General features: G+C 59.6%; 65 protein-coding genes and 4 tRNA genes (2 of these 69 cut by a window edge). 49 read left to right on the top strand and 20 right to left on the bottom strand.

Features of this window, described 5'->3' with window-relative positions:
- Positions 1–603: the 5' portion of an NAD kinase gene (locus QDY28_RS02755; RefSeq protein WP_331380158.1), read on the bottom strand. It extends 171 nt beyond the left edge of the window; only the first 603 of its 774 coding nucleotides appear in the window; the start codon lies at positions 601–603; the stop codon falls past the left edge of the window.
- A 167-nt stretch (positions 604–770) separates the two neighbouring features.
- Between QDY28_RS02755 and QDY28_RS02750 the strand changes: the two genes are divergently transcribed.
- The 3 genes from QDY28_RS02750 to QDY28_RS02740 all read left to right on the top strand — a co-directional run bounded on the left by QDY28_RS02750 (position 771) and on the right by QDY28_RS02740 (position 1743).
- Positions 771–846, top strand: a tRNA-Thr gene (locus QDY28_RS02750).
- A gap of 152 nt (positions 847–998) precedes the next feature.
- Positions 999–1268 (top strand): hypothetical protein, encoded by a 270-nt coding sequence (locus tag QDY28_RS02745; protein ID WP_331380433.1) that lies wholly within the window; start codon positions 999–1001, stop codon positions 1266–1268.
- A gap of 181 nt (positions 1269–1449) precedes the next feature.
- Entirely contained in the window at positions 1450–1743 is a 294-nt protein-coding gene (locus QDY28_RS02740; protein WP_331380157.1) for a hypothetical protein, read from the top strand.
- A 56-nt stretch (positions 1744–1799) separates the two neighbouring features.
- On the opposite strand, the gene QDY28_RS02735 is transcribed toward QDY28_RS02740, so the two are convergent.
- Together QDY28_RS02735 and rlmB are read right to left on the bottom strand one after the other, a co-directional pair.
- Complete coding sequence (locus tag QDY28_RS02735; RefSeq protein WP_331380156.1) at positions 1800–2498, bottom strand: AprI/Inh family metalloprotease inhibitor; 699 nt, start codon at positions 2496–2498, stop codon at positions 1800–1802.
- 40 nt (positions 2499–2538) lie between these two features.
- Entirely contained in the window at positions 2539–3447 is a 909-nt protein-coding gene (gene rlmB / locus QDY28_RS02730) for a 23S rRNA (guanosine(2251)-2'-O)-methyltransferase RlmB (RefSeq protein ID WP_331380155.1), read from the bottom strand.
- 198 nt (positions 3448–3645) lie between these two features.
- Between rlmB and QDY28_RS02725 the strand changes: the two genes are divergently transcribed.
- The 31 genes from QDY28_RS02725 (at position 3646) to QDY28_RS02575 (ending at position 20932) form a co-directional block, all read left to right on the top strand.
- Positions 3646–3730 (top strand) — tRNA-Tyr (locus QDY28_RS02725).
- 24 nt (positions 3731–3754) lie between these two features.
- Positions 3755–3828, top strand: a tRNA-Gly gene (locus QDY28_RS02720).
- 465 nt (positions 3829–4293) lie between these two features.
- On the top strand, positions 4294–5469 hold the full coding sequence (gene tuf / locus QDY28_RS02715; protein WP_331380154.1) for an elongation factor Tu: 1176 nt from the start codon (positions 4294–4296) through the stop codon (positions 5467–5469).
- 314 nt (positions 5470–5783) lie between these two features.
- A complete protein-coding gene (gene rpsJ, locus QDY28_RS02710) occupies positions 5784–6092 on the top strand; it encodes a 30S ribosomal protein S10 (RefSeq protein WP_003547547.1) in 309 nt (102 codons plus the stop codon).
- 39 nt (positions 6093–6131) lie between these two features.
- Positions 6132–6773, top strand: coding sequence for a 50S ribosomal protein L3 (gene rplC, locus QDY28_RS02705; protein WP_285867205.1), 642 nt, complete (start codon positions 6132–6134; stop codon positions 6771–6773).
- 13 nt (positions 6774–6786) lie between these two features.
- Entirely contained in the window at positions 6787–7407 is a 621-nt protein-coding gene (gene rplD / locus QDY28_RS02700; RefSeq protein WP_285879638.1) for a 50S ribosomal protein L4, read from the top strand.
- Entirely contained in the window at positions 7404–7697 is a 294-nt protein-coding gene (locus QDY28_RS02695) for a 50S ribosomal protein L23 (RefSeq protein ID WP_028753972.1), read from the top strand. Before rplD ends, QDY28_RS02695 begins: the two co-directional genes overlap by 4 nt.
- Positions 7698–7708: 11 nt before the next feature.
- Positions 7709–8545, top strand: coding sequence for a 50S ribosomal protein L2 (rplB, locus tag QDY28_RS02690; protein WP_331380152.1), 837 nt, complete (start codon positions 7709–7711; stop codon positions 8543–8545).
- Between the two features lie 15 nt (positions 8546–8560).
- Positions 8561–8839, top strand: coding sequence for a 30S ribosomal protein S19 (gene rpsS / locus QDY28_RS02685; protein WP_004118389.1), 279 nt, complete (start codon positions 8561–8563; stop codon positions 8837–8839).
- Between the two features lie 2 nt (positions 8840–8841).
- On the top strand, positions 8842–9231 hold the full coding sequence (rplV, locus tag QDY28_RS02680; protein WP_120663683.1) for a 50S ribosomal protein L22: 390 nt from the start codon (positions 8842–8844) through the stop codon (positions 9229–9231).
- The gene (gene rpsC / locus QDY28_RS02675) at positions 9231–9956 is read left to right on the top strand and encodes a 30S ribosomal protein S3 (RefSeq protein ID WP_104822786.1); all 726 of its coding nucleotides are present in this window, start codon (positions 9231–9233) and stop codon (positions 9954–9956) included. The genes rplV and rpsC overlap by 1 nt, the downstream gene beginning before the upstream one ends.
- Before the next feature lie 36 nt (positions 9957–9992).
- Positions 9993–10406 (top strand): 50S ribosomal protein L16, encoded by a 414-nt coding sequence (gene rplP / locus QDY28_RS02670; RefSeq protein ID WP_004118395.1) that lies wholly within the window; start codon positions 9993–9995, stop codon positions 10404–10406.
- Between the two features lie 11 nt (positions 10407–10417).
- The gene (gene rpmC, locus QDY28_RS02665; RefSeq protein WP_007690763.1) at positions 10418–10618 is read left to right on the top strand and encodes a 50S ribosomal protein L29; all 201 of its coding nucleotides are present in this window, start codon (positions 10418–10420) and stop codon (positions 10616–10618) included.
- Between the two features lie 12 nt (positions 10619–10630).
- Entirely contained in the window at positions 10631–10870 is a 240-nt protein-coding gene (gene rpsQ, locus QDY28_RS02660) for a 30S ribosomal protein S17 (protein ID WP_028753969.1), read from the top strand.
- 225 nt (positions 10871–11095) lie between these two features.
- Positions 11096–11464 carry a 50S ribosomal protein L14 gene (gene rplN / locus QDY28_RS02655; protein WP_003573790.1) on the top strand — a complete coding sequence of 123 codons (369 nt, stop codon included), beginning with the start codon at positions 11096–11098 and terminating at the stop codon, positions 11462–11464.
- A gap of 11 nt (positions 11465–11475) precedes the next feature.
- On the top strand, positions 11476–11784 hold the full coding sequence (gene rplX / locus QDY28_RS02650; RefSeq protein ID WP_331380151.1) for a 50S ribosomal protein L24: 309 nt from the start codon (positions 11476–11478) through the stop codon (positions 11782–11784).
- Positions 11777–12334, top strand: a complete 558-nt coding sequence (gene rplE, locus QDY28_RS02645; RefSeq protein WP_004118404.1) for a 50S ribosomal protein L5 — start codon at positions 11777–11779, stop codon at positions 12332–12334. Before rplX ends, rplE begins: the two co-directional genes overlap by 8 nt.
- Positions 12335–12367: 33 nt before the next feature.
- Positions 12368–12673 carry a 30S ribosomal protein S14 gene (gene rpsN, locus QDY28_RS02640; protein WP_283057980.1) on the top strand — a complete coding sequence of 102 codons (306 nt, stop codon included), beginning with the start codon at positions 12368–12370 and terminating at the stop codon, positions 12671–12673.
- Positions 12674–12685: 12 nt separating this feature from the next.
- A complete protein-coding gene (gene rpsH, locus QDY28_RS02635) occupies positions 12686–13084 on the top strand; it encodes a 30S ribosomal protein S8 (RefSeq protein ID WP_112572299.1) in 399 nt (132 codons plus the stop codon).
- 41 nt (positions 13085–13125) lie between these two features.
- Positions 13126–13659, top strand: a complete 534-nt coding sequence (gene rplF / locus QDY28_RS02630) for a 50S ribosomal protein L6 (protein ID WP_283057982.1) — start codon at positions 13126–13128, stop codon at positions 13657–13659.
- Between the two features lie 12 nt (positions 13660–13671).
- The gene (rplR, locus tag QDY28_RS02625; RefSeq protein WP_028753963.1) at positions 13672–14034 is read left to right on the top strand and encodes a 50S ribosomal protein L18; all 363 of its coding nucleotides are present in this window, start codon (positions 13672–13674) and stop codon (positions 14032–14034) included.
- 128 nt (positions 14035–14162) lie between these two features.
- Positions 14163–14732 (top strand): 30S ribosomal protein S5, encoded by a 570-nt coding sequence (gene rpsE / locus QDY28_RS02620; RefSeq protein ID WP_028753962.1) that lies wholly within the window; start codon positions 14163–14165, stop codon positions 14730–14732.
- A gap of 13 nt (positions 14733–14745) precedes the next feature.
- Complete coding sequence (gene rpmD, locus QDY28_RS02615) at positions 14746–14958, top strand: 50S ribosomal protein L30 (protein WP_285879644.1); 213 nt, start codon at positions 14746–14748, stop codon at positions 14956–14958.
- A gap of 16 nt (positions 14959–14974) precedes the next feature.
- Entirely contained in the window at positions 14975–15445 is a 471-nt protein-coding gene (gene rplO / locus QDY28_RS02610; RefSeq protein WP_107107812.1) for a 50S ribosomal protein L15, read from the top strand.
- Positions 15446–15669: 224 nt separating this feature from the next.
- Positions 15670–17010, top strand: coding sequence for a preprotein translocase subunit SecY (secY, locus tag QDY28_RS02605; RefSeq protein WP_104822793.1), 1341 nt, complete (start codon positions 15670–15672; stop codon positions 17008–17010).
- Positions 17007–17657, top strand: a complete 651-nt coding sequence (locus QDY28_RS02600; protein ID WP_331380150.1) for an adenylate kinase — start codon at positions 17007–17009, stop codon at positions 17655–17657. The genes secY and QDY28_RS02600 overlap by 4 nt, the downstream gene beginning before the upstream one ends.
- A gap of 218 nt (positions 17658–17875) precedes the next feature.
- Positions 17876–18244: a 30S ribosomal protein S13 gene (gene rpsM / locus QDY28_RS02595; RefSeq protein WP_004118424.1), complete on the top strand. Its 369-nt coding sequence runs from the start codon at positions 17876–17878 to the stop codon at positions 18242–18244.
- Between the two features lie 133 nt (positions 18245–18377).
- Positions 18378–18767 (top strand): 30S ribosomal protein S11, encoded by a 390-nt coding sequence (gene rpsK / locus QDY28_RS02590; RefSeq protein WP_004118426.1) that lies wholly within the window; start codon positions 18378–18380, stop codon positions 18765–18767.
- Between the two features lie 103 nt (positions 18768–18870).
- Positions 18871–19881, top strand: a complete 1011-nt coding sequence (locus QDY28_RS02585; protein ID WP_028753958.1) for a DNA-directed RNA polymerase subunit alpha — start codon at positions 18871–18873, stop codon at positions 19879–19881.
- A gap of 45 nt (positions 19882–19926) precedes the next feature.
- Entirely contained in the window at positions 19927–20349 is a 423-nt protein-coding gene (gene rplQ, locus QDY28_RS02580) for a 50S ribosomal protein L17 (RefSeq protein WP_107107815.1), read from the top strand.
- A 205-nt stretch (positions 20350–20554) separates the two neighbouring features.
- Complete coding sequence (locus QDY28_RS02575) at positions 20555–20932, top strand: ribosomal maturation YjgA family protein (RefSeq protein ID WP_331380149.1); 378 nt, start codon at positions 20555–20557, stop codon at positions 20930–20932.
- 13 nt (positions 20933–20945) lie between these two features.
- On the opposite strand, the gene QDY28_RS02570 is transcribed toward QDY28_RS02575, so the two are convergent.
- Complete coding sequence (locus QDY28_RS02570; protein ID WP_331380148.1) at positions 20946–21464, bottom strand: DinB family protein; 519 nt, start codon at positions 21462–21464, stop codon at positions 20946–20948.
- Positions 21465–21535: 71 nt separating this feature from the next.
- On the opposite strand from QDY28_RS02570, the gene QDY28_RS02565 reads away from it, so the two are divergent.
- The 5 genes from QDY28_RS02565 to QDY28_RS02545 all read left to right on the top strand — a co-directional run bounded on the left by QDY28_RS02565 (position 21536) and on the right by QDY28_RS02545 (position 25888).
- Positions 21536–22162 carry a TetR/AcrR family transcriptional regulator gene (locus QDY28_RS02565; RefSeq protein ID WP_331380147.1) on the top strand — a complete coding sequence of 209 codons (627 nt, stop codon included), beginning with the start codon at positions 21536–21538 and terminating at the stop codon, positions 22160–22162.
- A gap of 79 nt (positions 22163–22241) precedes the next feature.
- The gene (locus tag QDY28_RS02560) at positions 22242–22718 is read left to right on the top strand and encodes a MarR family winged helix-turn-helix transcriptional regulator (RefSeq protein WP_331380146.1); all 477 of its coding nucleotides are present in this window, start codon (positions 22242–22244) and stop codon (positions 22716–22718) included.
- A complete protein-coding gene (locus QDY28_RS02555) occupies positions 22715–24787 on the top strand; it encodes an FUSC family protein (protein WP_331380145.1) in 2073 nt (690 codons plus the stop codon). Before QDY28_RS02560 ends, QDY28_RS02555 begins: the two co-directional genes overlap by 4 nt.
- A gap of 4 nt (positions 24788–24791) precedes the next feature.
- Positions 24792–25001 carry a DUF1656 domain-containing protein gene (locus QDY28_RS02550; protein ID WP_092844950.1) on the top strand — a complete coding sequence of 70 codons (210 nt, stop codon included), beginning with the start codon at positions 24792–24794 and terminating at the stop codon, positions 24999–25001.
- Positions 24998–25888, top strand: a complete 891-nt coding sequence (locus tag QDY28_RS02545; RefSeq protein WP_331380144.1) for an HlyD family secretion protein — start codon at positions 24998–25000, stop codon at positions 25886–25888. Before QDY28_RS02550 ends, QDY28_RS02545 begins: the two co-directional genes overlap by 4 nt.
- Before the next feature lie 31 nt (positions 25889–25919).
- Here the strand turns inward: QDY28_RS02545 and msrQ are convergent, their stop codons facing one another.
- Entirely contained in the window at positions 25920–26573 is a 654-nt protein-coding gene (gene msrQ, locus QDY28_RS02540) for a protein-methionine-sulfoxide reductase heme-binding subunit MsrQ (protein WP_442967467.1), read from the bottom strand.
- Complete coding sequence (gene msrP / locus QDY28_RS02535; RefSeq protein ID WP_331380143.1) at positions 26573–27520, bottom strand: protein-methionine-sulfoxide reductase catalytic subunit MsrP; 948 nt, start codon at positions 27518–27520, stop codon at positions 26573–26575. Before msrP ends, msrQ begins: the two co-directional genes overlap by 1 nt.
- Positions 27521–27863: 343 nt before the next feature.
- On the opposite strand from msrP, the gene ilvD reads away from it, so the two are divergent.
- Complete coding sequence (gene ilvD, locus QDY28_RS02530; RefSeq protein WP_331380142.1) at positions 27864–29702, top strand: dihydroxy-acid dehydratase; 1839 nt, start codon at positions 27864–27866, stop codon at positions 29700–29702.
- A gap of 354 nt (positions 29703–30056) precedes the next feature.
- On the opposite strand, the gene QDY28_RS02525 is transcribed toward ilvD, so the two are convergent.
- Positions 30057–30404: a lysozyme inhibitor LprI family protein gene (locus QDY28_RS02525; protein ID WP_331380141.1), complete on the bottom strand. Its 348-nt coding sequence runs from the start codon at positions 30402–30404 to the stop codon at positions 30057–30059.
- A gap of 175 nt (positions 30405–30579) precedes the next feature.
- Between QDY28_RS02525 and QDY28_RS02520 the strand changes: the two genes are divergently transcribed.
- Entirely contained in the window at positions 30580–31983 is a 1404-nt protein-coding gene (locus QDY28_RS02520; RefSeq protein ID WP_331380140.1) for a DegQ family serine endoprotease, read from the top strand.
- Positions 31980–33296, top strand: coding sequence for a replication-associated recombination protein A (locus QDY28_RS02515; protein ID WP_331380139.1), 1317 nt, complete (start codon positions 31980–31982; stop codon positions 33294–33296). The genes QDY28_RS02520 and QDY28_RS02515 overlap by 4 nt, the downstream gene beginning before the upstream one ends.
- Positions 33297–33304: 8 nt before the next feature.
- On the opposite strand, the gene QDY28_RS02510 is transcribed toward QDY28_RS02515, so the two are convergent.
- The 6 genes from QDY28_RS02510 to QDY28_RS02485 all read right to left on the bottom strand — a co-directional run bounded on the left by QDY28_RS02510 (position 33305) and on the right by QDY28_RS02485 (position 36791).
- On the bottom strand, positions 33305–33634 hold the full coding sequence (locus tag QDY28_RS02510; RefSeq protein ID WP_331380138.1) for a DUF1883 domain-containing protein: 330 nt from the start codon (positions 33632–33634) through the stop codon (positions 33305–33307).
- Between the two features lie 109 nt (positions 33635–33743).
- On the bottom strand, positions 33744–34013 hold the full coding sequence (locus QDY28_RS02505; protein WP_331380137.1) for a hypothetical protein: 270 nt from the start codon (positions 34011–34013) through the stop codon (positions 33744–33746).
- Positions 34014–34044: 31 nt separating this feature from the next.
- Positions 34045–34242, bottom strand: coding sequence for a hypothetical protein (locus tag QDY28_RS02500; protein WP_331380136.1), 198 nt, complete (start codon positions 34240–34242; stop codon positions 34045–34047).
- Between the two features lie 141 nt (positions 34243–34383).
- The gene (dapA, locus tag QDY28_RS02495; RefSeq protein ID WP_331380135.1) at positions 34384–35319 is read right to left on the bottom strand and encodes a 4-hydroxy-tetrahydrodipicolinate synthase; all 936 of its coding nucleotides are present in this window, start codon (positions 35317–35319) and stop codon (positions 34384–34386) included.
- Between the two features lie 14 nt (positions 35320–35333).
- On the bottom strand, positions 35334–35561 hold the full coding sequence (locus QDY28_RS02490; RefSeq protein ID WP_331380134.1) for a hypothetical protein: 228 nt from the start codon (positions 35559–35561) through the stop codon (positions 35334–35336).
- A gap of 213 nt (positions 35562–35774) precedes the next feature.
- Positions 35775–36791 carry a ketopantoate reductase family protein gene (locus QDY28_RS02485; RefSeq protein ID WP_331380133.1) on the bottom strand — a complete coding sequence of 339 codons (1017 nt, stop codon included), beginning with the start codon at positions 36789–36791 and terminating at the stop codon, positions 35775–35777.
- Positions 36792–37102: 311 nt separating this feature from the next.
- Between QDY28_RS02485 and QDY28_RS02480 the strand changes: the two genes are divergently transcribed.
- The 4 genes from QDY28_RS02480 to QDY28_RS02465 are packed head-to-tail and all read left to right on the top strand — an operon-like array spanning position 37103 to position 41355.
- The gene (locus QDY28_RS02480; RefSeq protein WP_331380132.1) at positions 37103–38551 is read left to right on the top strand and encodes a hypothetical protein; all 1449 of its coding nucleotides are present in this window, start codon (positions 37103–37105) and stop codon (positions 38549–38551) included.
- Complete coding sequence (locus QDY28_RS02475; RefSeq protein ID WP_331380131.1) at positions 38529–39347, top strand: hypothetical protein; 819 nt, start codon at positions 38529–38531, stop codon at positions 39345–39347. The genes QDY28_RS02480 and QDY28_RS02475 overlap by 23 nt, the downstream gene beginning before the upstream one ends.
- Positions 39347–40348 (top strand): hypothetical protein, encoded by a 1002-nt coding sequence (locus QDY28_RS02470; protein WP_331380130.1) that lies wholly within the window; start codon positions 39347–39349, stop codon positions 40346–40348. The genes QDY28_RS02475 and QDY28_RS02470 overlap by 1 nt, the downstream gene beginning before the upstream one ends.
- Positions 40342–41355 (top strand): hypothetical protein, encoded by a 1014-nt coding sequence (locus QDY28_RS02465; protein WP_331380431.1) that lies wholly within the window; start codon positions 40342–40344, stop codon positions 41353–41355. The genes QDY28_RS02470 and QDY28_RS02465 overlap by 7 nt, the downstream gene beginning before the upstream one ends.
- Before the next feature lie 20 nt (positions 41356–41375).
- Here QDY28_RS02465 and QDY28_RS02460 read toward each other — a convergent pair whose 3' ends face one another.
- On the bottom strand, positions 41376–42998 hold the full coding sequence (locus tag QDY28_RS02460; RefSeq protein WP_331380129.1) for an ABC-F family ATP-binding cassette domain-containing protein: 1623 nt from the start codon (positions 42996–42998) through the stop codon (positions 41376–41378).
- A gap of 175 nt (positions 42999–43173) precedes the next feature.
- Positions 43174–44109, bottom strand: coding sequence for an acyltransferase family protein (locus QDY28_RS02455; RefSeq protein WP_331380430.1), 936 nt, complete (start codon positions 44107–44109; stop codon positions 43174–43176).
- Between QDY28_RS02455 and QDY28_RS02450 the strand changes: the two genes are divergently transcribed.
- Positions 44089–44337, top strand: coding sequence for a hypothetical protein (locus QDY28_RS02450; RefSeq protein ID WP_331380447.1), 249 nt, complete (start codon positions 44089–44091; stop codon positions 44335–44337). The two genes, QDY28_RS02455 and QDY28_RS02450, sit on opposite strands and share 21 nt — an antisense overlap.
- Positions 44338–44615: 278 nt before the next feature.
- On the opposite strand, the gene QDY28_RS02445 is transcribed toward QDY28_RS02450, so the two are convergent.
- The 4 genes from QDY28_RS02445 to QDY28_RS02430 form a co-directional block, all read right to left on the bottom strand.
- Positions 44616–48425, bottom strand: coding sequence for a vitamin B12-dependent ribonucleotide reductase (locus tag QDY28_RS02445; RefSeq protein WP_331380128.1), 3810 nt, complete (start codon positions 48423–48425; stop codon positions 44616–44618).
- A gap of 770 nt (positions 48426–49195) precedes the next feature.
- Positions 49196–49693: a xanthine phosphoribosyltransferase gene (gpt, locus tag QDY28_RS02440; protein ID WP_331380127.1), complete on the bottom strand. Its 498-nt coding sequence runs from the start codon at positions 49691–49693 to the stop codon at positions 49196–49198.
- 294 nt (positions 49694–49987) lie between these two features.
- Positions 49988–50830, bottom strand: a complete 843-nt coding sequence (locus QDY28_RS02435) for a universal stress protein (protein WP_331380126.1) — start codon at positions 50828–50830, stop codon at positions 49988–49990.
- Positions 50831–50946: 116 nt separating this feature from the next.
- Positions 50947–51720, bottom strand: coding sequence for a competence/damage-inducible protein A (locus tag QDY28_RS02430; protein WP_331380125.1), 774 nt, complete (start codon positions 51718–51720; stop codon positions 50947–50949).
- Positions 51721–51961: 241 nt separating this feature from the next.
- Here QDY28_RS02430 and wrbA point away from each other — a divergent pair, with 241 nt between their 5' ends.
- Positions 51962–52561 (top strand): NAD(P)H:quinone oxidoreductase type IV, encoded by a 600-nt coding sequence (gene wrbA, locus QDY28_RS02425; protein WP_331380124.1) that lies wholly within the window; start codon positions 51962–51964, stop codon positions 52559–52561.
- Positions 52562–52640: 79 nt separating this feature from the next.
- Here the strand turns inward: wrbA and QDY28_RS02420 are convergent.
- A tRNA-Leu gene (locus QDY28_RS02420) sits at positions 52641–52725 on the bottom strand.
- A 434-nt stretch (positions 52726–53159) separates the two neighbouring features.
- Between QDY28_RS02420 and ilvA the strand changes: the two genes are divergently transcribed.
- Positions 53160–53933 carry the 5' portion of a threonine ammonia-lyase gene (gene ilvA, locus QDY28_RS02415; protein ID WP_331380123.1) on the top strand. It continues 477 nt past the right edge of the window, so the window shows 774 of its 1251 coding nt (coding positions 1–774); it begins with the start codon at positions 53160–53162; the stop codon falls past the right edge of the window.

Here is a 53933-nt window from a genome sequence, read left to right as displayed (position 1 = left end):
AATGTCGATCGTCACCTTGTTGGGCAGCAGTGCGCCGCGCCAGCGGCGAGGGCGGAAAGCGCTGACGGGCGTAATGGCGAGAAGGGGCGCCTCCAGCGGCAGGATGGGGCCGTGAGCGGAGAGGTTGTAGGCGGTGGAGCCCGCTGGCGTCGTCACCATCAGCCCGTCGCAGATCAGTTCCGGCAGGCGGACATGGCCATCGATCTCGACCTTCAGCTTGGCCGCCTGATAGGACTGGCGAAAAAGCGACACCTCGTTGATGGCGAGCGCGATGGATGTGCTGCCGTCAGCATTGCGCGTGCTCATCTGCAGCGGATGAAAGGCATTTTCGACCGCCGCCTCGATGCGCTCGGCCAGACATTCCGTACGATAATCATTCATCAGGAAGCCGACGGAGCCGCGGTTCATGCCATAGACGCGCTTGCCGGAATTCATCGTGTTGTGCAGCGTCTGCAGCATGAAGCCATCGCCACCAAGCGCAACGACGATGTCCGCATCTTCCTGCGGCGTCTGACCGTAGAGGCGAATCAACTCCTCCCGCGCGGTTTGGGCTTCCGGCGCAGTCGATGCAAGAAAACAGACAGATTGAAAAGCGCGTGACATGCAATGTCCTTTGAATAATCGTACTAGGTAATGATATTCCCCCTATGCGACAAGACGTTTTGCAAAGACTGGTGAATCCGCTGGGCTCTTCGGTCCGCCGCATCGACGCCAAACTGCCGATTTTCCCTTTACAGGAAATCAAAATCTGCTACTTGGCATGCCGATGTGCCCTTGTAGCTCAGTTGGTAGAGCACCTGATTTGTAATCAGGGGGTCGCGGGTTCGAACCCTGCCGGGGGCACCACATCCATCCAATGATTTTGCCCTAGTTGTTTACCTTCTGGCTGCTGCTGCTCAAAATCGGCGGCTCCTTCATGCAATTGAAACGTCCCTGCCTTTGAAATGGTCGTGACGATCACTACTTACGATTCTCGTCATCGCTGCATGTGGAAAGATATGACCCTTAAGCCCAAGAAGCCTAAACTCGAACATTCCGAACTTTCCGGTGAATTTACTGAGGACGACGTGACGGTGCTCGTCGATATCTTCCGTCCTGCAGGCACGCAGGGCGACTGGCGGATGGAAGTCATCACTCAGGAGGAGGATCTCATCGAATGGGAAGAACCGTTCGCGACGGACCGCGAAGCCTTCGATGAGTTCCTGGCGACGATCGCGCGCGATGGGATCAGAACATTCTTCGATGATTCGGATCTGGCAATTCACTAAGCTGCACCTCACTAAGCCGCACCGGCGCTTGGCATGGATCAGGTACGCTTGATCGGCGGACGCATGGCTGACCTCGACGACCAGGCGGAATTTCGGCTCGGAATCCGTCGGAGATAGGCGCATTTACAACATCTAAAATAGGCATACACTCTTTGCCCTCAACGCGGGCGAGGGAACGTCCATGCGCCGGGCATTCAGGCATATTGTCTTGGGATTGTCGCTTGTGGTGATCGCGCTGATTGCAAGTGCACCGGCGCTGGGTGGTAAGGATTGCTACTGCAAAAACACGGACGGAAAGCTGCACGCGGTCGGTGAAATTGCCTGCCTGACGGTGGACGGTAAAAGCTATCTCGCCCAATGCGAGATGAACCTCAACGTCACCTCCTGGTCGAAGCTGCAGGATGGATGCCCGGTCACCGAGCGGTCGCCGTGGCAGCAATCGGCTTGGCGTCCGCAGCCGATTGCGGTGCGCTGAGCGCTGGTGGCACCGATAAGCGCGCTCCCGCCTTTCACCCTTGGGCCGGGTCCTTCTTAGCTGCCTTGCTTGCGGACCAGCACCATCGGTTCTCCCTCTTCCTCCACGGATTTCTGAAAGCTGCCATCCGGCCGCATATCGAGGGAGAGCGAAGAGCCGTCAGTGCCCATCATTACCAGGCCGAAACCCTCCGTGACCCAGAGGGAGAGCTTGAGATCGCGAATATCGGCAGGACAGTCACCGCCCGGCGACATTTTCGTCGTGCCGTCCTGGTCGGTATCGCTGGACAGCGTGATATTGCAGATGAGTTTGCCGTTGGGCTGCTGGATCTGCCAGGTGCCGGCGAGACTTGCGACGGTTGGAACATGGTCGACGTCTCCCAACGCCGGCAACAGCCACGTCGGGTCGCCTTCCTCGCTTTCCCAGGGCGAACCCTCTTCTTCCTGGAAACGCGCTACCACCTTTTGGCCCGCGTCCATAAGGTTAAGCGTGCCGTCATCGCTGAAATTCCAAGCGGCCGCCTTTGCATAGGCGGGCAGGGCGGTTGCGCAGGCATCCGCGCCGCTAATGGCGTAGCCGCCGCTCGCCGGGCTGGTTGCGAAGGTGAGGCGGCAACCTTTGGCGCCGCTTTCGGGCGCCAGCAGCCACGAGCCGGCCTGCGACTTGACAAGTTCATCGTCGGCGGCAGCAGCGGGTTGTCCGGCGGCGAGAATGAAGGCGGCAGAAGCCGCTGCAAGACCAAATGTGCGGATCAAGGCAAATTCCCCCAAATCTGCTGCGGCAGCCCCACTGCCGCTAGATTTTCAGATAAGACCGCGCCGCATAAAGGGCGATCGCGGCCGCGTTCGAAACGTTGAGTGATTTGATCGCGCCGGGCATATCGAGCCGAGCCAGCGCGTTTACCGTTTCCCGCGTCTTCTGGCGCAGCCCCTTGCCCTCGGAGCCGAGGACCAGGGCGACCTTCTCGCCCGAAAACGTGCCTTCGAGCGGCGCCGGTCCTTCCGAATCAAGACCGATTGTGACGAAGCCGAGGCGGTGCAGTTCGCCGAGCGCATCGGCGAGATTGGTGATCTGTATGTAGGGGATCAGCTCCAGCGCGCCGGAGGCGGATTTCGCCAGCACGCCCGATTCGGTTGGGCTATGCCGCTGCGTTGTGATGACGGCACCGGCATCGAAGGCGACGGCCGAACGCATGATCGCGCCGACATTATGCGGATCGGTCACCTGATCGAGAACCAGCAGCAGCGGACTGTCCTTCAGCGCCTCCAGTCGGCGCACGGGCAGGGGACGCGTCTCCAGCATCACGCCTTGGTGGATTGCTTCCGGACCCAGCACCTTGTCGATATCCTGCGGCGAGACGATTTCAACGGGAATGCCAAGTTCGCCGGCCGGTCCGATCTCCAGCCGCACCAGTGCATTCTGCGTCGCCGACAGCTTGATGTTCTTCCGCTCGGGATTGGCAAGCGCTGCGCGAACCGTATGAAGGCCGTAGAGATAGACCTGGTCCGGGGCGAGCGCCGGCGGCTTCCAATCGTCCGCACCTGCCCGCTTGCGCTTCTGTGGCGGCGGCGTCGGGATTTCGCCGCGCTCGCGCTTGGCGTCGCGATGGGCGCGCCGCAGGGTGGCGTAATGCGTGTCCTTGGCCGACTTGTCGCCGGCGTTGTTTTCGGGGCCGGAACGGCCGGATGTTCTGTCTTTGCTCATGCGGCTTTATAACGGGAGCGCCCTTAAGCGCCTAGTCCTCTTTCGTCTGTGGGCTTTTGCAGCAAGTTGAAATTTTTTCGTCATTTTTGCCCGAACCTCATGTTGACAGACGGAAACGGTACGGTCATATACGCGGCGCAGATCGCGGCGGCGACGTCCGGTCTAGCAAGCTTGGTCGCAAGATCCAGTCGGAAAACTGGAGGGATGCCCGAGTGGTTAAAGGGGACGGACTGTAAATCCGTTGGCTCAGCCTACGTTGGTTCAAATCCAACTCCCTCCACCATTCCGCGCAGGATCTTGGCCACCCGCGGGTATAGCTCAATGGTAGAGCAGCAGCCTTCCAAGCTGAATACGCGGGTTCGATTCCCGCTACCCGCTCCAAGATTTTCAATTGCTGAATTCATCCCCGGATAGGTCTTGCGCAGACCTGCCGTCGCATATTCTGTTATGGCCGACCTTCCTGATTAATCGCGCATGTCGTTCGGAAGGCAGTCTCCTTCCGAAAGCCGATCCCTCGACCCTTTTCTTGATCGGAGAGGGCATTTTTGCTGTTTCGCGATCCACAGGTGCGTTCAATTCCGGAGGGTGGCTTCGGGCACCTGGAACTATTTCCTCAGCGGCCCTATCTAAGCATCTGAACCGGCAAATGCTTTTACGTCTTTCCGGATCGGCCGGCGAAACCTTCGCGGCGAATCGATGTCGGCGGCGCGCATTGTCCGCCATCGGCTACACTTCGCCAAGAATAGGGCCTGCAATTAAGTCTTGCGCAAATGCGATGAAAGCCTTAAACGGCGGCACTAAACCGGTTCGCCGGGGTCACCATTTACGTTCACAGGAAGCATTCAAATGGCAAAGAGTAAGTTTGAGCGCAATAAGCCGCACGTYAACATCGGCACGATCGGCCACGTTGACCACGGCAAGACGTCTCTGACGGCAGCGATCACGAAGTTCTTCGGTGAGTTCAAGGCGTATGACCAGATCGACGCGGCACCGGAAGAAAAGGCGCGCGGCATCACGATTTCGACGGCGCACGTTGAATATGAGACGGCAGCCCGTCACTATGCGCACGTCGACTGCCCCGGCCACGCTGACTATGTGAAGAACATGATCACGGGTGCTGCGCAGATGGACGGCGCGATCCTGGTTTGCTCGGCTGCCGACGGCCCGATGCCGCAGACGCGCGAACACATCCTGCTCGCCCGCCAGGTTGGCGTTCCGGCCATCGTCGTGTTCCTGAACAAGGTCGACCAGGTTGACGACGCCGAGCTTCTCGAGCTCGTCGAGCTTGAAGTTCGCGAACTTCTGTCGTCCTACGATTTCCCGGGCGATGACATTCCGGTGGTCAAGGGTTCGGCGCTTGCTGCTCTGGAAGACAGCAACAAGGAAATCGGCGAAAACGCGATCCGCGAGCTGATGGCTCAGGTCGACGCCTACATCCCGACGCCTGAGCGYCCGATCGACCAGCCGTTCCTGATGCCGATCGAAGACGTGTTCTCGATCTCGGGCCGTGGTACGGTTGTGACGGGCCGCGTCGAGCGTGGCATCATCAAGGTTGGTGAAGAAGTCGAGATCGTCGGCATTCGCCCGACCTCGAAGACGACGGTGACCGGCGTTGAAATGTTCCGCAAGCTGCTCGACCAGGGTCAGGCCGGCGACAACATCGGCGCGCTGATCCGCGGTGTGAACCGTGAYGGCGTCGAGCGTGGCCAGATTCTTGCCAAGCCGGGCAGTGTCAAGCCGCACAAGAAGTTCAAGGCAGAAGCCTACATCCTGACGAAGGAAGAAGGCGGCCGTCATACGCCGTTCTTCACGAACTACCGTCCGCAGTTCTACTTCCGCACGACGGACGTGACGGGCATCGTGACGCTTCCGGAAGGCACGGAAATGGTTATGCCAGGCGACAACATCACGGTTGACGTCGAGCTGATCGTTCCGATCGCGATGGAAGAAAAGCTGCGCTTCGCAATCCGCGAAGGCGGCCGCACCGTCGGCGCCGGCATCGTCGCTTCCATCGTCGAGTAATCCCAAGTCGGCCACTCCATCCGAGTGGCCGATTCGATGACAATAATATGATGCAAGCGGCAGTAGCCGCTTGCGTATGACATGGAAATGTTGCAAATGGCGCGCGAGCGCGATTTGCGCCCTGCTTCGGATAACGAAGCGGCCAATGAGATTAACGATAAGGTGGGCCGAAAGGTCTAAAAAAGTGGATGGGGATGCCGTAGCCGGCGTCCCTCTCGATCTTTGAAACCGGTGGTCCGCCTTAGGAAAAAAAAGAAAAATCCGTGCCCTTTTTGAGCGGCACGCGAGATAACAAAACACAAGGATAACGTCGAATGAACGGCCAAAATATCCGCATTCGCCTGAAGGCGTTCGATCACCGGATTCTCGATGCTTCCACGCGCGAGATCGTGTCGACGGCGAAGCGCACCGGTGCTAGCGTCCGGGGCCCCGTTCCGCTTCCGACCCGTATCGAGAAGTTTACGGTTAACCGGTCCCCGCACATCGACAAGAAGAGCCGCGAGCAGTTCGAGATGCGCACACATAAGCGCCTTCTCGACATCGTTGACCCGACCCCGCAGACGGTAGACGCGCTGATGAAGCTCGATCTCGCCGCCGGTGTCGATGTTGAGATCAAGCTCTGAGGCCTCTGGTCCTCGAGCTGAGTGAGAAGGATTGAACCGATGCGTTCAGGTGTGATTGCACAGAAGGTGGGAATGACCCGCGTCTATAACGACGCCGGCGAGCATGTCCCGGTAACCGTATTGCGTTTGGATGGCTGCCAGGTCGTAGCCCAGCGCACAGTAGAAAAGAATGGCTACACCGCAGTTCAGCTCGGTGCCGGCCAGGCGAAGGTCAAGAACACGACGAAGGCCCTGCGCGGTCACTTCGCCGTTGCCAGCGTGGAGCCGAAGGCCAAGCTCGTTGAATTCCGTGTGACGGACGACAACCTGCTCGAAGTCGGCACCGAGCTCAACGCAGGTCACTTCACGGCGGGTCAGCTCGTCGACGTGACCGGCACGACGATCGGTAAGGGCTTTGCCGGCGCCATCAAGCGCCACGGCTTCGGCGGTCTGCGCGCCACGCACGGTGTGTCGGTTTCGCACCGCTCGCACGGTTCGACCGGCTCGCGCCAGGATCCGGGCAAGGTGTTCAAGAACAAGAAGATGGCTGGTCACATGGGCCAGACCCGCGTCACGACGCAGAACCTCGAAGTGGTATCGACCGACGAAGATCGCGGTCTGATCCTCGTCAAGGGTGCAGTTCCCGGCTCCAAGGGTGCCTGGATCATCGTGCGCGACGCCGTCAAGTCGGCTGCGAAGTAAGGGAGCCAAACCAATGGAATTGAACGTCAAGACCCTCGAGGGAAAAGACGCTGGGAAGGTTTCCCTTTCTGATGCGATTTTCGGCCTCGAGCCGCGTGAGGACATCCTCGCACGCGTCATTCGCTGGCAGCTCGCCAAGAAGCAGCAGGGCACGCATCAGGCAAAGGGCCGCGCGGACGTAGCGCGCACCGGCGCCAAGATGTACAAGCAGAAGGGTACGGGCCGCGCTCGTCACCATTCGGCTCGCGCTCCGCAGTTCCGCGGCGGTGGTAAGGCTCACGGCCCAGTCGCTCGCAGCCACGAGCACGATCTGCCGAAGAAGGTTCGCGCCCTCGGCCTGCGTCACGCTCTGTCCGCCAAGATCAAGGCCGAAGACGTGATCGTCCTCGACAACCTGATCGCCGCCGACGCCAAGACCAAGGCTCTCGCCGGCGCTTTCGAGACGCTCGGCCTGACCAACGCGCTCTTCATCGGCGGTGCCGAGCTCGACAACAACTTCAAGCTCGCGGCCCAGAACATCCCGAACATCGATGTTCTGCCGGTTCAGGGCATCAATGTTTACGACATCCTGCGTCGCGGCAAGCTCGTGCTGTCCAAGGCTGCAGTTGAAGCTCTAGAGGAGCGATTCAAGTGACGGATCTTCGCCATTACGACGTGATCGTTTCTCCTGCGATCACCGAAAAGTCCACGCTGGTTTCGGATAACAACCAGGTTGTTTTCAATGTTGCCAAGACCGCGACAAAGCCTGAAATCAAGGCTGCCGTCGAAGCGCTGTTCGGCGTCAAGGTTACGGCCGTCAACACTCTGCTGCGCAAGGGCAAGACCAAGCGATTCAAAGGTCTCGTCGGCAAGCAGAAGGACGTGAAGAAGGCTGTTGTGACGCTCGCCGAAGGCCAGTCGATCGACGTCTCCACCGGTCTCTGAGGAATAAGAAAATGGCATTGAAAACATTCAATCCGACGACCCCGAGCCAGCGACAGCTGGTCATCGTCGACCGGTCCTCGCTCTACAAGGGCAAGCCGGTCAAGACCCTGACCGAAGGCCTGACCTCCAAGGGTGGCCGTAACAACCTGGGCCGCATCACCGTGCGTTTCCAGGGCGGCGGTCACAAGCGCAGCTACCGTCTGGTCGACTTCAAGCGTCGCAAGTTCGATGTCGAGGCAACCGTCGAGCGCATCGAATACGATCCGAACCGCACCGCTTTCATCGCACTGGTGAAGTACACGGACGGCGAACTGGCCTATATCCTTGCTCCGCAGCGTCTTGCTTCGGGCGACAAGGTCATCGCTTCGGACAAGGCTGTGGACGTGAAGCCGGGCAACACCATGCCGCTTCAGTTCATTCCGGTCGGCTCCATCATCCACAACGTGGAAATGAAGCCGGGCAAGGGCGGTCAGATCGCTCGCTCCGCCGGTTCCTACGCCCAGCTCGTCGGTCGTGACCAGGGCATGGCGATCCTTCGCCTGAACTCCGGCGAACAGCGCCTCGTGCATGGCTCGTGCCTCGCCACGATCGGTGCCGTTTCGAACCCGGATCACGGCAACATCAACGACGGCAAGGCTGGTCGTTCCCGTTGGCGCGGCAAGCGTCCGCATAACCGCGGCGTTGTCATGAACCCGGTCGACCATCCGCACGGCGGTGGTGAAGGCCGCACCTCCGGTGGTCGCCATCCGGTGACCCCCTGGGGCAAGCCGACCAAGGGCAAGCGTACGCGGTCGAACAAGTCGACCGACAAGTTCATTATGCGCTCGCGCCATCAGCGCAAGAAGTAAGAGAGGAAGTCTCAAGTGGCTCGTTCAGTATGGAAAGGTCCGTTTGTTGACGGCTATCTTCTCAAGAAGGCTGAGAAGGTGCGTGAAGGCGGACGCAGCGAAGTGATCAAAATGTGGAGCCGTCGCTCCACCATCATGCCGCAGTTCGTTGGTCTCACCTTCGGCGTCTACAACGGCAGCAAGCACATTCCGGTCAGCGTCAACGAAGACATGGTCGGACACAAGTTCGGTGAGTTCGCCCCGACCCGCACCTATTATGGTCACGGCGCGGACAAGAAGGCGAAGAGGAAGTAACAATGGGCAAGGCAAAAGCCGAACGCCGGCTGAAGGACAACGAAGCGCAGGCAGTTGCGCGCACGCTCCGCGTCAGCCCGCAGAAGCTCAACCTGGTCGCGGCTTCGATCCGTGGCAAGAAGGTTGACCGCGCACTCGCTGAGTTGGAATTCTCGCGCAAGCGCATCGCAGGTGCCGTCAAGAAGACGCTCGAATCTGCGATTGCCAACGCGGAAAACAACCATGATCTCGACGTCGACTCGCTGGTCGTGGCGGAAGCCTATGTCGGCAAGTCGATCGTCATGAAGCGTTTCCACGCTCGTGGCCGCGGCCGCGCGTCTCGTATCGAGCGTCCGTTCGCGCACCTGACGATCGTCGTTCGTGAAGTGGAAGCTCAAGGGGAGGCCGCATAATGGGTCAGAAAATCAATCCGATCGGTTTTCGTCTTGGCATCAACCGTACCTGGGATAGCCGCTGGTTTGCGGACAATGCCGAGTATGGCCAGCTCCTTCACGAAGACCTGAAGATGCGCAAGTTCGTCATGAACGAACTGAAGCAGGCCGGTATCTCCAAGGTGGTCATCGAGCGTCCGCACAAGAAGTGCCGCGTTACGATCCACTCGGCTCGTCCGGGCCTGATCATCGGCAAAAAGGGCGCTGACATCGACAAGCTCCGCAAGAAGCTGTCGGATATGACGAATTCCGAAACGCATCTCAACATCGTTGAAGTGCGCAAGCCGGAAATCGACGCGACGCTGGTTGCCCAGTCGATCGCTCAGCAGCTCGAGCGCCGTGTTGCTTTCCGTCGCGCCATGAAGCGCGCCGTTCAGTCCGCGATGCGTCTTGGCGCCGAAGGCATCAAGATCACCTGCGCCGGCCGTCTCGGCGGTGCGGAAATCGCGCGTACGGAATGGTACCGTGAAGGTCGCGTGCCGCTGCATACGCTGCGCGCCGACATCGACTACGGCACGGCTGAAGCAGAAACCGCTTTCGGCATCTGCGGCATCAAGGTCTGGATCTTCAAGGGCGAAATCCTTGAGCACGATCCGATGGCCTCCGAACGCCGCGCGCTGGAAGGCGACGCTCAGGGTCCGGCTAGCCGCGATCGCGATAGAGACCGCCGCCGCGAAAACGCTTGATGGCGTTCGTGGCAGATAAGTTCGGAGAATAAGAAAATGTTGCAGCCAAAGCGTACGAAGTACCGCAAGCAATTTAAGGGCCGCATCAAGGGCGTTGCCAAGGGTGGTTCTGACCTCGCATTCGGCGAATTCGGTCTGAAGTCGCAGGAGCCCAACCGCGTCAACGCTCGTGAGATCGAAGCGGCTCGCCGCGCGATCACGCGTTATATGAAGCGCGCCGGCCGTGTATGGATCCGCGTGTTCCCGGATGTTCCGGTAACCGCAAAGCCGACCGAAGTCCGCATGGGTAAAGGTAAAGGCTCTGTCGAATACTGGGCATGCAAGGTCAAGCCCGGCCGTATGATGTTCGAGATCGATGGTGTGAGCGAAGAAATCGCTCGTGAGGCTCTGCGCCTCGGCGCCGCCAAGCTCTCGGTCAAGACGCGCTTCGTGCAGCGCATTGCAGAGTAAGGAAGAAGCTCATGAAAGCCGCAGATGTTCGCGCCCTGAGCGCCGACCAACTCAAGGATGAGCTTGCCAAGCTGAAGAAGGAGCAGTTCAATCTGCGCTTTCAGAAGGCGACCGGCCAGCTTGAAAAGTCCTCGCGCATCAACGAAGTCCGCAAGGACATCGCTCGCGTGAAAACCATTGCCCGCCAGAAGGCGGCAGAAGCAAAGGCCTAAAGGAAGAATAACATGCCGAAGCGCATTCTGCAGGGCGTCGTGGTCAGCGACAAGAACGAGAAGACGGTAGTTGTCCGCGTTGAGCGTCGTTTCGCTCACCCGCTGCTCCAGAAGACCGTTCGTCGTTCCAAGAAGTACAAGGCTCACGACGAAAACAATCAGTACAAGGTCGGCGACGTCGTTTCCATTGAGGAATGCGCGCCGATCTCCAAGGACAAGACCTGGACGGTCGTTTCCGCCCAGGCCAAGTAACAGAATTTCGCTCAGGCCCTTGCGCTTGGGCGAAATATCTGTATGAAGCACGAGCTTGGAAGCAGGACGCTCGAGAACGGGCGTTCTTTTGCTTTATTGATGACCGGTGAAGGTGACCCAGTTGGTCTCGAATGCCGGAGAAATCAGACAAGACACTAGTCCATAAGCCGGGGTAGGGGGCCGTTTGGCCCAACCATTCCGGTAACAACAAGAAGGCGACCTGACATGATTCAGATGCAAACAAACCTCGACGTGGCGGATAATTCCGGCGCACGTCGTGTCATGTGCATCAAGGTGCTGGGCGGCTCGAAGCGCAAGTATGCCTCGATCGGCGACGTTATCGTCGTTTCGATCAAGGAAGCCATTCCGCGCGGCCGTGTGAAGAAGGGTGACGTGATGAAGGCGGTTGTCGTTCGCACCGCCAAGGACATCCGTCGTCCGGATGGCAGCGTCATCCGCTTCGATACCAATGCAGCAGTCCTCATCGACAACAAGAAAGAGCCGATCGGCACCCGTATCTTCGGACCGGTTCCGCGCGAACTTCGCGCCAAGAACCACATGAAGATCATCTCGCTGGCTCCAGAAGTACTTTAAGGAGCGGAGTGATGCAAAAGATCCGTAAAGGCGACAAGGTCGTCGTATTGGCCGGCAAGGACAAGGGCCGTACCGGCGAAGTTATTCAAGTGCTGCCGAAGGAAGACCGCGCGGTCGTCCGTGGCGTCAACGTCATCAAGCGCCATCAGCGCCAGACGCAGACCCAGGAAGCCGGCATCATCAGCAAGGAAGCCCCGCTTCACCTGTCCAACATTGCGATCGTCGACAAGGACGGCAAGCCGACCCGTGTCGGTTTCAAGGTTGTAGAGGGCAAGAAGGTCCGTGTGGCCAAGAGCTCGGGAGAAGTGATCGATGGCTGAGGCAAAGTACGAGCCGCGGCTCAAGAAGGAATACGTTGCTCGCATCCGTGCAGCCATGCAGGAGAAGTTCTCCTACGCTAACGAGATGCAGATCCCGAAGCTGGACAAGATCGTGATCAACATGGGCGTTGGCGAAGCGACGGCTGATTCGAAGAAGCCGACCGTTGCTGCTGCCGACCTGGCGGCCATCGCTGGCCAGAAGCCGGTCATCACCCGTGCACGCAACTCCATCGCTGGCTTCAAAGTCCGCGAAAACATGCCGATCGGCGCCAAGGTGACGCTGCGCGGCGCCCGCATGTATGAGTTCCTGGATCGTCTGGTCAACATCGCGCTCCCGCGCGTTCGCGACTTCCGCGGCCTGAACCCGAAAAGCTTTGACGGTCGTGGCAACTTCGCCATGGGCATCAAGGAGCACATTGTGTTCCCTGAGATCAACTACGACAAGGTTGATCAGATGTGGGGCATGGACATCATCGTTTGCACGACGGCGACGACCGACGACGAAGCTCGGGCTCTTCTGAAAGAGTTCAACTTCCCGTTCCGTCAATAACCGTAACGACGAGCGTAGAAAAGGAACCCTGATATGGCGAAGACAAGCGCAGTCGAAAAGAACAAGCGCCGCCGCAATACGGTTGCCAACCAGTCCGCGAAGCGGGCTGCTCTGAAGGCAATCATCATGAACCAGTCTCTTCCGATCGAAGACCGGTTCAAGGCCACTCTGAAGCTGGCATCGCTCCCGCGCGATGGATCGAAGACCCGCATTCGCAATCGTTGCGAAGTATCGGGCCGCCCGCGCGCCTATTACCGCAAACTGCGCATGTCGCGTATCGCGCTGCGTGAACTCGGCAACCTCGGCAAAGTGCCGGGCGTCGTCAAGTCGAGCTGGTAAGGAGCAGATTAGATGACTATGACTGATCCTTTGGGCGATATGCTCACCCGTATCCGCAACGGTGCTTCGCGCCGCAAGTCGTCGGTTTCGACGCCTGCGTCCAAGCTTCGTGCGCGTGTTCTCGATGTCCTGCAGGCTGAAGGCTACATCCGTGGCTACTCCGTCGTCGATTTCGGCAACGGCAAGTCTGAGCTCAACATCGAACTGAAGTACTATGAAGGCGCATCGGTGATCCGCGAGATCGGCCGTGTGTCCAAGCCGGGCCGCCGAGTCTATGTCTCGGTCAAGTCCATTCCGCAGGTCGCGAACGGCCTCGGCATCACCATCCTTTCTACTCCGAAGGGTGTGATGGCCGATCACCAGGCTCGCGAACAGAATGTTGGTGGCGAGGTTCTCTGCTCGGTCTTCTAAGACCGGACAGGGATCTCCTTCGAAACAGACAGGTTTGAAAAATGTCTCGTATCGGTAAAAAGCCCGTTCAGGTGCCTGCAGGAATCACGGCCTCGGTTGAAGGCCAGAAGGTGACTGCTAAGGGCCCCAAGGGCGAACTGGTTTTCGTTGCTAACGACGAAATCGGTCTCAAGCTGGAAAACAACGCAATTGTCGTAACGCCGCTCAGCAACTCCAAGGATGCTCGCGCAAAGTGGGGCATGTCCCGCACGATGATCGAGAACATCCTGAAGGGTGTTAAGGACGGCTACGAGCGCAAGCTCGAAATCAACGGCGTCGGCTACCGTGCCGCCATGCAGGGCAAGAACCTGCAGCTCGCGCTCGGCTTCAGCCACGACGTGGTTTATGAGCCGCCGCAGGGCATCACGATCGCTGTGCCGAAGCCGACGGAAATCGTCGTCACCGGCATCAACAAGCAGCAGGTCGGCCAGGTTGCCGCTGAAATCCGCGAATACCGCGGTCCCGAGCCCTACAAGGGCAAGGGCGTGAAGTATGCCGAAGAGCGGATCGTCCGCAAAGAAGGCAAGAAGAAGTAAGGATCACGCGAAATGGCTAGCAGGAAAGAAGCACTTGCACGTCGTGCCAACCGCGTGCGCCGTCAACTCAAGTCGGTGGCCAATGGCCGTCCGCGCCTGTCGGTTCATCGCTCGTCGAAGAACATCTACGCCCAGGTCATCGATGATGTGGCCGGCAAGACACTCGCGTCTGCCTCCACCCTCGACAAGGATCTGCGCGGTTCTCTGAAGACCGGTGCCGACACCGCAGCCGCTGCCCTCGTTGGCAAGCTCGTTGCCGAGCGCGCCTCCAAGGCCGGCGTCAAGGAAGTCGTGTTTGACCGCGGCGCCTTCATCTATCACGGCCGCATCAAGGCTCTGGCCGATGCAGCCCGCGAAGGCGGCCTGACCTTCTGATCAAGTTTCCGGCCGGCAGCTTTCGAGCGCCGGCCGGATATCACCGGACCGCTGATCTCCGTCTGGAGGTCGATGCGGTCTTCGTTTTGTTTGCCGATTGCACCCGGAAAAGAAAAAGGAAGAGGACAATGGCACAGGAAAAGAGGGCTCCGCGGGAAGACCGCCAGAGCCGTGAAGAGCGCGATAGCGAATTCGTCGACAAGCTCGTCGCGATCAACCGCGTCGCGAAGGTCGTAAAGGGTGGCCGCCGTTTCGGTTTCGCCGCTCTCGTCGTCGTCGGTGACCAGAAGGGCCGCGTAGGCTTCGGTCACGGCAAGGCACGCGAAGTGCCGGAAGCGATCCGCAAGGCAACCGAAAGTGCCAAGCGCGACATGATCTTCGTACCGCTGCGTGACGGCCGTACGCTGCATCACGACGTCCATGGCCGTCATGGCGCCGGCAAGGTTCTGCTGCGCTCGGCCAAGGTCGGTACCGGTATCATCGCCGGCGGCCCGATGCGCGCCGTTTTCGAAACGCTCGGCGTTCACGACGTCGTTGCCAAGTCGACCGGTTCGTCGAACCCGTACAACATGGTTCGCGCCACGTTCGACGCCCTGAAGCACCAGGTTCACCCGAAGGACATCGCAGCTCAGCGCGGCATCAAGTATGCCACCCTGCAGGCTCGCCGTACCTCCTCGGGCAACGCCTCCGAAGAATAAGGGAGTTTGACCTATGGCCAAGACGACCAAGAAGGCTGAAGCCAAGACGACCGTTACGGTCGAGCAGATTGGCAGCCCCATCCGCCGTCCGGATGTTCAGCAGAAGACGCTGATCGGTCTCGGACTGAACAAGATGCACCGTCGCCGCACGCTGGAAGATACTCCGGCTGTTCGTGGCATGATCCGTGCTGTCCAGCATCTCGTTCGCGTTGTCGACGAGAAGTGAGCCGGAGGTATTCGCTATGAAACTGAATGAGATCAAGGATAACGAAGGCTCGACCCACAGCCGCAAGCGCCTCGGCCGCGGCATCGGCTCCGGCTCCGGCAAGACCGGCGGCCGTGGTGTGAAGGGTCAGAAGTCCCGTTCGGGCGTTGCCATCAACGGCTTCGAAGGCGGTCAGATGCCAATCTACCGTCGCCTGCCGAAGCGCGGCTTCACCAACATCTTCGCAGCCGACTATGTTGTCGTGTCGCTGGCACGCATCCAGGCTGCCGTCGATGCTGGCAAGCTCGATGCCAAGGCGACCGTCGATGCTGCAGCTCTGAAAGCTGCAGGCGTGATTCGCCGCGTCAAGGACGGCGTTCGCGTCCTTTCGGACGGCGAACTGAAGGCGAAGCTTTCGCTGGAAGTTGCAGGCGCCTCCAAGTCGGCGGTCGAAAAGATCGAAAAGGCTGGCGGTTCCGTCAAGCTGCTCGCTTCTGTCGCAGAATAATCTTATCAATAAATCGCCCGGGGTGCTTCACACCGGGCGATTTTGCTCCCATATGTGAGCCTCACGAACCTGAACGATGCGCCAGTGTCTTTTTAGGGAATAACGGGAACCAAGGGTGAGGCATCCGATTGCAGTGCAATCCGTCCAAAGCCCGGCTTTTAAACAATTAAAGACTGATTCCGGACCCGGCCGATTATGCCGGAATTGGTAATGCGGAGATTTGCATGGCTTCTGCAGCGGAACAATTGGCATCCAATCTCAATTTTTCGACCTTTGCCAAAGCCGAGGATCTCAAGAAGCGACTGTGGTTCACGCTCGGCGCTCTCCTCGTCTACCGTCTGGGTACCCACATCCCGCTTCCGGGCCTTAATCCGGCGGCCTATGCCCAGGCCTTTCAGAATCAGTCCGGCGGCATTCTCGGCCTTTTCAACATGTTTTCCGGCGGTGCCGTGCAGCGCATGGCGATTTTCGCGCTCGGCATCATGCCCTATATTTCCGCTTCGATCATCGTGCAGCTCATGACCTCGGTCGTGCCGGCGCTCGAGAACCTGAAGAAGGAAGGCGAGCAGGGCCGCAAGATCATCAACCAGTATACCCGCTACGGCACTGTACTGCTCGGCGCCTTGCAGGCCTACGGCATTGCGATCGGCCTTGAGCACGGTAATGGCGTGGTCCTCGATCCAGGCTGGTTCTTCCGGCTTTCGACCGTCGTCACGCTGCTCGGCGGCACGATGTTCCTGATGTGGCTTGGTGAACAGGTCACCTCGCGCGGCATCGGCAACGGTATCTCGCTGATCATCTTCGCAGGCATCGCAGCCGGTCTGCCGACCGCGCTTGCTGGTACGCTGGAACTCGGTCGCACGGGCGCTCTGTCGACCGGCCTCATCCTGGCCGTGCTTGTCGTGGCTGTCCTGGTCATCGGGCTGATCGTTTTCGTGGAGCGTGCTCAGCGCCGCCTGCTGATCCAATATCCCAAGCGCCAGGTCGGCACCCGCATGTTCCAGGGCGATACCTCGCATCTGCCGCTGAAGCTCAACACATCGGGCGTTATTCCGGCGATCTTCGCATCGTCGCTGCTGCTGCTGCCCGCGACCGTCGCCGGCCTTGGCAACAACACGGCCCTGCCGACCTGGGTCACTTCCATCGTCGCGGCCCTTGGTCACGGCCAGCCAATCTACATGGTGCTCTACGGTGCCTTGATCGCCTTCTTCGCCTTCTTCTACACCGCGCTGGTTTTCAATCCGAAGGACACGGCCGACAATCTGAAGAAGCACGGCGGCTTCATTCCGGGCATTCGCCCGGGCGAGCGCACCGCCGAATATATCGATTATGTGCTGACCCGAATCACGGTGATCGGCGCGATCTACCTTGTCTTCGTCTGCATTCTGCCCGAAATTCTCGTGTCCCAGACCGGTATTCCGCTGTCGTTGGGTGGCACTTCGCTTCTGATCGTGGTTAGCGTAACGCTGGATACGGTGGCACAGATTCAGGGTCACCTGATTGCACAGCAATATGAAGGCCTGATCAAGAAATCGAAGCTGCGTGGAGGAAAGAGGGGGCGATGAGATTGATACTTTTGGGGCCGCCGGGAGCAGGTAAGGGGACCCAGGCCCAGCGTATCGTGGAAAAGTACGGCATTCCGCAGCTTTCCACGGGCGATATGCTGAGGGCTGCGGTGGCGGCAGGGACTGAAGTAGGCAAGCGCGCCAAGGCCGTCATGGATGCCGGCAAGCTTGTTTCAGACGAAATCGTCAATGCCATCGTATCCGAGCGTATCGATCAACCGGATTGCGCCAAGGGCTTCATTCTCGATGGTTATCCGCGCACGCTTGTTCAAGCTGATGCGACGGAAGCCATGTTGAAGGAGAAAGGTCTCAACCTCTCGGTCGTCATCGAGATCAAGGTGGATGACGCCGTACTCGCCGATCGTATTTCAGGCCGTTATACCTGCGCCAACTGCGGCGCCGGCTATCATGACGAAAACCTGAAGCCGAAGGTGGAGGGGGTGTGTGACCGTTGCGGTTCCACGCATTTCAAGCGCCGCGCCGACGACAACAGAGAGACGGTCGTCGAACGCCTGCAGGTCTACTACAAGGAAACGTCGCCGCTCATCGGCTATTACTACGCCAAGGGGAAGCTTCAGTCGGTAGACGGCATGGCCGATATCGAGCATGTGACGGCTGACATCGAGGCCATCCTGTCCAAGCTCTAGGTGGCTTAAAATAAACTTGTCGGAGCGGTTGCTTTTTTGCGCTGATTCCGCTAAACACCGCGCCAACTCGCGACATGCCATGCGATCGGCGCGGATTTCCGTAGGGAAGTCCGGGTACGGTCGTTTTGACGTGTTACGGACCCAAGTTTGAACAAGCAGCTCCAGGGCTGCATAACAAAACCCTTCGCTCAGGCTGAGGGAATGCAAGGAGAACAGGCGTGGCTCGTATCGCTGGCGTCAACATCCCGACTGCAAAGCGCGTAGTAATTGCGCTTCGCTACATTCACGGGATCGGACCTAAGTTTGCACAGGAAATCTGCGAAAAGGTCGGTATTCCGGCCGAGCGTCGCGTCAATCAGTTGACGGACGCCGAAGTTCTGCAGATCCGCGAAACCATCGACCGCGACTATCAGGTCGAAGGCGATCTTCGTCGCGAAACCGCGATGAACATCAAGCGTCTGATGGACCTTGGCAGCTACCGCGGCCTGCGTCATCGTCGCGGCCTGCCGGTTCGCGGCCAGCGCACCCATACCAATGCCCGCACCCGCAAGGGTCCGGCAAAGGCTATTGCTGGTAAGAAGAAGTAATTTCCGGGAAACCGGATTTGGGAGGCTGGCGGTCTGCGCCGGCCTCTTTTGAGTTTGGAGCGGGGCCATGTAGGTGCCGTTCCGGTGTAGCCGCTGGCATTACGGCGGTGAAGAGATCCAAGAAAGGACTACTATGGCCAAGGAAGCCGTCCGCGTTCGCCGTCGCGAGCGCAAGAATATCACGTCGGGCGTTGCGCACGTCAATTCGACCTTCAACAACACGATGATCACCATCACCGACGCACAGGGCAACGCCATTGCCTGGTCGTCTGCCGGTGCTAAGGGCTTCAAGGGTTCGCGCAAGTCGACGCCGTTCGCTGCTCAGATCGCTGCTGAAGACTGCGCCAAGAAGGCGCAGGAACATGGCATGAAGTCGCTGGAAGTCGAAGTTTGCGGTCCGGGCTCCGGTCGTGAATCCGCTCTGCGCGCGCTCCAGGCTGCCGGTTTCATGATCACGTCCATCCGCGACGTGACCCCGATCCCGCACAATGGTTGCCGCCCGCGCAAGAAGCGCCGCGTCTGATCATCGCCACTCACGACACCAGCCGGAGCGCACGCGCCCGGCTCGGTGCTTCTCAAGCTCGGTTGCCACGATTGGATGGTGGCAACGAACGGAAGGCAAGAACATGATTCAGAAAAACTGGCAGGAACTGATCAAGCCGAACAAGGTCGAGTTCTCCTCGAGCGGCCGCACCAAGGCAACGCTCGTGGCCGAACCGCTGGAACGTGGCTTCGGTCTCACACTCGGCAACGCGCTGCGCCGCGTTCTGCTGTCCTCTCTGCGCGGCGCCGCTGTGACGGCCGTGCAGATCGACGGCGTGCTGCATGAGTTCTCCTCTATCCCGGGTGTCCGGGAAGACGTGACGGACATCGTGCTGAACATCAAGGAAATCGCCATCAAGATGGACGGCGATGACAGCAAGCGCATGGTCGTGCGCAAGCAGGGCCCAGGCGTGGTAACGGCTGGCGACATTCAGACGGTCGGCGATATCGAAATCCTCAACCCCGAGCATGTCATCTGCACGCTCGACGAGGGCGCCGAAATCCGCATGGAGTTCACCGTCAACAACGGCAAGGGCTATGTCCCGGCCGAGCGCAATCGTGCGGAAGATGCTCCGATCGGCCTCATCCCGGTCGACAGCCTCTATTCGCCGGTCAAGAAGGTGTCCTACAAGGTTGAAAACACCCGTGAAGGACAGGTTCTCGACTACGACAAGCTGAGCATGTCGATCGAAACCGATGGCTCGATCACCGGCGAAGATGCCGTCGCTTTCGCGGCTCGCATCCTCCAGGATCAGCTTGGCGTCTTCGTCAACTTCGACGAGCCGCAGAAGGAAGCCGAAGAAGAAGCAGTCACCGAACTTGCTTTCAACCCGGCGCTCCTCAAGAAGGTGGACGAACTGGAACTGTCTGTTCGCTCGGCAAACTGCCTGAAGAACGACAACATCGTCTACATCGGCGACCTCATTCAGAAGACCGAAGCAGAAATGCTCCGCACGCCGAATTTTGGTCGCAAGTCGCTGAACGAAATCAAGGAAGTTCTCGCTTCCATGGGCCTGCACCTCGGCATGGAAGTGCCGGCATGGCCGCCCGAGAACATCGAAGATCTCGCCAAGCGTTACGAAGACCAATACTAACCAATCAAACTGCGGGCGAATGCCTGCAAGTGAAGGAGAATAGCCATGCGCCACGGTAAAGCCGGCCGCAAGCTGAATAGAACCGCTAGCCACCGTAAGGCGATGTTCGCCAACATGGCGGCTTCGCTCATCACCCATGAGCAGATCGTCACCACGCTTCCGAAGGCGAAGGAAATCCGCCCGATCGTCGAGAAGCTGGTAACCCTCGGCAAGCGCGGCGACCTGCACGCTCGTCGTCAGGCCATCTCGCAGATCCGTGATGCCGCTGTCGTCTCGAAGCTGTTCGACACGATCGCTTCGCGTTACGCCACCCGCAACGGCGGCTACCTGCGCATCATGAAGGCTGGCTTCCGCCAGGGCGACAACGCCGCTCTCGCCGTCGTCGAATTCGTCGATCGCGACACCCTTGCCAAGGGCGCAGCCGACAAGGCCCGCGTTGCTGCCGAGGAAGAAGCCGCAGCCGCTTAATCGGCTCGCTTCGGATACAAATTAAGAGGCCGGATGAGCAATCATCCGGCCTTTTGGCGTTTCGACTTGCGGAAACGGCCTTTCCTTCTCGTGACTTCTATGGAATGTCGCCGCTTCATTGCTAAGTCGGACGCCGACTTTTGGGCATCTTTTAGGAAGGGCACCGCCAGGCATGCGGCTGAAATTGATGTGCAGGAGAATAGGTATGTTTCTGGCGCTGTTGCTGACGATCGCCTGCGGCCTCGCGCTCAGGCGGTTCGGATATGCTGCGCATCTGTCATTCCAGATCGTGAAATATGGCGGCTCGATCTTATGGGGAGGCATGGTCTATTGGCTGCTGGCGGCCGCCTTCGCCAGGGCGCGTCGGTTCACGATCACCGCGGCGGCGCTCATCGTTGCCGTGCTCGTCGAGCTTTTCAGGCTTTGGCATACGCCGGCGCTGGATGCGTTTCGATTGACCACCGCTGGAGCCCTGTTGCTGGGGCGGGTATTCTCGCCTTGGAACATTCTCGCCTATGCCACCGGTATCGCTGTGGCGCTGGCGCTGGATTGGAGTCTATCGAGCCGAAAACGCTTGGTCTGACGCGCCGGGCGCTTCATTCTGCAGCAACCGCCAGCCGCCGTGACGGCTCAGCGCGGTGAAGATGAACAGCCAGCGTATCCCAGGGCGGCGTGATGGAGAGCTGTGTCAGGAGGCGGCCAATCTCGCCCCTGTGATAGCCTCCATGCGTGACGACGTGCAGGAGCATTTCCTGGCGCGTCATGCAGCCTCTGTCTCCGTCTGTGAAGACAAATGGCAGGGCTTCGGACAGAAGCTCCGGGGTGATGGTTTCGAGGTATTGCAGATACCACTGATCCGACGCCGTGAGCGCGGCATGAAGATCGGCCAGGGAAGGTGTCTCAGGCGTATTGTCGTCCGCATAGCCATGCTCCTGCCCGGTAAGATGCGCTGCAAATATCCGGCCGACAATCAGTGAATGATTCATTAAGCGTATTGACTGATGACGCTCTTTATCGTGGCGGACCGGATCGAAGCGGCCGATCGCGTCCAGCAATTCTTGGTTTGCCGAGGCCTGATAGCGGAAAAGAGTCTGCAGCAGTGACAATTCGCTCATGAGGATGTTGCCCTTTCGTCCTCGGGAAAAATGCGAGTAGGTTGTTCGCATTTTCGGGGAGCAGGGAGCGTATGTCTACTCGCATTAAAAGACCGCGCTCGCCGATGCGCAAAGAGCCGAGCCAGGCCCGCTTGCGGGCAACGGTCGACGCGATCATCGAGGCCGGTGCTCGCATTTTGGGCGATCGCGGATGGGCCGGGTTCACGACGAATACAGTGGCGGTCGTCGCGGGGGTCAGCATCGGTTCCCTCTATCAGTATTTTCCCGACAAACTCTCTTTGGTAAAAGCGATAAGGCGCCGCCATTTCGACGAAGTTCTGGCCGTCCTGCGTCAGGCGACCGCGAGCGACTTGCCGTTGCAGCAGAGCGTCGAAGCTCTCGTTCAAGGGATGATAGATGCTCACAACGTGAATCCCGAGCTTCATAGGGTGCTTCTGGATGAGGTGCCAGGGCTTGAGGGGTCGAGATCGGCCCACGACGCCTTTGTGGCAGACTATCAAAATCGCTACAGAGATTTTGTCGCTGCCCATCGCGGTGCAGATGCGGGTCCCTCCGACGATGTCCTTGCGCAACTTCTATCCGGCGCGGTCGAAGGCGTGATCCACAACGGAGCGCGGAAAGGCACATTGGATTCACCGGAGTTGAAGCAGGAACTGGTCAAGATGATCTGCTCCTATCTTAGCTGCACCGATCGGTAAGCGTCGGTTCGAGCGGCGACAACATCACTTTGAATGGAAATAGTTTGAATACTAATTAGTTTAGTGCTAATAGATTTGCATGAAATCGCTAAACGCCCTGCAACGCCTCTTCACCGCCAATCTGCTCACGACCGGTCGCCAATGGCGACGGGTGGTTGATCTTGCGCTGAGCTCCTATGGCATATCGGAAGCCGCGGCTGCGCCGCTGCTTTGGATCGGCCGCCTCGGCGGAGGCGTCCGGCAGGTGGTTCTCGCCACCTATGTCGGCATCGAGGGCCCGTCTTTGGTTCGTCTGCTCGATCAGCTCGAAAGTATGGATCTCGTTATCCGCAAGGATGATCCGACGGATCGGCGTGCAAAAGGTCTGTGGCTGACGGCTGAAGGCGAGGTGCTGGCCTCCCGCATGGAGGACGCGCTTGACGAACTGCGTGGCAAGATCCTCGCCAATGTCGCCCCGGCGGATATCGAAGCTGCTGTTCGTGTTCTGAAGGCTTTCGAGGAGTTTGAATCGCCGAAGACCAGCGAAGCCGAGCGGGAGCGGGAGAAAGCCCTATGAGCATTCCATCCTGGCGCGACTGGTTGTTTTCCCTCAAAGCCTTTATTGCAGCCATCATGGCGCTGTTCATTGCGCTGTCGCTGGACCTGCCGCGTCCCTATTGGGCGATGGCGGCTGTCTATGTGGTCGCCAATCCTCTTGCTGGCGCAACCAGCTCCAAGGGGCTGTATCGTGCTCTCGGCACGCTCATCGGCGCCTGCGCCTCGTTGATCCTCGTGCCACTCTTCGTCAATGCGCCGGAATTGCTCTCCGTCGTCGTCGCATTGTGGACCGGCACCCTGCTGTTCATCTCGATGCTTGACCGTACCTCACGCAGCTATGTCTTCATGCTGGCCGGCTATTCGCTGCCGCTGATTGCGCTTCCGACCGTGGGTGCACCGGAAACCGTGTTCGATGTGGCGCTTGCCCGGTCCGAGGAGATCATCATCGGCATCGTCTGCGCCAGTGTCGTCAGCGCCGTCGTCTTTCCAAGCAGTGTCGGTACCGTGCTTGGCCAGCGCATCAGCTCCTGGCTGGATGATGCTGGGACTTGGGCAGACGAAATCCTGCGTGGGGAAGGCGCTTCCCCTGCAACTCCCCTGAAGCGGCAGAAGCTTGCCGCCGACGTCACCGGCCTCGATTTCGTCATCAGCCAATTGCGCTATGACGCAGGCAGCCGTGATATCGTCAGACATTCGTGCGAATTGCGCGGTCGTCTGTTGATGCTATTGCCGCTCTTCTCCTCTCTCGCCGATCGCCTGCACGCGCTGAAGGCCGGTGGCAAGCCGCTGCCGCAGGAGCTTGTCGCCGTCCTCAACGAAGCCGCCGACTGGCTCGCTCAGGGCGGGCGAGGCAAGGCCGACGATACCGCCGATGCCCTATCGAAAAAGATCGAGGAATTGCAGCAGAATGACCTGGATCTCGGTTGGGATGCCCTCGTCCGGTCCAGCGCTCTGGCCCGCCTCAAGGAAATCGTCGATCTCTGGCAGGATTGCCTGACGCTGCGCGATCAGATCATGTCCGGGCAGCAGGTCGGCACCTGGCGCCCCGCCTTCCGCCACCGCAATGTCGTCGCACGCAGCCGGCACTATGACTATGCGCTGCTTGCTTTCTCAGCCGGCGCGGTCGTCGTCGGGATCGCGGTCGCCTGCTTATTCTGGATCTATTCCGGATGGGTGGATGGCGCCGGCTTCGTCACAATGGCGGCCGTTGCCTGCTCGTTTTTCGCCTCGCTCGATCGGCCTGCACCCTTCATTACCTCGATGTTCATCTGGTGCGCCGCAAGTCTGCTCATCGCCTGCATCTACATTTTCGGCATATTGCCGTCGATCTCCGGCTTCGAGATGCTGGTGCTGGTCTTTGCCCCGCCTTTCCTGGTCATGGGCCTGTTGATCCCGCGTCCGCAGACCAACATGCTCGCCATGCTGCTGGCGGTAAATGGCGCCACCTTCATCGCTCTGCAGGATCGTTATACGGCCGATTTCGCCAGCTTCGCCAATAGCGCCATCGCGGCCTTGGCGGGCGTCGGCTTTGCCCTCGTCTGGACCTTGCTCACCCGTCCCTTCGGCGCCGAACTTGCCGCCTGGCGGCTGGTGCGGGCCGGCTGGACCGATCTCGCCGAAACCGCGGCCGGCATCCGTCGTGCCGATCACGAACGCCTATCCGGCCGCATCCTCGACCGTCTGGGCCAGCTCGTACCGCGCCTTGCAGGCATCGAAGACCGCGAGCTGAAGAAGGTTGACGGCTATGCCGATGTCCGTCTCGGCTTCAACGTGCTGATGCTGCAGAAAGAGCGCGGTCAGCTAAGCTCCGCTTCGGCCGCATCTGTCAGCGCAGTCCTGATCGGCGTATCGGATTTCTATCGCTCGAGACTGAAGGCCAAGCGTGCCATCGATCCCTCCGACGAACTGCGCGTGTCGATCGATCAAAGTCTTGAAGCTGTCGCGCAGGAAAAGCGCCACTCCGGCCGGGTGAGCCTCGATGCGCTCGTCGGCCTTCGCCGGGCGCTCTTCCCCCATGCCGAGCCGCCGGCGAGCTGGCGACCGCCTGTATCGGATAACACGCAACCTCTACCTATTGCCGCCGAGTAATATCATGCCCGCAGAATTCGATCTTTATGGCGTTTATATCCCACGCCTTCTGGTTCTCATGCTCGTGACGTTGTTTGCCGTCATCATCCTCAGGCGCCTGCTCGCATGGATCGGAGCCTACACTCTGGTCTGGCATCGCGGTCTTTTCGACCTCGCGCTTTACGTCCTGCTGCTCGGCGCCGTCTCCTCCGTCTCTCGTTGGTACTTCACATGAACGCGTTAAAACTCATCGGCCGGGTGGCCGTTACTCTCATCTTCGTCGTTGCCGCCGTCTACGTCGGCCGCCAGCTCTGGGGCCACTACATGGACGAGCCCTGGACGCGCGATGCGCGCCTCAGGGCTGATGTCGTCGGCATTGCGCCTGATGTCTCCGGTCTCGTGAGCGAGGTGCTCGTCAAGGACAACCAGACCGTCAACAAAGGTGATGTCCTCTTCCGTGTCGATCGCGATCGCTTCGCCATTGCTCTCGAACAGGCCGATGCCGCGCTCGCAAGCAGCAAGGCGGCTCTCGACCAGGCCCGCCGTGAAAGGCAGCGGCAGGATCGCCTCGGCGATGCCGCTTCCCTACAGCAGAAGGAACAGGCGCAGACCACCGAGCAGCAGGCCGAAGCCGCGCTGCGTCAGGCGACCGCCAATCGCGAGCTCGCGCAGTTGAACCTCGACCGTTCAGAGATCCGTGCTACCGTCAACGGCACGATCTCGAACTTCAGCCTGCGTCCCGGCGACTATGTTTCGGCCGGCACTGCCAAAGTGGCGCTGATCGATACCGATTCGCTGCGCGTCGAAGGCTATTTCGAGGAAACCAAGCTGCCGCGTATCCATATCGGCGATGCGGTTTCAATCCATCTGATGGGGCAGGCCGAAAAGCTGACCGGCCATGTCGAAAGCATTGCCTATGGCATCGAGGATCGCGAACGAACTTCGGGCAGCCTGCTCGCCAATATCACGCCGACGTTTAGTTGGGTGCGCCTGTCGCAGCGCGTGCCGGTGCGCATCGCGCTCGACAAGGTGCCTGACGGCACGAAGCTGATTGCCGGCTTGACGGCGACCGTCGAGGTGCAGGAACAGGGCGAGCCCAAGATCGCCAGTGCTGCGAAATGACCACCGCTCGAAAAGAACAGGGCGGCCGAGTTCAGGCCGCCTTGGAGCGGGAAACCGCAGCCGGTTTCCGCGCCGCCCTGCGCTTCTCCATCATGATCGGGCGGTACGACCGGTAAAGGATCATGGCGATCAGCAGGCCAATATAGATATACTGCTCAAGCGATAGCACCTTGGTCGACAGCGCGAAATGCAGCGCGCCGCAGGCAGCGATGATATAGACCAGCCGATGCAGCCAGATCCATTTTTTGCCTAAGCGCTTGATCGAAAAATTGTTGGAGGTCACGGCCAGCGCCAGCAGCATCACCAGCCCGGCCATGCCGAACATGATGAAGGGCCGCTTGAGCACGTCGTCGATGACGGCCTGCACGTCGAGCGCTTGGTCGAGGATCATGTAGACGGTCAGATGCATCAGCGCGTAGTAGAAGCAAAGCAGGCCGAGCGCCCGGCGGTAGCGCAGGTAGTTCCAGCCGAAGAGATCGCGCGCTGGGGTGACGGCGAGCGTCAGGAGCAGGAAGCGGACTGCCCAGAGCCCGAGAAAGAGTTCGAAGGTCTTCACTGCATCGGCGCCGAGCTGGTCCGTGGCACCGAGATAGAATTCCCATGCGGCCGGTATCAGGCCGACGACGTAAAGCGCCCAGACGGAAGCGGACTGCCAGCGTTTGGGCAGGGCGAGGGAAAGAGCCATCAGAAATTCGCCCTCAGGTCCATGCCGGCATAAAGGCTTGCGACCTGATCGGCATAGCCGTTGAAGGGAAGGGTGGGGTGGCGATTGGCGCCGAAGAAGCCGCCTTCGCCGATGCGGCGCTCGGTTGCCTGGCTCCAGCGCGGATGATCGACCGCCGGATTGACGTTGGCATAGAAGCCGTATTCCTGGCTGTTGGTCGCCTGCCAGGTATTCAGCGGCTGCTTGTCGGTGAGCGTGATGCGCACGATCGACTTGATGCCCTTGAAGCCGTATTTCCATGGCACGACCAAACGGATCGGAGCACCGTTCTGGTTCGGCAATGTCTCACCGTAAAGACCGACGGCCAAAAGCGTTAGGGGATTGCGGGCTTCGTCGAGCCGCAGGCCCTCGACATAGGGCCAATTTAGAGACTGGAAAACGCCCGACTGGCCCGGCATCTCCTCCGGCCGCACGACCGTCTCCAAGGCGACGAATTTGGCGCTGCCGAGCGGCTCCACCTTGTCGAGCAGCGCCGAAAGCGGGAAGCCATCCCAGGGAATGACCATCGACCAGGCCTCGACGCAGCGCATGCGGTAGACGCGCTCTTCCGGCGGAAATTCCTTGATCAGTGCATCGATGTCGAAGGTGCCGGGTTTGCCCACCATGCCATCGACCTGTACGGTCCAGGGCCGCGGCTTGAACTTGCCGGAGAGGTTGGCAGGGTCGGATTTGTCGAGACCGAATTCATAGAAATTGTTGTAGGTGGTGACATCCTTGAGCGGCGTCAGCTTCTCGTCGACCGTATAGTTGCTCTTCGTGGCGTTCAATGTATCGGCAAGAGCGCTTTTCCCGCCAGCGATCGCGATGCCAGCGCCAGCTACAGCCGTCAGGAAGTCCCGACGCTTCATATAGACCGAGCGCGGCGTGATCTCGGAAGAGGCGATCTTCGGCGGGCGATAGGAAGGCATTACGATATTCCTTTCTACGATCGTAGAGATGATACGACCTCTACGCGGGAGAAGCGTGATTTGTTACGGTCTTACGATGTTATTTCTTTTCAACGGAAACCAACTTTTCGTGTGCATCCGTGATGGAATAAGCAGGCTTTTGCGTTGTCCATGTCATTTGGCCAATGACTGAGCCAGAGACGAGCTTGCCCTTGCGGCGTACCGGATTCGCTTGAGTTGATAGTGACAGTCCGGTGCGATTGGATTAGGACAATTCCAAAAAGCAGGAATGTCGGCGCTCCCTTCGGCGCAAAGCCCTGGCCGGCCGACGCCTCACAATTTCCGAGACGACGAGGAAGACACCATGCCAGCTTATCGTTCCAGAACCACGACCCATGGCCGCAACATGGCGGGTGCGCGCGGCCTTTGGCGCGCGACGGGTATGAAGGATAGCGATTTCGGCAAGCCGATCATTGCGGTGGTAAACTCCTTCACCCAGTTCGTGCCCGGCCATGTCCACCTCAAGGACCTCGGCCAGCTTGTTGCGCGTGAAATCGAAGCGGCCGGCGGTGTCGCCAAGGAATTCAACACCATCGCCGTCGATGACGGCATCGCTATGGGTCATGACGGCATGCTCTATTCGCTGCCGTCGCGCGAGCTGATTGCCGACAGCGTCGAATATATGGTCAATGCCCATTGCGCCGATGCCATGGTCTGCATCTCCAATTGCGACAAGATCACCCCCGGCATGCTGATGGCCTCGCTGCGCCTGAACATCCCGACCGTTTTCGTCTCCGGCGGCCCGATGGAAGCCGGCAAGGTCGTCCTGCACGGCAAGAAGCATGCGCTCGATCTCGTCGACGCCATGGTTGCAGCGGCCGACGACAAGATCAGCGATGAAGACGTTCAGGTTATCGAGCGTTCTGCCTGTCCGACCTGCGGCTCCTGCTCGGGCATGTTCACGGCCAATTCGATGAACTGCCTGACCGAAGCGCTCGGCCTGTCGCTGCCGGGCAATGGCTCGACACTCGCCACCCATGCCGACCGCAAGCGTCTGTTCGTCGAAGCTGGCCATCTGATCGTGGATCTGGCCCGCCGCTATTATGAGCAGGAAGACGCCACGATCCTGCCGCGTAACGTTGCTTCGAAGCAGGCGTTTGAAAACGCAATGTCGCTCGACATCGCCATGGGCGGCTCGACCAATACGGTGCTGCATATTCTGGCCGCAGCGCATGAAGGCGAGATCGATTTCACCATGGCTGATATCGACGCGCTCTCGCGCCGCGTGCCCTGCCTGTCCAAGGTCGCTCCGGCCAAGAGCGACGTGCATATGGAAGACGTGCATCGCGCCGGCGGCATCATGTCGATCCTCGGCGAGCTCGACAAGGGCGGCCTGATCAATCGCGATTGCCCGACCGTGCATGCTGAAACGCTCGGGGACGCCATCGACCGCTGGGATATCACCCGCACCAACAGCGAAAGCGTGCGCGAATTCTTCCGCGCCGCCCCAGGCGGCATTCCGACTCAGGTTGCCTTCAGCCAGAACGCCCGTTGGGAAGAGCTTGACACCGATCGCGAGAACGGCGTCATCCGCTCCGTCGAACATCCTTTCTCCAAGGACGGCGGTCTCGCGGTCCTCAAGGGCAATCTGGCGTTGGACGGCTGCATCGTAAAGACGGCCGGCGTCGATGAATCGATCCTGAAATTCTCCGGCCCAGCCAGGGTCTTCGAAAGCCAGGACGCATCCGTCAAGGCCATCCTCAGCAACGAGATCAAGGCCGGCGACGTCGTCGTCATCCGCTATGAAGGCCCGAAGGGCGGCCCCGGCATGCAGGAAATGCTCTACCCGACCAGTTATCTGAAGTCGAAGGGCCTCGGCAAAGCCTGCGCGCTGATCACTGACGGTCGATTCTCCGGCGGTACCTCGGGCCTCTCGATCGGCCACGTTTCGCCGGAAGCGGCCAATGGTGGCACGATCGGCCTCGTGCGTGAAGGCGACATGATCGACATCGACATCCCGAACCGCACCATCAGCCTGCGCGTCGACGACAAGGAACTTGCTGCTCGTCGCGAAGCTCAGAACGCCAAGGGCTGGCATCCGGCAGAACAGCGCAAGCGCAACGTCACGACGGCCCTGAAGGCCTATGCCGCCTTCGCGACCAGTGCGGACCGCGGCGCGGTCAGAGATTTGGGCGGGAAATGACAAAGCCCCTTCGCCCCGTCCTGAGCTTGTCGAAGGGGCGGGGAGAAGGTGGCGGGCGGCAGACACGGGATCTATCTCGCCCTTGGCGGGCGAGAAAGCAATTTCACTGGTTTAGGATTGCGGTTATCGGACGTTCTGCAGGTTAAAAAGCCTAGCGCAATTTCTAAGCCATTGAAATTGCAGGAGCGGGGGACCGCTGCTTGCTCAAATTAGTTCAGGGCTTCTGTGCGCCCCTGCCTACCTCCTCTCTTGCAATTTCTAACACTTAGCCTTGGGGCTAAATGTAAGAAATTGCTTTCTCGCCCGCCAAGGGCGAGATAGACCCTGCATTGCCGCGCTCGGTAAGACATACGCTCAAAGCGGCCGGTTGATCCGCTTATATGTCTCATCCAACGCTTTCAGCCGTTCGTCGTAAGCCCCCTTTATGCAGGCGGCATCGGCGCCACAGGCCTGCCGCTTCTTCAGCCAGGCGGTCTGCTCGTCCTGCAGCGTGCCGCGGGAGCCCATGGCGAGGAGACCAGAGAGCAGGTTGAAAGTCGTCACCATTTTTACGTCGGCGTCGTTGAGCGCTCTGTTATCGCAGATCGTCTTTTCGTCCGGCTGCAGGTTCCGCGAATCGCAATTGAAGCTCGCGGCCTCGGATGTGCTGACCGCCGTAAGGGAGGTAATGAAAAAGACTGCCGCAAGGCTCACTGATCGCATGATTTTGCTCCATCTGCCGGTTTCCGAAACGAAATGCACCATCACGCGTTTTTGTTCATGACGCCTCTTTTTCGTGTGCGTGGACGACCAATTATACTTCATGCTTCCGCCCTCTTTTCTTTCTAGCGTCGGACGCTACAACGTTGTTTCAAGAGCATTAAAGAAGGAAAATTCCATGCAGATCCTGCTGAAGCGCACCGCCGTTTCGATGATTGCCCTCATCATGACGATGCCGCTTTCGGCCGAGGCGCAGACCGTAAAGTCCGTGCCGCAGAGCCAGATGCAAATGCAGCTTTCATTCGCGCCGCTGGTCAAGCAGACGGCCGGCGCCGTGGTCAATGTCTACGCGGAGCGGATGGTACAACGGCAGTCCCCATTTGCCGGCGATCCCTTCTTCGAACAGTTCTTCGGCCAGCGCATGCCGAATCGCACGGAGAAGCAATCTTCGCTCGGCTCCGGCGTCATTGTCGAGGCGAACGGCACGGTCATTACCAACAACCACGTCATCGACGGCGCCGACGACATCAAGATTGCGCTGTCCGATGGCCGCGAATTCCCTTGCGATGTCGTGCTGAAGGATGATCGGGTCGATCTCGCCGTTCTGAAAATCAAATCCAGGAACCAGAGCTTCCCCATCCTGCCGATCGGCAATTCCGATGCGGTCGAAGTGGGCGATCTCGTGCTGGCGATCGGCAATCCCTTCGGCGTCGGCCAGACGGTCACGAGCGGCATCGTATCGGCGCTAGCCCGCAACCAGGTGAAGAACGAGGTCGGCTTCTTTATCCAAACCGATGCCTCGATCAATCCCGGCAATTCCGGCGGCGCTCTGACGAATATGTCGGGCGAACTGATCGGCCTCAACACGGCGATCTTTTCCCAGGGCGGTGGCTCGAACGGCATTGGCTTCGCCATTCCCGCCAATCTGGTCAAGGTTTTCCTCGCTGCAGCCGATCGTGGTGCCAAGACCTTCGATCGCCCTTATATCGGGGCTTCCTTCGAACCGGTGACGTCAGATGTTGCCGAAGCGCTCGGCCTCGACAAGGTGCGCGGTGCGCTGGTGACCAAGGTGGTCGAAGGCGGGCCGGCGGCGAAGGCTGGCCTGAAGGCTGGTGAGGTCGTCACGGCCATCAACAATATCCCCGTCGAGCATCCGGACGCGCTTGGTTACCGTCTGACAACGGCCGGCCTCGGCGCTACCGTTGCTTTGACCGTTCTGGATAACGGCAAAGAACATCAGGACAGCATGACGCTCGCGGCCGCGCCGGAGTCCACACCGCGGGACGAGAAGCTGATTCAGGGCAACAATCCCTTCTCGGGCGCGACCGTCGCGAACCTTTCGCCGCGGGTCGCCGATGAACTGCATCTGCCGGCGGATACGGACGGCGTCGTCGTTGAGAACCTGAAGGCGGATTCGCCGGCCGAGCGCCTTGGCTTTGCGCCGAAGGATATCGTCGTTTCCGTCAACGGCGTCCCGATCACCTCGACGGACGTGCTGCAGCAGGCGGTTGCCGGCAATCCAAGCTTCTGGCGCGTCGAAATCGAGCGCGACGGCCAACGCATCCGGCAGTTCTTCCGATGAGCGACGATCTGTTTGCACCGCGGATACCGGAGGAGGTCGCAAAGAGGCGGCCTCTCGCCGATCGTCTGCGGCCGCAAACTTTGGCCGATGTCACCGGTCAGCAACATCTGACCGGCGAGGACGGCGCGCTGCGGCGGATGATTGATTCCGGCTCGCTCGGCTCGATGATCTTCTGGGGGCCGCCAGGCACCGGCAAGACAACGGTGGCACGGCTGCTGTCGGGCGAGGCGGGTCTCGCCTTCGAGCAGATTTCGGCAATCTTCTCCGGCGTTGCCGATCTGAAGAAGGTGTTCGAAGCCGCCCGTCTTCGCCGCATGGACGGCCGCCAGACGTTGCTTTTCGTCGATGAAATCCATCGCTTCAACCGCGCCCAGCAGGACAGCTTCCTGCCTGTGATGGAAGACGGCACCGTCATTCTGGTTGGCGCCACCACCGAGAACCCGTCCTTCGAGCTCAATGCCGCTCTTCTGTCCCGCGCGCGGGTCCTGACATTTCGCTCGCATGATGAGGAGAGCCTGGAGGAGTTGCTGCGCCGCGCCGAGCAGGCGGAAGGCAAGCCGCTGCCACTGACCGAGGATGCCCGCGCCAGCCTGATCCGCATGGCCGATGGCGATGGGCGCTCTGTGCTGACGCTGGCCGAAGAAGTCTGGCGTGCCGCGCGCAAGGATGAGCTTTTCGATCCCGATGCGCTGGTCAAGATCGTACAGCGCCGCGCGCCCGTCTATGACAAGGCGCAGGATGGCCATTACAATCTGATTTCGGCCCTGCATAAGTCCGTGCGCGGCTCCGACCCCGACGCGGCGCTCTATTATCTTGCCCGCATGTTCGACGCCGGTGAAGACCCGCTCTATCTCGGAAGGCGGCTGGTGCGCATGGCGGTAGAGGATATCGGGCTTGCCGATCCCCAGGCGCTGGTCATCTGCAACGCCGCCAAGGACGCCTATGATTATCTGGGGTCACCGGAAGGTGAGTTGGCGCTGGCAGAGGCCTGCGTCTATCTCGCCACGGCCCCGAAGTCGAACGCCGTCTATACCGCATTCAAGGCTGCCACGCAGGCCGCCAAGCAGAACGGCTCGCTACTGCCGCCCAAGCATATCCTCAATGCGCCGACGAAGCTGATGCGCACAGAGGGTTATGGCGATGGTTACCGTTATGACCATGATGAACCCGATGCCTTTTCGGGCCAGAATTATTTTCCGGAGAAGATGGGCCGCCAGACCTTCTACGATCCGCCAGAACGTGGTTTCGAGCGCGAAATCCGCAAACGGCTGGATTGGTGGGCGAAGCTGCGCAAGGAGCGCGGTGAACAATAGGTTAGACGTCACCTGGCGGTGACGTTTTCCGCGGCCTTCTGGATACGCGGCGCCGAGGCCTTGTCGATCATCTTCACGCTCGATTCCGCCAACCCGTTATGGCCTTCCATATCGACGACCAGATGCCAATGGCCAGTCTCCGGAATGGACAGCCGGATCGGTGATTTCTTGGCAACGCCGCCGAGGAACTGGTGCTTCAGGGTTTCCGTAAAGCGCTCGAAGTTCGAGCTGTTCATCAAGCGGACATTGGCGACTGCCGACAGCGTGATCTCGATCACGGTTCCCGCACGCTGCTCGTTGAGATCATAATGGCTGTAACGGAAGGCCGGCTTCGACATTGCTCTTTTACTCTGGTGACACCCGGCCGTCATTTTACGCAAGTGCGGGTTAAGGAAACGTTGGGTCGGGTGCCGTGAGGCGATCGAAGCTGTTTCGAATTGCTACATCTTAGTGCAGGTTTGGGGACGGCATCGCAAAGCCGTCGAGTTCGAGCACCGAGCCCTCCGGAGCGCGGCATATGTCGGCTGGATTGTAGTTGCATTCTTCGGCCGCGAAATGCTGCGCCGCCTCTTCGTTGGCGAACAGGCCGCCGACGAGACCCTGTCGGTCCCAAACGATCCAGGCGCCACGGCGGTCGCGACCGACGGTGAAGCGGGCGGGTGCAGGCGAAGCGGCAATGTGAGCCGAGCGGCGCTGACTATGCTGTGCATCTGCCATGTGTTTTCCCTCATAGATCGCTTCGCTGTGCTCAGTTGCCGGCTAAGTGCATCAGCATCTGGATGATGGCGGCGGCGAAGAAGACAAGTGCCAGGCGTGGCGCGATGGCGCGCAGACCGTCTAGCAGCCTATGCGAAAAGCACGGCCGCTTGGCTCCTACGAGGGCAGTGGGGCGAGGGCGTTGGAGCGGGTCGGCGGCAGCGCCGTATTGCATATAGCGTGACATCATAGTTCCTTTCCAAGTGTCACCGGCGCTGCGGTCGATTTGAGCGACGTGAGCGCCACGCAAATAAATCTATGAGTGAGCGGGTATGATTTCCATTTGACAGGAAACGCTAAAATATAAAAATCTCATAGGCATAGGCTTCTTTCATAATCCTGTTCGGAAAGTCCTCGATGAGGGTTCGGCGCTTTGGCAGCCGAGTTGAAGCGAAGCCACCGCCTTCCTGATCGCCGCATCCGTCTCGGCTTCGATGCCGGTTAGCGGCAGGCGTACATCCGGGCTGATGTCTCTTGTCAGAGACAAGGCATGCTTCACCGTCGCCGGTTCGGGTTCACGCGTGAGCGCCTTGAACAGCGCCGAAAGCCGATCGTCGATCAGCCGTGCCGCCGCCATATGGCCGCATGCCGCCGATAGCTGCATGGAACGGAAAAGCCGTGGCGCGATGTTGGCGGCGCTCGAAAACGAACCTCGTCCGCCGGCCATGGTGAAGGTGAGCGCGGTTGCATCATGGGTCGAATAGAGCCCAATCCTTTCCGGCAGCAGAGGACGCCAGGTGCCGATGCGGGCGATATCGCCGCTGCCGTCGACAATGCCGATGATGGTTGGGATTTCCGCCAGCCGCGCGACCGTCGCGGGCATCAGGTCGATGGCAGTGTGGGCGGGCAGGTTGTCGATGATCAGCGGCAGGTCGGTGTTGTCGGCCAGCCGTTCGAAATGATGGAGCACGCCTTTCTGGCTTGGCTTGGAATAATAGGGAAGAGTGACGAAGGCGGCGTCGACACCGAGTTTCTGGGCCTGCTGTGTCTCCTCGATCGTCGTTGCCGTATCATTGGTCCCGGTAGCGACGATGATGGGAACCTGGCCCTCCGCCAATTCGATGCAAATCTCGATGATCTGCACCCGCTCAGCCGCGGTGAGCACGGGTCCTTCACCGGTCAAGGAACAGGCGAGCAAGCCGTCGATGCCGCTCAGCAATTGCCATTCCACATGCGCCATCAGACCGACGGCGTCGAGCGTATCATCCCGAAACGGTGTGACGAGCGCAGTGATCGCGCCGCCTACGCGCAAGGCCGGTTTCATCATGATCTTCTGGCCGCTCAGAGAGCATGCAGCACTATGAAAAGCTCAAGGCCGCCGAGCAGCAGGCCTAAGGCGAACATGGCGAAGAAAGTGTGCCTTTCACGAACCTGCCGATTGCCAAGCCGCCGCTTCGATCCGGCTTTGCTGACGGGACCGGGAGCGGCGATGCGATGGCGTCTTTCGCGGCTCTCCCTCACAAGAAAGCGGATGGCTTTGGTGAGATTTGGGGAATGTGTATCAAGCATGGCATCTACCTCTGCATTCGATGCTGACGGTAGCGCCGACCCGCATAGGAAATCCATTCGAGGCGGAAGGCAAAGATATAGGGGAGATATAAAGATGCTGATGCCGAGGTTCACCGAACTGGGCAGGGCGGGTAGGGTAGGTACGCGGGGGTGATTGTGCTCCGCCAAACCACTCCCTTAGCAGCGGTGCGCGTTCAAAGGCGGATGGCAGGCCTATCCCGCCACCCGCAAGTTCTCCCTGTCCAACTGGCTCACCAGCGCCAGGATCGTCGTCGAAATCGGTGTCGGGACAGCAGCGAGCGTACCGAGCGAGACGACCATGCCGACCAGCGGCGTGATTTCCAGGGCCTTGCCGGCCAGCAGATCCTGCAGCATCGAAGTGCGTACCGGGCCGATCTGGCGTGAGCGTTCAAGGCGTTCTTCGATGGAAATCGCCAGACGTGCGCCCAAGGCTTCCGCAACGGTCTTCACCTCGTTCATCACCTGACCGACCATGGCCGATAGAGCAGGATTGCCCATGATGTCGGACATCAGCGCCCGCGTCAGGGCACTGATCGGATTGAAGGCGGCATTGCCCATCAACTTGCTCCAGATCTCGTCGCGAATGCGCGGCGAGACCGAGACATTGACCCCGCCTTGTTTCATGAGAGCCGCGATCGCTTCAATGTCGCCAGTCGTTTCGCCCGAGGGTTCTCCGAGTACGAAATGGCCGTTGTTGCTGAGCTTGATCTCGCCGGGATTGATAACTTCGGCGCCCTGATAGGCGACGCAGCCGATAACGCGCTGAGGCCCGATCAGCCGCCAGAGATTGCCGCTCGGATCGAGCTCCTCCATCTGGCGTTCGGCATGGCCGCTTTGTGCGTCCCGATGAAAATACCACCAGGGTATGCCGTTCAACACCATCACGACACGCGTCCCGGCATGCAAAAGTTTGGCAATGCCGGGTGCAGCCGCATCGAGCTGGTGGCCTTTGAGCCCCGTGATTACCAAGTCCTGCGGCGGGAGCGCCGCCGCATCGTCGGTTGCGGTCACCTGGGCCATGAGCGGGCTGTCCGCTTCGGCCTCCCAGACCCGCAAGCCATCCGCGCGGATCGCTTCCAGATGTCCGCCGCGCGCTATCGCGGAAACGGTTGCCTGCTCCCTCAGCCCTAACGCGAGCTTCGCCGCAATCGCGCCGCCGAGTGCGCCTGCGCCGTAAACACAGATAGTTTTGAGGGAAGGGGGTCGCATAGCTTGATCTCCGGGTTTGCGGCGCTTGAAGCAAGTTAGGTCATCACCATGATTTGGCGAGCAGTTTATCGAACTGATCGCAAAAATCTGCTGCTTTTGCATGGCGCAGCAGGCAAGGGGCTAAATCCCGGATACTCCGTTTTGCTTTTTTGAAGCGAATATCGGCTTCTGGGCCGGCATTGTTCTTTCGGGCTATTCTTTACCACAATCACATTTTAACGTCGGCGGCAGTGCTGGACCAGAAACAACCAGTGCGCTATCGGTTTGTCGCTGGTCCTTTTAAAGTTGATCATGTCGCCGAAGGAAGATCATTGCGTTTCGAAGCCTTAAACCGCCTCTGGGAGACCGTTCGGGAGACCAGCCATGATTTCCAGGCCTCTACCGATGTGTTTCCCGTCGTCGATATCGAGAAGCTGAGCACGACGCTTGGCCTGAAGGAGAAGGGCGCGGCCAATGGCGGCCTCAACCGGCCGGCCCAAAGCGCCCAATCCTTCGACGAGACCGAGCAGCGCGTCATCGCCTGGGTCGAGGCGGAAAAGAAAAGCTCCTATCAGGTCTTGGAAGATCAGTTTCAGACTTTCGACAGCCGCCTGCGTAATCTCGATTTCGAAGGCCAGTTCGGCCTGATACGGCAGGCAAATGCGTCCAGCGTTTCCGATTTCAAGGCGGAGGTCGCAAGCGGCGTCGACGAGTTGCACGGCCTGCGCCGTAATCTCAAGACCGCCGAGGACGAGATGGTCGACTTCAAGTCGCGGCATAGACTGCAGCGCGCGGCGAAGGTCTCCAGCAAGGCCGCCTGGGGCTTCAAGGTCTCGCTCATCGTCTTCCTCATCCTCATCGAGATGGTGATGAATGGCAGCTTCCTTGCCAAGGGAAGTGAGCAGGGCATTGTCGGCGGTGTCACGGAGGCGGCAGCCTTCGCCTTCCTGAACATCGGCGCGGCGCTGATGTTTTCCTTCTTCTGCGTGCGCTTCCTTGTGCACAGGTCGTTCTTCCTGAAGCTGCTTGGCCTGCTCGGCTTGCTCGCCTATGTCGCCGTGGCGCTCGCGATCAACATCGCGCTGGCGCATTACCGCGAAGTGTCGGCAACCATCCTCTCCGGTGCCGGGACGGAGGTGATGCAGCGGCTGAAAACTGCGCCGCTGGGTCTGCAGGAGCTGAATTCCTGGATGCTGTTTGCCGTCGGCCTGATGTTTTCGCTCATCGCCTTCATCGACGGCTGTTACCTCACCGATCCCTATCCCGGTTTCGCCGGCGTCCAGAAACGCCTCGATGCGGCGAGAAGCAATTACATCGACCGCAAGCTCGATCTCATCGATGATCTTCGGGATATCCGCGATGAACACAATGGCAAGATCGAAGAAATCATCCGCGACCTCAGCATGCGCCGGCAGGAGACCGCCGCCATCATTGCCCACCGCGCCAGAACGGCCGGCCTTTTCGCCGAACATCAAAATCATCTCGAGCGCACCGCCAATACGCTGCTGACCATCTATCGGGAGGCGAACAGAAGTGCGCGCACGGAGCCCGAGCCGCCTTACTTTGCATCCCGCTATCAGCTTGAGCGCCTGATGCCGGTCCTGCACACCGACGAGGAATGGGACGACAAGGTGCTCGGCGAGCGCATTCAGGCCGCGCAGGCCGAGTTGACCCAGCAGATCAAGCGGATCGGCGACGAGTTCGAAAGCGCCATCGAGAAATATCATAAGCTCGATAATCTTTTCCCGGAGAGCATCATTGGCACGACGCAAGCGGCGTAGCCGAGCCGGCAGCTCGGCCGGTCTTATCATCGCGACGGTTTGCCTTGCCATTCTGTCCCTTGGTATCGTCGGCGCCTATGGCTGGCTGCGCTACAAAGCAAGCGGCAATGTAGCCGTCGACCAGGCCTCGCTCTGCCCGGTGAACGGCCCGAAGGCGGAAACGGCGATCCTGCTCGACGTCACCGATCCGATCTCGGATACGACGGCGCTCGACCTGCGCAATCAGTTCCAGAAGATCGTCGCGGATGTGCCCGTCGGCGGCGCGATCGACATCTATGCCCTGACGGAGAAGGAAGGCGAGCTTATCCAGACCTTCCACGGCTGCAATCCGGGCAGCGGTGCCAACGTCGACGAATGGACCAGCAACCCCCGCTTGGCGCAGGCCCGCTGGGAAAAGGGCTTCGCAAAGCCGCTTGCCGATATCGCCGGCAAGCTGAGCGTCGGAGAGGCGGGCAAGCAATCGCCGATCATGGCCGCCATCCAGAAGATCAATCTGGAAGTCTTTGCGAGCGCTGCCGGCGGCATTCCGAAACATCTCTATATCGCCTCGGATATGATCGAACATACCGACGCCTTCTCGAACTACCGCGACGGCGCCTCGTATCAGAAATTCCAGCAGAGCCCCGCACGTGATAAATTCCGGACGTCACTGGATGGTGTCATGATCAAAATCCTCGCCTTTCAAAGGCCGAACATGAAGTTCAGTATGGAGGAGCTTGCAAATTTCTGGGCGCAGTGGATCAAGAGCAATAATGGCTATTTCGACGGCTTCGTCCGATTGGAAGGGATACGGTGATGGCCGATGTTGAGGCGAGGCTAGCCATACGCGACTATGGGCCGATGGTCCTCTTCGCGCTGGTTACCGTCGGCGGCATGATTTTCATCTGGACGTCCAAGCTTCTCGGCTGGCCGCTGCCGATCGTGACCGGCGTGCCGCTGCTGCTGATGGCAATCTATTTCGTGATTTCGGTGGTTTTCGCCGGATTTCGCCTGCATAACGAGCAGGCGGGCGACAATCTCTACTACATGGGATTTCTGTTCACCCTGTCGAGCCTTGGCGTATCGCTCTACCTTTTTGCCGGCGAGACGTCGATTGAAACGATCGTCCGCAATTTCGGCATCGCCGTCACCTCGACCATCGCCGGTGTCACGCTCCGCATTCTCTTTAACCAGATGCGCCGCGATCCGATCGACATCGAGCGCAGCGTCCGCCACGAACTGGCCGAGATGACGCGCCGCGTGCGCACGGAACTGGATTCGTCGTCGCGCGAATTCTCGCACTATCGGCGCGTCAGCAATCAGATGCTGTCGGAAGGCTTCGAGGAGATCGCCCGCCAGGCTGAGCGCAACGGCGAGGAGATCCAGAAAATTCTGGAAGTCCTTGCGAAACAGGCGGTCACGCCGATCAACGAGGCGGCCGCACAACTGACGGAAACGACGTCGCAGCTTTCCGAGATCATCGGCAAATTCGGTACGGCAGTCGAAACCGTTGGCAAGAAGCTCGAGGATATCCGCTCGCCGGAAGACGTTGTCCGGGCCGAGCTAGCACCCGCGATCGCCGCCATCAAGGAGATGGCGGAGGCGCAATTGCAGCCGTTGAAGAACATCGAGCAGACGCTGAGCCGCATGGCGGATTTGCCGGGACGATCGTTTTCGCCTGAACTCAAACTGGTCGATTCCCAGATTGTACCCGAGACCGATCAGACCTCCTCCGGCGCGATTGCAGCGGTCACGGCCAACGAAAACGAGCCCGCGGCCGATGCGCCAAGGCGCAAGCGACGGTGGCATCTATGGTGATGCGCGCCTCGGATACCGCGCCTAAGCTGGAACACAAGGGCTACAATCGCGGGCTCATTCTCGGCCTGACCATGGCCGAATCCATGCTTCTGCTGGTCTTTTGCCTGCTGTTAGTCGCTGCGGCTATGATTTCTGCGGAGAGGAGCCATCGTTACGAGACCGAGCGGAAGCTGAAGGATGCCGAGCAAAGGCTAGTACTCCTGGAAAAGAAGCAATCCGAACAGGCGGCACGCATCGTGCAACTGCAATCGAAGCTGATTTCCGGTGATCTGTCGGCGGCGGACCGTGCGACGCTGGAAAAGGAATGGCGTGAATTGGTCCTCGCGCGTGAGACTTTGGACAGCATGGGCGCGGATGGCGCGAAGCCGGAGGATCTGCAGGAGCTTGCCAAAGTCGCTGATGTGCTGAAGCAGCATGGCATCGATCTCGCCAAGGCGCCCGACGAACTGAGCAAGCTGCTGGCGGGCGAGGGGCGCGGAAAAGGCGCGCATGATTGGCCGCCGATCATCAATCTGGACGACGCCAAGAAGAATTATTTCCAGTCGGGCAGCGCCGAATTGACCAGGACCTTTGAACGCATGCTCGACACCACGATCTCCAATGAGATTGCCAGCAACCTCAGCCTCTATGACGCCGACATCGTCGAGGTGATCGGCCACACGGACGAGCAGCGTGTATCGCGGACAAGCTCGAACCTCGACGATACGCTGATCGGGGCGATGGACGGCAAATTGTCGATATCGGCCGTCGAGCCTGCGGATAATGCCGGGCTGGGACTGGCGCGCGCCGTCGCCGTCGCCAATGTCCTCAAGGCCAATCCGAAGCTGAAGAACGTCACCATCCTGCCGATGTCGGCCGCCCAACTGATCCTGCCCGGCGATACGATCACGGCAGGCCAGGCCGGTGCCGTGGAATCCCGGCGGCGTATCGAAATCCGGGTACGCGGCAGGACCGCGCCCGTTGCCGTGATCAATGCTGGCGTTACGGCCTCGGCCCACACGCAATAGCGCCGGCTTCGGCGAAGCGATCAGCTTCGCAGGCCGGGTGCCTCGTAGCCGGTGCGCTCCACATATTCGGTATAGCCGCCGGCATATTGATGGATGCCCTCCGGCGTCAGTTCCAGCACGCGATTGGAGAGCGCCGCCAGGAAATGCCGGTCGTGCGAGACGAACAGCATCGTGCCTTCAAATTGCGACAGCGCCTGGATGAGCATCTCTTTCGTATCGAGATCGAGATGGTTGGTCGGCTCGTCCAGCACCAGCAGGTTCGGCGGATCGAAAAGCATGATCGCCATCACCAGCCGCGCCTTCTCGCCGCCCGACAGCACCCGGCACCTCTTCTCGACATCGTCACCGGAAAAGCCGAAGCATCCCGCCAGCGCGCGCAACGAGCCTTGTCCCGCCTGTGGGAACTCGTGCTCCAGCGTCTCGAATATGGTGCGTTCGCCATCGAGGAGGTCCATGGCATGCTGGGCGAAATACCCCATTTTTACGCTGGCTCCGAGAGCGACACTGCCTTCGTCCGGCTGCGCCGAACCCGCCACCAGCTTCAGCAAAGTGGATTTGCCGGCGCCGTTGATGCCCATGATGCACCAGCGCTCCCGGCGCCGCACCATGAAGTCCAGTCCTTTATAAATGATGCGGCTGCCATATTTCTTGTGAACGCTTTTAAGGCTCACCACGTCTTCGCCGGAGCGCGGCGCCGGCTGGAATTCGAAGGCGACGGTCTGACGCCGTTTCGGCGGTTCCACCCGGTCGATCTTCTCCAGCTTCTTCACGCGGCTCTGTACCTGCGAGGCGTGCGAGGCACGCGCCTTGAAGCGTTCGATAAACTTGATTTCCTTGGCGAGCATCGCCTGCTGGCGCTCGAATTGGGCCTGCTGCTGCTTTTCGTTCTGCGCCCGCTGCTGTTCGTAGAAAGCATAATCGCCCGAATAGCTCGTCAATGAACCACCATCGATCTCGATGATCTTGGTGACGATGCGGTTCATGAACTCGCGGTCATGCGAGGTCATCAGCAAAGCGCCCTCGTAACCTCTGAGGAATTCTTCCAGCCAGATGAGACTCTCCAGATCCAGATGGTTGCTTGGCTCGTCGAGCAGCATGACGTCCGGGCGCATCAGGAGAATGCGGGCAAGCGCCACGCGCATTTTCCAGCCGCCCGACAGCGCGCCGACGTCGCCATCCATCATCTCCTGGCTGAAGCTCAAGCCCGCCAGCACTTCGCGGGCACGCCCTTCGAGGGCATAGCCGTCCAGCTCCTCGTAACGCGCCTGCACTTCGCCATAACGTTCGATGATCGCGTCCATCTGGTCGGCCTGGTCGGGATCGACCATAGCAGCTTCCAGCTCGCGCAGCTCGGCAGCAACTGCACTGACGGGGCCGGCACCTTCCATCACTTCGGAGACGGCACTGCGGCCCGCCAATTCGCCGACATCCTGATTGAAGTAGCCGATGGTGACGCCCTTATCGACCGAAACCTGCCCCTCGTCGGGCAGCTCCTGTCCCGTGATCATCCTAAAAAGTGTCGTCTTGCCGGCGCCATTCGGGCCGACAAGCCCGACGCTCTCACCTCTGTTGAGCGCAGCGGTTGCCTCGATAAAGAGGATGCGATGGCTGTTCTGCTTGCTGATATTCTCGATACGAATCATGTCTGCGCCAGGCCCGAAGAAAGTTTTTCGCGGGCCTTATGCCACGGGTCGCGCGCGCTGTCGCAGGTTTTCGGGAAGAAGATGAGTTCAATGTCAAACTGGTGTCAGTCGCGGTGATTTCCGAGGTATTATTCGCCCGCGGTATCCGTCCCATCCAGCTTATAGCTCAACCGCTCTACGCCGGCCGCGGGCGCGCCGGTCGCATTTTTCGGAGTATCGGACGTTCTATGAACAGGTAGCAGATGATCGTAAAGGCCAGCGAGCCCAATGCGAGGAACGCGGGCTGCGCGGCGTGTGGCACGCCAGCGCGCAACAGCAGCGCCGTTACCATGACACCGGTGAGCACGTGCCAAACGTAGATGGAATAAGAGGCGTCTCCCAGGAAGTGCAGGTATGCGAGATTGGGAACGCCTCGCTCCCGTTCTGCGAAAACAGCGCCCGACAATATCAGTACCGCAGGTATGCCCCAGCCAACCGTCCGGTCGACATCGGGCATCAGGTCACTTGCCAGCAGCAATACGAATCCGGCGATCATCAAGCCGACGGCGGCGTGAAAAGACAGCCGAAAACCCTTTCTCCATAAGCGGCCGATGACGATTCCGGCCGCAAATTCAAGAATGACCGGCTCCGTGAAAACACTGAGATAGCCGAGGGGCAGCAGGTACTGCGCAATGACGACGGCCACCAGAGCCACCATCAGGAACCATAGCCGTCTGAGCTCGGGCAGAAACAAGGAAATGGAAAAGATGAGATAGAAGAACATCTCGTAGGACAGGGTCCATCCCTGCTCCACGATCGGATGCATTGCGTCGCCCCTCATGACGGGCAGGAAAAGCAGCGAACCGATCAAATTCCCGATGGTCGTGTCGATGTTGAAGAAGAACTGCGGTTTCAACACGGCCATCACGAATGTTGCCGCCGTCGCAATCCAGTAAAGCGGCACTATTCTGAACAGCCGGCGCACCATGAACCCTTGCGGACTGACAGGTTTTCCCTCGGTGGTGACCCACATGATAAAGCCGCTGATGACAAAGAATATATCGACCCCCGCCGCTCCAACTTCGAATCCCAAGCCGTATGCGTCACAGACATGGAAGCAGAGGACGGAAATCGCAGCGATGGCCCGCAGATATTGAATGCTCGTGATGTCGCTGCCGATTTTCAAGACAATGCCTCTCGCGACTGGAATGCCATTGCCAACGCCTTGCCGGCGGGTTTGGCGACAGAACGAGCCGAAACACCGGACACTCCTGCAAAAAGGCTTGGAGGGCGCGGTGGACTGGATGTCACAGGCGCAACCATTTCAGTCAAAACAGATGATTTCCCGCCGGTTTCGTGACGGAATTCGGGCATTTCGGATGCGGAGGATACGCGAGGAGATTACACCATCCGGGAGAAATGGCCCATTCATATATCTTTTGCGTCGTTACGATGCCGGCTAATGGTCGTTCAACTGACCTTAGAGAAGATGATCTCCAATATGCCGGGATATGCTGAGAAGAGGCCTTATAATTTTATCCCGCCCGAGTTTGATACCTCGGCCGGGATATTCGACATCATTTTATTGGCTGTGCATCAAATCAATGACTGCCTAGACAATCGCGTCCAAGCGAACACTTAGCTGCACCCGCTCGTCGCGCCACACGTGTCGCACTTCTCGCAAGTTCCATTCCGAACCATCGTGAAGTTCTGGCACTCCGTGCACATGTTGCCGGTGTAGCCCTGCATGATGGAGCGGGCGCGGCGTTCGGATTCCAGTTTCTTGGCTTCTGCCTTCGCCGTTGCCGCGTCATCGGCTGCCTTGTCGGTGAAGAGGGCGGTGGAGGCTTCGGCGGTTTCGTTTGCCAGTTCCTCGGCGATCTCTTCGGCCAGTTCCTTGGCGCGTTCCTCATAGTCGCGCTTGAAGGCGACGACTTCCGAGGTGGAGATGGCGCCGGCCGGCTCGAGTTTGCGCGCGGTATTGCCGGCGATGGAGGTGATCGTCGCGCCCGATGAGGCGCGTGCCGGAGCGGCCGTGGCCGAACCCTTGACATCGCTTGCCTGGCGTTCGCCCGACGTCGGCACCAGCGTCGGCTTGTAGCCGCGGGTCAGGCCCTTGGAGACAACATCCGCCTTGCCTTCCGATACGCCGCGTCCGAGCGCCGTGTTGGTGAAGTCGGACGTATCGACATGGGCGAGATCGTGGCGGCCGAGATAGGAGATGGCGAGCTCACGGAACACGTAGTCGAGGATCGACGTGGCGTTCTTGATCGCGTCGTTGCCGGTGACGATGCCGGCCGGCTCGAACTTGGTGAAGGTGAAGGCATCGACATATTCTTCGAGCGGCACGCCGTATTGCAGGCCGAGCGAGACGGAGATGGCGAAGTTATTGATGAAGGCGCGCAGCGCCGAACCTTCCTTGTTCATGTCGAGGAAGATTTCGCCGAGACGGCCGTCGTCATATTCGCCGGTGCGCAGGAAGATGGTGTGTCCACCGATCTTGGCCTTCTGGGTGTAGCCCTTGCGGCGGCCGGGAAGCTTCTCCTGGCTGCGGACAACCTTCTCGATGACGCGTTCGATGATCTTCTCGGTGACGGTGACGGCCTGGGCGGCAGCCGGGGCCTGCAGCAGTTCTTCCACTGCATCCTCGTTATCGTCGTCGTCGATCAGCGAGGCGTTCAGCGGCTGGCTGAGCTTGGAGCCGTCGCGATAAAGCGCGTTCGCCTTCAGGCCGAGCTTCCAGGACAGCATATAGGCGTTCTTGCAATCCTCGACGGTCGCCTCATTGGCCATGTTGATCGTCTTGGAAATGGCGCCCGAGATGAAGGGCTGGGCGGCGGCCATCATGCGGATGTGGCTTTCGACCGAGAGATAGCGCTTGCCGATCTTGCCGCAGGGATTGGCGCAATCGAAGACGGCGAGATGCTCGTTCTTGAGGAACGGCGCGCCTTCCAGCGTCATCGCACCGCAGACATGGATGTTGGCAGCTTCGATCTCCTTCTTGGAGAAGCCGAGATGGTCGAGCAGGTTGAAGCTGATGTCGGCCAGTTGCTCGTCGGAGACCTTCAGCGTGCCCTTCAGGAAGTCTGCGCCGAGCGTCCACTGGTTGAAGACGAACTTGATGTCGAAGGCGCTCTTCAGCGCGGCGTTGACTGCCTCCACCTTCTCGTTGGTGAAGCCCTTGGCCTTCAGCGTCGAAGGGTTGATGGCCGGCGCCTGGTTCAGGTTGCCATGGCCGACAGCATAGGCCTCGATCTCGGCAATCTGGCTTTCGGAATAGCCGAGCGCACGCAATGCTTCCGGAACGGCGCGGTTGATGATCTTGAAGTAGCCGCCGCCGGCAAGCTTCTTGAACTTCACCAGAGCGAAATCCGGCTCGATGCCGGTCGTGTCGCAATCCATGACAAGGCCGATCGTGCCGGTCGGCGCGATAACGGTTGCCTGGGCATTGCGGTAGCCGTGCTGTTCGCCGAGGCTCAAGGCCTTGTCCCAGGCCGCCTTGGCATGGGTAACGAGGTCCTGGTCCGGATTGTCGCTATGGATCAGCGCCACCGGATTGACCGACAGGCCCTCATAGCCCGAGGTCTCGCCATAGGCAGCGCGGCGATGGTTGCGGATGACCCGCAGCATATGCTCGCGGTTCGGCTTGAACATCGGGAAGGTCCCGAGTTCGGAGGCCATTTCGGCCGAGGTCGCATAGGCAATGCCGGTCATGATCGCGGTCAGCGAGCCGGCGATGGCGCGGGCTTCGTCCGAGTCATAGGGAATGCCCGAGGACATCAGCAGGCCGCCGATATTGGCATAGCCGAGGCCGAGCGTACGGTATTCATAGGAGAGCTCGGCAATGCGGCGCGACGGGAACTGCGCCATCATGACCGAGATTTCGAGGACGACGGTCCAAAGGCGAACGGCATGCTCGTAATCGCCGATATTGATGCGCTTCGTCGCGGCATCCTTGAAGGTCATCAGGTTCAGCGAGGCGAGGTTGCAGGCCGTATCGTCAAGGAACATATATTCCGAGCACGGATTGGACGCGCGGATCGGGCCGGCGGCCGGGCTGGTGTGCCAGTCGTTCATCGTCGTATTGAAGTGCAGGCCCGGATCGGCCGATGCCCAGGCGGCATAGGAGATCGATTCCCAGAGGTCGCGCGCCTTCACCGTCTTGACGACCTTGCCGTCCTTGCGGGCGGTCAGGTTCCAGTCGCCATCATTCTCGACGGCGCGCAGGAAATCGTCCTTGATCGAGACGGAATTATTGGAGTTCTGGCCGGAAACGGTGAGATAGGCTTCCGAATCCCAGTCCGTGTCGTAGGTCTTGAACTCGAGATCCTTATAACCCTGGCGAGCGAACTGGATGACGCGCTGAACGTAGTTTTCCGGAACCTGATCCTTCTTGGCGGCGCGGATTTCGCGCTTCAGGGCAGGGTTCTTGGCCGGATCAAAGCAATCGTCATTGTCGCCGTCGCAATTGACGGCGGCTTTCATGATCGCCTTCAGGTGCTTGGCGACGATCTTCGAACCGGTGACGAGGGCAGCAACCTTCTGCTCTTCCTTGACCTTCCAGTTGATGTATTCCTCGATATCCGGATGATCGATGTCGACGACGACCATCTTGGCGGCGCGGCGGGTCGTGCCACCAGACTTGATGGCGCCGGCAGCGCGGTCGCCGATCTTCAGGAAGCTCATCAGGCCGGAAGAGCGGCCGCCGCCGGAAAGCTTTTCGCCTTCGCCGCGCAGCAGCGAGAAGTTGGAGCCGGTGCCGGAGCCATACTTGAAGAGACGCGCCTCACGAACCCAGAGGTCCATGATGCCGCCTTCGTTGACGAGATCGTCCTCGACCGACTGGATGAAGCAGGCATGCGGCTGCGGATGCTCATAGGCCGACTTCGACTTGGTGATCTTGCCGGTGAAGGGGTCGACATAGAAATGGCCCTGGCCGGGACCATCGATGCCATAGGCCCAGTGCATGCCGGTGTTGAACCACTGCGGCGAATTCGGCGCGACGCGCTGGGTCGCGAGCATGTAGGCAAGCTCGTCCTTAAAAGCCGAAGCGTCTTCCTCGGAGGAGAAGTAGCCGCCCTTCCAGCCCCAATAGGTCCAGGTGCCGGCAAGACGGTCGAAGACCTGGCGCGCATCGGTTTCGGAGCCAGTCTGGCTTTCCTTCGGCAGGTCCTTCAATGCCGAATCATCGGGGACGGAGCGCCACAGGAAGGAAGGAACGTCGTTTTCCTCGACCTTCTTCAGCTTGGCGGGCACGCCGGCCTTGCGGAAATATTTCTGCGCCAGAATATCGGCCGCAACCTGCGAAAACTGCGCCGGCACGTCGATGTTTTCGAGGCGGAAAACGATCGAACCGTCAGGGTTCTTGATCTCGCTCGTCGCTTTGCGGAATTCGATCTCCGCATAAGGTGACTGGCCGGCCTTCGTAAATCGACGTTCGATGCGCATGATCCCATACCTCAATTCGTTGGCGCCCGTCCTCGTAACGAAAGGCGCAAAAATCCTGATCCGGCTTCGCGGTTTCAGCGCGCAGCCAGTGTTCAATCCGCTTCCTGACAGGAGGTGTCATCCGGAGATGTCTTTCCCGTATCTTGTGGTGATGGTGGCTGCAAACACTAAATATAGTATTAACAGCTTATTGCCGCCAGTCCCCGCATGTATTTTTTTGGCAGCATCGATATCGGCACAAAAGGTCTGCATGGCGCCACCAGTCATAGTGTATCGCCCTGAATCCAAATCCGATTTCGAGTTAAGGACCAGCCCCCGTTATTTCGTCCGGTCCAGTCGCCGCCGCAACGTCAGTCATTAACTTTGAAAGACCCGATTCCGTCAAGGGGTGGTTTGCGACGGATTTTTAACCACAATATCTTGTGGGCTCGCCTGTGGAAATTGGGGAAACGCCAGGAGTCCCTAAGATTCAAGCGCTTGGCGGAAATTGTTCGCTCTTCGCGCGACCGCTTGCGAACGCAATGCCACCGGCAACGGAAATAAAAGCGACAATATTGTGACCGTGACCTCGAAACCATTGTTAGAGGGGCAAAAGCATGCAGCAACCCCTCATGATTCGCGCGGAAGGGCTTGAATCCCACGAAATCTTGGTATCTCGGCAACCACTAAATATAGTGGGCGCTGAAGCGCCCACCTCTATTGCTGATGCCTATGTCCGGTTTTGGCACACCAGACAGAATCACAAGTGATTCGCGTGAGCCTCACGAGGGTCAGCCGCGATGACCCTTGGCGATCGGCTCCTGATAGGTGAAGCCCATGTCCCAGGGAAAATAGATCCAGGTGTCCTGGCTGACCTCGGTGATGAAGGTGTCGATGGTCGGCACGCCCTTCGGCTTGGCGTACAGGCAGGCGAAATGCGCCTTCGGCAGCATGGTGCGCACTTCAGCGGCCGTCTTGCCGGTATCCGTCAGGTCGTCGACGACAAGCACGCCTTCGCCGCCATCGGCCGTCAATTCCGGTGTGATGCCCTTGAGCAGGCTCATTTCGCCCTGGCTGGAATAGTCGTGATAGGAGGCGATGCAGACGGTATCGATCATGCGGATGTTGAGTTCGCGCGAGATGATGGCGGCGGGAACGAGGCCGCCGCGTGTGATGCAGACGATCGCCTTGAATTCGCGATTAAGGCCGGCAAGCCGCCAGGCAAGGGCGCGGGCATCGCGATGGAACTGATCCCAGGATACGGGAAAGGCTTTATCGGGGAGGGACATGGCTCAGAGGCTCCGGGAGGCAGAGGATAACGACGCACCGGCGCTGCCGGCGACCCTGAGCAGACCCCGCGACGGGCGCGGACCATGGACCAAATCCTGAAACGCGATTCGCTGGCTCTCCGAATAGAACATGACCTATCCAAAAACCGCTTTTGGACTTTAGGACAATGCTCCATGAACCCCAGCGAATGGGTTCCCTGGCGGGAATTCTCTCATCGGTCGCTGCTTTCTGCTGGATTTGCGGCCAAAAGGCAAGAGCGCCGCTGCGCCGCTATCCGCCAGGGCTTACGATGATCAGCGCGCCAGCAGCGTCATCGCAGTCATCGATTGCAAAAGCGTGCGCGTCGTGCCGCCGAAAATCAATTGCCAGAGCCAGGAATGCGTATAGGCACCCATGACCAGCAGATCGATGCTGTCGTCGGCAAGACGGTTTTCGATGACTTGCGATGGCGTCTTGCCGCCGCAGGCCGCCGTTTCCAGTCTGGCGCGAACGCCGTGGCGGATAAGCGTGGCAGCGATCTCCGCGCCGGTCTCCTTCGGCGAATGCGTCAAGCTATTCGACGTGTCGACGCAAAAAATCTCCACGGAATCCGCGGTTCTCAGAAACGGCAGGGCATCGAAGGTCGCGCGCGCCGCTTCCTTCGATCCGTTCCAGGCTATCAGCACACGACGGATCGGCTTCGGCTCGGTGAAGATATAGGGAATGAGCAGCACGGGACGGCCGCTTTCGAAGAGGAAGCTTTCGACATCGACATGCGAGTCCGACGATTTGGCTGGATCGGGCTGCACGGCAACGAGCAGATCGGCGCTGCGCGCAGTTTCCATCAGCGGCTCCGAACCATAGCCGACGGTGCTTGCAAAGTTGCGCCATTCATAGGCGACGTTTTCGCGCTCCATTTTGGCGCGGAACAGCCGCTCGATATCGACGGCCTGGTTGTGCGCCATATCCTGCAGGGCCTGCACGGCGACCGGATCGGGGATTTCCATCGGCGCCACCAGCGGCACGGCCGAAACGATTTCCGTATGCAGACCCACGATATGAGCGCCATGTTCCCGAGCGAACGCGGCGGCAAAATCGACCGCCACGCGCGCATTGTCAGGCGTATCGAGAATGACCAGAATGGTTTTATAGGGCATGGCGTGATCTCCCATGAGGAAAGGTCCTTATTGCTCCATTATATCAGTGTTCCGCCTGATAATAATGCGCCGATGTGACCCGGGTTCCCCGAAAGGTTGAAAGCACTTGCTGAACGTCATGCCTCAGCGGACTGATTTTCCTGTGCTTTCGCCTGTCTTATCATTTCGATCATGGCGCGCACTTCAGCCGCGACACTTTCAACCAACTCGGAGGAACGGCCCCTAACGACGATTTCCGTCGAGAAGGATTGGCCGATATAGCGCGGGTAAGACCCGATGCTGGTATCGGGATGAGCTTTCTGGATGGCGCCGAGCGGGGTGCCGATCTCGCCTTCGCCGTAAGGGCAGGAAATCGCCATTGAAAGCATGCGGGTGCCGGAGCGCAGGGTCGGCACGACATTGTCGAGCATCGCCTGAAAGACTTGCGGCACGCCCGCCATGACGTAGACGTTGCCGATGTTGAAGCCCGGCGCCGTCGAGACCGGATTGGCAATATGTTTGGAGCCGACCGGCATGCGCGCCATCCGCTGGCGCGCCTCCGTGAATTCCATTTCGCGCCGCGCATACATCTCCGCCATCAGCCGCATCGCCTCGGCATCGTGTTCGCAAGGCACGCCGAATGCCTTGGCGATGGCATCGGCGGTGATGTCGTCATGCGTCGGGCCGATGCCGCCAGAGGTGAAGACATAATCATATTGGCTGCGCAGCGCGTTCAGCGCGGAAACAATGGCGTCTTCGTCGTCGGCGACAATACGGACTTCCTTCAGATCGATCCCCGACAGCAGCATGACATCGGCGAGATGGCCGATATTTTTGTCCTTCGTCCGGCCGGAGAGCAGTTCGTCGCCGATGGCGAGCATCGCGGCGGTGACAATGGTTTCATTGGTCATGGAAATTATCCGTGGAATTGCGCGGCGCGCGTTCGAAAAAGCGTTTCAAATAGGTAGCGCCGTTTGCCGCGAATGCAAACTGACGTTTTCGTTTGGTCGACGATCAAGAAAAAAGCAACCGCAAGTGAATTTTCGTCTTCATCGGGTGAACAGTGCGTTCTAGTTGCAGGGGGTGCGCCTTTGTTTGCCTGCTGGTACAAATCAGCTCGAAAATCAACGCGTCCAACGACGGGAGACGTTCATGGCTAAGGTGCTGGTGCTCTATTACTCCTCCTATGGTCACATCGAGAAGATGGCCTATGCCGTCGCTGAAGGCGCGAAGTCCGCTGGCGCCGACGTGACCGTGAAGCGTGTGCCGGAACTGGTGCCGGAAGAGGTGGCCAAGGCTTCCTACTTCAAGCTCGATCAGGAAGCCCCGATCGCAACGCCGGATGAACTCGTCGAATACGACGCCATCATCGTCGGCTCGGGCACCCGCTTCGGCACGGTTACGTCGCAGATGCGCAATTTCTGGGATCAGACCGGCAGCTTGTGGTTCGGCGGCAAGCTCGTCGGCAAGGTCGGCTCGGTGTTCACCTCTTCGGCGACCCAGCACGGCGGCCAGGAATCCACCATCCTCGGCTTCATCCCGACCCTGCTGCACCACGGCATGGCCGTCGTCGGCCTTCCCTACGCGTTCCAGGGCCAGATGGGCACGGAAGAAGTCAAGGGCGGCTCGCCCTATGGCGCATCCACGATCACCAACGGCGACGGCTCACGCCAGCCCTCGGAAATCGAACTGGAAGCCGCAAGGTATCAGGGCGCTCACGTCGCCAAGATCGCGGCCAAGCTCGTGGCTTAATTCGATATTGCTTTTGGATAATCAGAGGCGCGGCGGAAGCTGCGCCTTTTTGCGTTGGACCCAATTGGAATTTGGTCTTTGGTGCGGACGACGGGGGTCGAACCCGTATACCCAAAGGTGAGGGATTTTAAGTCCCTTGCGTCTACCAATTTCGCCACGTCCGCGTTTTCGCGATTTCAATATCTTGCAAGGTCTGATTTGGGAAGCTTCGGAACGCAGATTTTTGAATTCCAGGCGCGAGCGCATGCTGGCCTGAATAATACAGTGATGGCCAGAGCGCCTTGAACATCTTAATAAAGGCTGTCGTCGGCTTGCCGACAACAAGCGAAGCCCGCCGGCACCGGGTGAACCGGATTGGAGCGGGCCTCTGACCATCGTCATGATGGCTGGCTCGCATTGGAAGCGGGGCTTTCCTTCCTGTCAATTCGAAGATTTTGCGTTGCGACCGGATGTAACATTGTGGTGCGAGCGAAGGCAGTTGCACTTTCGATGGTCGCAATGTCGATGGGTGAGGTCGGAAAGCGCAGCAAAGAGGCTTTCTTTACTCATCTTTCTTGTGTCATAGCGAAGGCGGATTGAACAGGAACGGACCAAGACCGTGGACAAGCAGGATGTTCTCGATGCCACCGAGGCCATGCGTGGCCTTTTTCCCGCAACGCCGCTACAACTGAACGAGCATCTTTCCGCTCGCTATGGTGCCGACATCTGGCTGAAGCGCGAGGATCTGACGCCGGTGCGCTCCTACAAGATTCGCGGCGCCTTCAATTTCTTCCGCAAGGTGATCGCCGCGGGCGGCACCGGCAAGACATTCGTCTGCGCTTCGGCCGGCAATCATGCGCAGGGCTTTGCTTTCGTCTGCCGCCATTTCGGGGTGCCGGGCGTGGTCTATATGCCGGTAACGACACCGCAGCAGAAGATCGACAAGACCCGCATGTTCGGCGGTGAGTTCATCACCATCAAGCTGTTCGGCGATTTCTTCGACCAATGCTATCAGGCGGCACGCGAGCACGTGCAGCATATTGACGGCGTCATGGTGCCGCCTTTCGATCATGCCGATATCATCGAGGGGCAGGCGACGGTTGCCGCCGAAATCGCCGAGCAATTGCCTGACGGCGTCGTACCCGACCGCATCGTTCTGCCCGTCGGCGGTGGTGGATTGGCGGCCGGCATCACCGGCCATTTTGCCGATTGCCTCCCCAAGGAGGCATTCGTCTTTGCCGAGCCGGCGGGCGCGCCCAGCCTCAGGCGCAGCATGGAGGCGGGGCAGGTGATGACGCTGGCGAAGGTCGACAATTTCGTCGATGGCGCAGCGGTCGGCCGCATCGGTGATCTGAATTTTGCTGCTCTGAAGGATTTTGCGGCCGAGCAGGTC

Origin of the sequence: Rhizobium sp. BR 362 (assembly GCF_036528765.1) — a bacterium.
In the GTDB taxonomy this organism is placed as follows: domain Bacteria; phylum Pseudomonadota; class Alphaproteobacteria; order Rhizobiales; family Rhizobiaceae; genus Rhizobium.
This window is presented reverse-complemented; position numbering and strand designations above follow the sequence as displayed.

Coding starts and splice junctions, on each gene's coding strand:
- QDY28_RS02745 (WP_331380433.1), top strand. CDS start 999: ATGACCCTTAAGCCCAAGAAGCCTAAACTCGAACATTCCGAACTTTCC.
- QDY28_RS02740 (WP_331380157.1), top strand. CDS start 1,450: ATGCGCCGGGCATTCAGGCATATTGTCTTGGGATTGTCGCTTGTGGTG.
- rlmB (WP_331380155.1), bottom strand. CDS start 3,447: ATGAGCAAAGACAGAACATCCGGCCGTTCCGGCCCCGAAAACAACGCC.
- rpsJ (WP_003547547.1), top strand. CDS start 5,784: ATGAACGGCCAAAATATCCGCATTCGCCTGAAGGCGTTCGATCACCGG.
- rplC (WP_285867205.1), top strand. CDS start 6,132: ATGCGTTCAGGTGTGATTGCACAGAAGGTGGGAATGACCCGCGTCTAT.
- rplD (WP_285879638.1), top strand. CDS start 6,787: ATGGAATTGAACGTCAAGACCCTCGAGGGAAAAGACGCTGGGAAGGTT.
- rplB (WP_331380152.1), top strand. CDS start 7,709: ATGGCATTGAAAACATTCAATCCGACGACCCCGAGCCAGCGACAGCTG.
- rplV (WP_120663683.1), top strand. CDS start 8,842: ATGGGCAAGGCAAAAGCCGAACGCCGGCTGAAGGACAACGAAGCGCAG.
- rpsC (WP_104822786.1), top strand. CDS start 9,231: ATGGGTCAGAAAATCAATCCGATCGGTTTTCGTCTTGGCATCAACCGT.
- rplP (WP_004118395.1), top strand. CDS start 9,993: ATGTTGCAGCCAAAGCGTACGAAGTACCGCAAGCAATTTAAGGGCCGC.
- rpmC (WP_007690763.1), top strand. CDS start 10,418: ATGAAAGCCGCAGATGTTCGCGCCCTGAGCGCCGACCAACTCAAGGAT.
- rpsQ (WP_028753969.1), top strand. CDS start 10,631: ATGCCGAAGCGCATTCTGCAGGGCGTCGTGGTCAGCGACAAGAACGAG.
- rplN (WP_003573790.1), top strand. CDS start 11,096: ATGATTCAGATGCAAACAAACCTCGACGTGGCGGATAATTCCGGCGCA.
- rplX (WP_331380151.1), top strand. CDS start 11,476: ATGCAAAAGATCCGTAAAGGCGACAAGGTCGTCGTATTGGCCGGCAAG.
- rplE (WP_004118404.1), top strand. CDS start 11,777: ATGGCTGAGGCAAAGTACGAGCCGCGGCTCAAGAAGGAATACGTTGCT.
- rpsN (WP_283057980.1), top strand. CDS start 12,368: ATGGCGAAGACAAGCGCAGTCGAAAAGAACAAGCGCCGCCGCAATACG.
- rpsH (WP_112572299.1), top strand. CDS start 12,686: ATGACTATGACTGATCCTTTGGGCGATATGCTCACCCGTATCCGCAAC.
- rplF (WP_283057982.1), top strand. CDS start 13,126: ATGTCTCGTATCGGTAAAAAGCCCGTTCAGGTGCCTGCAGGAATCACG.
- rplR (WP_028753963.1), top strand. CDS start 13,672: ATGGCTAGCAGGAAAGAAGCACTTGCACGTCGTGCCAACCGCGTGCGC.
- rpsE (WP_028753962.1), top strand. CDS start 14,163: ATGGCACAGGAAAAGAGGGCTCCGCGGGAAGACCGCCAGAGCCGTGAA.
- rpmD (WP_285879644.1), top strand. CDS start 14,746: ATGGCCAAGACGACCAAGAAGGCTGAAGCCAAGACGACCGTTACGGTC.
- rplO (WP_107107812.1), top strand. CDS start 14,975: ATGAAACTGAATGAGATCAAGGATAACGAAGGCTCGACCCACAGCCGC.
- secY (WP_104822793.1), top strand. CDS start 15,670: ATGGCTTCTGCAGCGGAACAATTGGCATCCAATCTCAATTTTTCGACC.
- QDY28_RS02600 (WP_331380150.1), top strand. CDS start 17,007: ATGAGATTGATACTTTTGGGGCCGCCGGGAGCAGGTAAGGGGACCCAG.
- rpsK (WP_004118426.1), top strand. CDS start 18,378: ATGGCCAAGGAAGCCGTCCGCGTTCGCCGTCGCGAGCGCAAGAATATC.
- QDY28_RS02585 (WP_028753958.1), top strand. CDS start 18,871: ATGATTCAGAAAAACTGGCAGGAACTGATCAAGCCGAACAAGGTCGAG.
- rplQ (WP_107107815.1), top strand. CDS start 19,927: ATGCGCCACGGTAAAGCCGGCCGCAAGCTGAATAGAACCGCTAGCCAC.
- QDY28_RS02575 (WP_331380149.1), top strand. CDS start 20,555: ATGTTTCTGGCGCTGTTGCTGACGATCGCCTGCGGCCTCGCGCTCAGG.
- QDY28_RS02570 (WP_331380148.1), bottom strand. CDS start 21,464: ATGAGCGAATTGTCACTGCTGCAGACTCTTTTCCGCTATCAGGCCTCG.
- QDY28_RS02565 (WP_331380147.1), top strand. CDS start 21,536: ATGTCTACTCGCATTAAAAGACCGCGCTCGCCGATGCGCAAAGAGCCG.
- QDY28_RS02560 (WP_331380146.1), top strand. CDS start 22,242: ATGAAATCGCTAAACGCCCTGCAACGCCTCTTCACCGCCAATCTGCTC.
- QDY28_RS02555 (WP_331380145.1), top strand. CDS start 22,715: ATGAGCATTCCATCCTGGCGCGACTGGTTGTTTTCCCTCAAAGCCTTT.
- QDY28_RS02550 (WP_092844950.1), top strand. CDS start 24,792: ATGCCCGCAGAATTCGATCTTTATGGCGTTTATATCCCACGCCTTCTG.
- QDY28_RS02545 (WP_331380144.1), top strand. CDS start 24,998: ATGAACGCGTTAAAACTCATCGGCCGGGTGGCCGTTACTCTCATCTTC.
- msrQ (WP_442967467.1), bottom strand. CDS start 26,573: ATGGCTCTTTCCCTCGCCCTGCCCAAACGCTGGCAGTCCGCTTCCGTC.
- msrP (WP_331380143.1), bottom strand. CDS start 27,520: ATGCCTTCCTATCGCCCGCCGAAGATCGCCTCTTCCGAGATCACGCCG.
- ilvD (WP_331380142.1), top strand. CDS start 27,864: ATGCCAGCTTATCGTTCCAGAACCACGACCCATGGCCGCAACATGGCG.
- QDY28_RS02525 (WP_331380141.1), bottom strand. CDS start 30,404: ATGCGATCAGTGAGCCTTGCGGCAGTCTTTTTCATTACCTCCCTTACG.
- QDY28_RS02520 (WP_331380140.1), top strand. CDS start 30,580: ATGCAGATCCTGCTGAAGCGCACCGCCGTTTCGATGATTGCCCTCATC.
- QDY28_RS02515 (WP_331380139.1), top strand. CDS start 31,980: ATGAGCGACGATCTGTTTGCACCGCGGATACCGGAGGAGGTCGCAAAG.
- QDY28_RS02510 (WP_331380138.1), bottom strand. CDS start 33,634: ATGTCGAAGCCGGCCTTCCGTTACAGCCATTATGATCTCAACGAGCAG.
- QDY28_RS02505 (WP_331380137.1), bottom strand. CDS start 34,013: ATGGCAGATGCACAGCATAGTCAGCGCCGCTCGGCTCACATTGCCGCT.
- QDY28_RS02500 (WP_331380136.1), bottom strand. CDS start 34,242: ATGATGTCACGCTATATGCAATACGGCGCTGCCGCCGACCCGCTCCAA.
- dapA (WP_331380135.1), bottom strand. CDS start 35,319: ATGATGAAACCGGCCTTGCGCGTAGGCGGCGCGATCACTGCGCTCGTC.
- QDY28_RS02490 (WP_331380134.1), bottom strand. CDS start 35,561: ATGCTTGATACACATTCCCCAAATCTCACCAAAGCCATCCGCTTTCTT.
- QDY28_RS02485 (WP_331380133.1), bottom strand. CDS start 36,791: ATGCGACCCCCTTCCCTCAAAACTATCTGTGTTTACGGCGCAGGCGCA.
- QDY28_RS02470 (WP_331380130.1), top strand. CDS start 39,347: ATGGCCGATGTTGAGGCGAGGCTAGCCATACGCGACTATGGGCCGATG.
- QDY28_RS02465 (WP_331380431.1), top strand. CDS start 40,342: ATGGTGATGCGCGCCTCGGATACCGCGCCTAAGCTGGAACACAAGGGC.
- QDY28_RS02460 (WP_331380129.1), bottom strand. CDS start 42,998: ATGATTCGTATCGAGAATATCAGCAAGCAGAACAGCCATCGCATCCTC.
- QDY28_RS02450 (WP_331380447.1), top strand. CDS start 44,089: ATGGAAGCAGAGGACGGAAATCGCAGCGATGGCCCGCAGATATTGAAT.
- QDY28_RS02445 (WP_331380128.1), bottom strand. CDS start 48,425: ATGCGCATCGAACGTCGATTTACGAAGGCCGGCCAGTCACCTTATGCG.
- gpt (WP_331380127.1), bottom strand. CDS start 49,693: ATGTCCCTCCCCGATAAAGCCTTTCCCGTATCCTGGGATCAGTTCCAT.
- QDY28_RS02435 (WP_331380126.1), bottom strand. CDS start 50,830: ATGCCCTATAAAACCATTCTGGTCATTCTCGATACGCCTGACAATGCG.
- QDY28_RS02430 (WP_331380125.1), bottom strand. CDS start 51,720: ATGACCAATGAAACCATTGTCACCGCCGCGATGCTCGCCATCGGCGAC.
- wrbA (WP_331380124.1), top strand. CDS start 51,962: ATGGCTAAGGTGCTGGTGCTCTATTACTCCTCCTATGGTCACATCGAG.